Origin of the sequence: Solibacillus sp. FSL K6-4121 (assembly GCF_038002585.1) — a bacterium.
Lineage (GTDB): Bacteria > Bacillota > Bacilli > Bacillales_A > Planococcaceae > Solibacillus > Solibacillus faecavium.
Window position 1 is genome coordinate 288,167 of the sequence record NZ_JBBOCS010000002.1, and the last position, 57,671, is coordinate 345,837.

Sequence of the window (57,671 nt, forward strand, 5' to 3'; positions counted from 1 at the left end):
GAATTATATGATAGAAAATGGCTATGGCATAAAAAAGGCTGTATTTTCCGGTGCGTTGGAGGATAAAACGATTACAATTGACGGTGCACGATACGAAATTTTGAAAGCTGCAAAATAAAAAGAAGCTGTAAACGATATATTAGCAATTCGTTTACAGCCTTTTCTATTTTTTAATAACATTCGATGCCTGAAGACCACGAATGCCATCAATTACATCAAATTCAACGACTTGTCCTTCATCAAGTGAACGAAATCCTTCTTCTCTTATGCCAGTAAAGTGTACAAAAACATCTTCACCATTATTACTCTCTATAAATCCGTAACCTTTTTCATTATCAAACCATTTTACAGTGCCTTGGTGCATCCGCTTTCTCCTCCGATACTGTCAAATTCAATTGATGAAACATTAAGAGTACAGAATATTACGAATAAACTATATACTAAACCAACAAGGAATGTCAATAATTTGTCGATTTATGCGTTTAAATTTATTTATCGATTCTGATAAAACAGACTATAATAAGAAAGACTATATAAATGAAAGCAGGGCGAGATATGTCAACAACTACGAAAAAACCGAAATCAGACATCGAAATAGCAAATGAGGCAACGATGAAACCAATCGTAGAAATAGCTGAAAATGCAAAAATACCTTTAGATGCAGTGGAACAATATGGTCGCTTCAAAGCAAAGATTGATACGAGTAAAATTAGTGGAACGGCCAATGCAAAAGTGGTGCTTGTTACAGCGATTAGTCCTACACCAGCCGGAGAAGGAAAATCTACAGTAACAGTAGGCTTGGCAGATGCTCTTCAACAATTGAATCAGCGTGTAATGGTTGCTTTACGCGAACCGTCATTAGGACCGGTAATGGGTGTCAAAGGTGGCGCGACAGGTGGCGGCTATGCACAAGTTTTACCGATGGAACAAATTAACCTTCATTTTAACGGTGATTTCCATGCGATAACTACTGCGAACAATGCGTTATCGGCATTAATTGATAATCATATCCACCAAGGGAATGAACTTCATATTGATCCTCGCCGCATTATTTGGAAACGTGTTGTTGATTTAAATGATCGCGCATTACGTCATGTTACAGTCGGTTTAGGCGGACCACTACAAGGGGTACCTCGTGAAGATGGTTTTGATATTACGGTAGCATCGGAAATTATGGCGATTTTCTGTTTAGCGACAAGTATTAAAGATTTAAAACAGCGCCTGGCACGTATCGTCATTGGTTATACATATGACCGTGAGCCTGTGACAGTAGGAGATTTAAAAGTAGAAGGTGCCTTAACTTTAATTTTAAAGGAAGCAATGAATCCGAACTTAGTTCAAACAATTGAAGGTACTCCTGCTTTAATACACGGAGGTCCCTTCGCAAATATCGCCCATGGATGTAACTCGATTATCGCGACACAGACAGCTCGTAAACTTGCGGACATTGTTGTAACGGAAGCTGGGTTTGGATCAGACCTTGGCGCAGAGAAATTTTTAAATATTAAAGCACGCGAAGCAGGCTTTGAGCCAAGTGCTATTGTAATTGTCGCGACAATTCGTGCCCTAAAAATGCATGGTGGTGTGGCAAAGGCGAATTTAGTAGAAGAGAATGTAGCGGCTTTACAGGATGGTATTGCCAATTTAGCGCAGCATGTTGCGAATATCCGTAATTTCGGGCTTGAGCCAGTCATTGCATTAAACCGCTTCATTACAGATACCGAAAAAGAACTGCAAGCTGTTTTACAATGGGCAGAAGCCAATGAAGTTCGAATCGCTCGTACGAATGTGTGGGAAGAAGGCGGAAAAGGTGGAATTGAACTTGCTCAACAGGTGCTGGAAGTAATCAATCAGCCAAGCACTTATAAGCCTTTATATGAGCTACAGGAAACAGTGGAACAAAAGTTAGTGAAAATTGTACAGCAAGTATATGGTGGAGCAGGAGTACAATTAACAGAAGTGGCGAAAAAACAATTGGCTACTATTGAGAAAAACGGTTGGGATAACTTGCCGATCTGTATGGCAAAAACACAGTATTCATTATCTGATCAGCCAGGCTTACTAGGGCGCCCAACGGATTTCATCGTGACAATCCGCGAAATAATACCAAAGCTTGGTGCAGGCTTCTTAGTATGTCTAACAGGAGATATTATGACAATGCCGGGCTTACCTAAACAGCCGGCAGCATTAAGGATGGATGTTGCGGAAGATGGCAGTGCTGTAGGTCTTTTCTAATTAAAAATCCTAAAAAAGAAACGTATTCGTATATATTATGCGAATGCGTTTCTTTTGTTTTGAAAATTATTAGTATTCAATGGCTTTAGTCCTTTAAAACATAATTTGGAACAGGTTAGTCACAATCATAAAAGTTGCGCTTGCACCATAGGCTACTGACCCGATTAGTATTGGAGAAATGACGATTAGGCCTTTTCGTTGATTATCATTCATATTTGGTGTAACCGCTTGCATTATTCTTTCCATAAATAACACATCCTTTTCTTCTGTTTTGTGTTTCTGTAATGCTATTATATGTTTAATTTTTGTATAATTCAATAGAAATGTTCACATTTTTGACAAAAAGTTTCATGTAGTCCTATATTTGCGAAAAAGAGTTTTAACGTGGAACTATAGAATGACATGCTAATAACTTCTGTACCGATTGTGTAACATGTTAAAATGAAAAGGTAAAAGAATCTAATTGAAAATGGTGAATGATATTATGAGAGAACAGATACAGCATTGTGAAAAGCTCGTTAAAGGGATATATGAATCAATGGATGCAAGTCATGATTTCCAGCATATTGAGCGCGTCTATAATAACGCTTTGGCAATTTTAAAAACCGAACCTTCAGCAAATGAAAAAATAGTTTGCTTATCTGTACTGCTGCATGATGTAAGTGATTCAAAATATACGACAGACAAATCAAATGAAGAACGGATATTAAATGAACTGGAATTAACTGCAGATGAGAGAAAACATATTCAAACAGTTATTGCGGAAGTGTCTTTTAACGGGGGCAATGAGTTACCAGCGACAACGATAGAGTCTAAAATTGTACGGGATGCAGATCGCTTGGATGCTATAGGTGCTGTGGGAATTGCACGTACTTTTGCTTATGGTGGTGCAAAAGGGCGCAAGTTGTATGATGATTCAGAAGAAGTGCGCTTTCAAATGACAGAAGAACAGTATCGTAGTCAATCAACGGCTAGTGTGACACATTTTTATGAAAAACTATTATTATTAAAAGATTTAATGGTAACAGCAAAAGGGTGCGAAATGGCTGAAGAGCGTCACAACTATATGGTACAATTTTTAGATCAGCTAAAAAAAGAAAGAGACGGGATTTTATGAGTCATTTAATCGTATCAAATTTAACAAAAACAGTAGGCGATAAAACGCTATTTCAAAATATTGAATTCACTATTTATGAAGGGGAACGTGCAGGCTTAATTGGTATTAATGGAACAGGGAAATCTACATTATTATCCATCTTGGCTAAAAAGCAGGATGCGGATACAGTGGACTTTGACCATCCGAATAAATACCGCATAGCTTATTTGGAGCAAGATCCTCAGTTTTCAAATGATATAACAGTATTACAGGCGGTTTTTGATGGAGATTCTCCCATTTTGCAATTAAACCGTGCGTATGAAGATGCGGTTACTGCATTATCACAAAATCCGCAATCCGAAAAATTGCAAAATGAACTATTTCGTCTTCAGCAACAAATGGACACTGAAAATGCATGGGATGTGAACGCATTAGCAAAGCAGGCGTTAACAAAGCTTGGCATCGATATGTTTGATAAAAATGTAACGGAACTTTCCGGTGGTCAGCAAAAGCGTGTTGCACTAGCTAAAGTATTAATTGAACCAGCAGATCTTTATTTATTGGATGAGCCAACAAACCATCTAGATGTTGCTTCTACAGAATGGTTGCAGGATATGGTGTCTCGATTAAAAGGGGCGGTTATATTTATTACGCATGATCGTTATTTCCTAGATGAAACGGCTACTCATATATACGAACTAGCAGATAAAACATTATATCGCCATACTGGTTCATATGGGGATTTCCTCGAAGCACGAGCAATTCGTGAAGAGATGAATGCAGCATCACAGGCAAAAATGCAAAATCGTTATCGTGCCGAACTTAAATGGATTCGACGTGGTGCAAAAGCGCGTACAACTAAACAGAAAGCCCGTATTCAGCGATTTGAAGCGTTGGACGAATCGATTGACCGTTCAAATGACCAAACCGATTTAGAGTTAGGACTGGCGACAACTCGTTTAGGAAAGAAAGTATTGGAATCTGACGGAATTTCCAAAGCTTACGGAGATCGTGTCATTATTAAAGACTTCCAGTTTTTATTGCAGCATGGGGATCGAATAGGAATAATTGGAGCAAATGGCTATGGGAAATCTACACTATTGAATATGCTTGCAGGCGAAGTTACACCTGATACAGGTGAAGTTATTGTAGGCTCTACAGTAAAGCTTCTTCACTTTAAGCAAGCATTGCCTCCGATGAATGAAAATGCGCGAATGATTGATTATATCCGTGAAGCTTCCAATGACATCACAGATTCTGAAGGTATACGCTATTCTGCCTCTCAAATGCTGGAGCGGTTCTTGTTTCCCCTTAATTCTCACGGGACACCGATAAGCAAATTATCAGGTGGGGAGCGAAAACGACTGCATTTATTGCGCCTATTGATGGAGCAGCCGAACGTATTGCTATTAGATGAGCCAACAAATGATTTGGATATCGAAACATTAGGCGTACTGGAAGATTTTATCGAAAACTTCCCGGGAGTCGTTATTACAATTAGTCACGACCGATTTTTCTTAGACCGGATTGCCAAAAAACTTTGGATTTTAGATGGCAAGGGCGGTGTATCGGAAAGTCTGGATGTGTATACTGATTATCTAGCGAAAAGAGAATCCGAGCTACAGCAGGAAGCTAAGGAATTGAAGCAGGAAAAACCGAAAGTAGAAAAGCAAAAAAATGATAAGAAAAAGCTATCGTTTAAAGAACAAAAAGAGTGGGAAACAATAGCTGAATCCATTGCACAAATGGAAGAGAAGATAATGCAGTTAGAAGAAGAGATTTCGACTGCTGGCTCTGATTTTACAAAACTTCAGCAATTGACGTCAGATTTGGAAAAATATAATTTAGAATACGAACAATTAATTGAGCGATGGAGCTATTTAGACGAAATCGTAAATGGATAGGAGCCTAACTATGAAAATTTTATCAATTGAACCGACGCCAAGTCCAAATACAATGAAAGTAGTAATTGATCAGGATTTACCATTTGGCAAAAGCTTTAATTATACGAAAGATAATATTTCGGACGCTTCACCTGAACTACAGGATATTTTTGCCGTAGAAGGTGTAAAGGGGATTTACCATGTATCAAACTTTTTGGCGGTAGAACGTAACGCTAAATATGCGTGGGAAAATATATTGGCTGACATTCGACGTGCAATTGGTGGACAGGCTACGGAAAGCACTGAGTATGAGTTAAATGAGCATTATGGAGAAGTGAACGTGCATGTACAAATGTATAAAGCGATTCCATTACAAATTAAAGCATTTGACGGAGAAGGCGAAGTCCGAATAAGTGCAGGCGATCGTTTTACAACGGCATTTAAACGTTTGCAGTTTAGCGTAACTGATGAAAACTATATTTTCGAACGAAAATGGGTTGATTTCGGCGTTCGCTACGGTGACAAAGAACAAGTGGCACAAGAAGTGCTAAAAGAAGTAGATGCACTTTATCCGCAAGATCGTGTTGAGTCAATCGTCCAGTCGGCTAATGAACAGGTCGTGACAGCCGCACAAGAGCGTAAAGAAGTAACATTGGCGCAATATGAACAAGTGGAAGATTGGCAACAACGCTTCCAGCTGCTTGATCAACTCCCGGATCCAGAAGTGAAGGATATTCCGCTGTTGGAAAAAGCATTGGAAGATGAACAGATGTCTGTTCGCCGTCTTGCTACTGTTTATTTAGGAATGATTGAAGATATAGCGGTTGTACCGGCATTAACGAAAGCACTGAATGATAAAAGTGCAGCGGTTCGCCGTACAGCAGGTGATTGTATGAGTGATTTAGGATTGCCTGAATTTGAACAGGCAATGATCGCAGCGCTTGGTGACAAAAATAAACTTGTACGCTGGCGTGCTGCAATGTATTTATATGAAGTCGGCACAGAGCAGGCAATTGCAGCGTTAAAAACAGCGAGTGAGGATAAGGAATTCGAAGTAAAGTTACAGGCGAAAATGGCTTTAGCCCGTATTGAAGGCGGGGAAGAGGCAAAAGGTTCCGTCTGGAAACAAATGACGGAGAGTCGAAAAGTATAGTGTTCAATAAATGAGCGTCGCACTGTTGCGGCGCTTTTTTGTTTTGAACACACTGTAATTTAGCCCGCTGACGTGTCTTTCATACTTAATCCGATTAGTATATTTGTAGGTATACGTTAAATTGAGCGGTGTTTTTTTATAGATAAAATGGAAATTTTTACGTATTTGTTATATATTTAATATTATAAAAAATGGAAGGTGATATATGCTATATGGAATTATTACTGGAAAATCCAAGCGGTTTAGAGAATGAGCGAAAGGAAGCACTACTAAAATTATTGTATTCCACTAACTTTGAAGATCGTATTTTTTTAAAAAGCAAAGATTTTTATTTATATTTCCATGATTTATGGTCGCTTTTCGAAATTGGCCAAACGTATAAGCAAAATATTGTTGAAGAAAATGTGAGATTAAAGGATTGGAGAATATTTATACTGGAGTATTTTGCTTCACGAAACTTGGAGGAAATGCAATTTGAAAATTCAACCAATTCTTCAGTCAAGAAATTTCTTATTTCTCTCTATATAGTAAAAAAAATTGCAAAAGATTATTTTACAGTGCTCGGTAAAACACTGAAGCTGAGAACGATAAAAAAGGAATACTCATCGAACATGGATATTGCTATAACCGGGGAGCATGTATTTCAGCAGGAAGTACTGCTGAAAGTCCAAAGTAATTGGTACATAAATTTATACAAATTTAACAAAGTGTATGATCGAATTATTGAAGAAATATTAGAAGAAACGAAAGCGGTTGAACAATTGTTTGGCGAAGAAGTATGGGATACAATAAGTAATGATAATCTCGAGAATATGATGAACTTTCTGGAAGCGAAACATTTTACAGAAGTGTTATTTTGGAAATCGAAATTTCAGTCGGAACAATTTTTGAAAATTGGTCTGGATCCCAATAGTACATATGTGTTTTGCGTCCAAAAAGATATCTCAATGAAAAGAAGCTTTAACTTACAAACAGCATTGGCACTTGCCGTGGCAGAATTCTCGAAAAAAAATGAACATAATTTTGTTTATGTGCCTTTTGCAGAGAATATCGACAAAGAAATGATAGCCTTAAATGGGAAGATAGACTTTAATGATTATGTTGGATTTAATAATAGTTTCGATAGTAAAATGAATCCAGTTGATTTTAAAAGTGTAATCAATTATGCCTTTACGTTACTAAAACTTGGGCTAACACATAGCAGTGGCGGAAAAGTTTATTTGTTATGCAATGAACTGTTATTTGAAAATTTCCCGCAGGAAGAAGAATGGCGGGTAGCTGTTACACAGTATAAACAACAGAAAATGATTGAAATTGTTGTTATTTATATTGGGGATAAATCGAAGCTGCAAAATATTTGGTTTGCAGATAAAATATTAGTCCCAAAACAATTGGCTCAATTCAGTTAACAATAAAACTCTAATTAGTATGGGGAATGTGCACCTTACTAATTAGAGTTTTATTTTTAGGAACTATTTGATTTCACTGTTTCAGCTTGTTGTGGTGGATAAAAAACAGTATATAAAATACTGCCGAAAATCAGTATAATACCAGCTACTTGCAAAAGGCTTGGTCGGAATGACAGGAAGATGGCATCGAGTAAAATAGCTACAACAGGATCTACAAAAACGAGTACAGATACTATTACAGTAGGTAAATCTCGTATACTGTCAAAAAACAAATAGTAGACAAAGCCAGTATGGATAAATCCTGTACCGAGTATATAGAGCCAATTCGTATTCGTTAAATTAGTAAATGCATTAAAGTCGCTTAATGGAAACAGTAAGACGATCCCTACCATTGTTTGGACGAAGGTTAATGCATAGGAAGACATACCTTGAATCGTTTTACTCGTAAACATCGTTAATGCATAGCATATCGCTGATAGCAGCGCCCATACAAACCCTGAATTCATAAATTGGGCGATACTCGTAAAGCTATCAATGCCAACAATAAGAATGCTTCCTAAAAAACAAATAACTGTTGCACAAATCGACCTTATTCCCATCTTTTCCGCCAAAAAGACGGAACCTAACATTAACACAAATATAGGTGCCAGATTATAGATGGAAATCGCAATCGATATAGACATGACTTCAAATGCCTTAAATAAAAACACCCAATTCAGAACGATAAATATACCACATAATACAGTCTTTAATACTTCTTTTCTTTCCCAAACTTCTGTCTTATGTCCACCAGTTAGAAGCCAAAGACCTCCTAAAAAGATTGTTGCGCAAATGCAGCGGACAAACACGAGCTCCACAGCAGGTAAGCCTGTCTGAGTAGTGAAAAATCCAATGGAACCGAAAATAGCCATAGAAATAGTGAGCTTAATCATCGAGCCGACATTCATAGTGGGGAACCTACTTTCTGTAAACAGCCATTATTGTCGAATTTGACCGTTACCATGAATGAAATATTTAGTAGAAGTTAATGCAGGTAGCCCCATAGGTCCCCGTGCATGCAATTTCTGGGTTGAAATACCGATTTCCGCCCCATATCCAAATTCAAAACCGTCCGTAAAGCGGGTAGAAGCATTGTGGTAAACGGCTGCAGCATCAACAGAATTTAAAAATATGTTAGCATTTTGTATATTATCGGTAATGATGGCTTCTGAATGATTTGTTCCGTAATGATTTATATGATGGATGGCCTCGAAAACATCTTCCACGACTTTTATACTTAATGTCAGGTCAAGAAACTCCTCGGCATAGTGCTCATCCTCAGCAGGAATCGCGCTATCCAATATTTCACATACATGCTTGTCGCCATAGACTTTAATGCCGAGCTCATGATGCAGGAAATGTAAAAAATCTTTCCCGTAAATATTGAAAAAATCTTGATGAATAAGCAGGCTTTCCGCGGTATTACATACAGAAAGTCGCTGTGTTTTTGCATTTTTTACTATGGACTTTGCCATCTCAATATTAGCTGCAACATCCAAATAAATATGGCAGTTGCCAGCACCTGTTTCCAAAACCGGGACAGTTGATTCGCGCACGACTAAGTCAATTAATTTTTTACCGCCTCGTGGAATGAGTACGTCTAAATAATCGTTTAATGTAAATAGTGCTTTTGCAGTTTCGCGGCTCGTATCTTCAATGAGTAAAACAGCGTCTGTAGGGTAGCTCGCTGCTTCTAAAGCGCGGTGAATGGATGCGACTAGTGCAATATTCGAATATTTCGCTGATGAGCTTCCGCGTAAAAGAACCGAATTACCTGTCTTTAGTGAAAGGGTAGCAGCATCGACTGTAACATTCGGTCTTGCTTCATAAATCATGCCAATAACACCGAGTGGGACACGTTTTTTAATAATGCGAAGTCCATTTTCTTTCGTAATTTCCTCTAGTACTTCACCGACTGGATCTTCCAGTTGAATGAGCTGGATGATGGCATCGCTCATCGCTTTAATACGCGTTTCGTTTAATAGAATACGATCCAATGTGGAATCATCTAAGCCGTTTTCTTTCCCGGAAATAATATCTTTTTTATTTTCGGATAGAATTATGTCCATATCTGTTAATAACTGATGTGCTATACTTTCCAACGCTTTGTTTTTTTCGGAAGTACTTTTTACATTTGTCTCATAGCTCGCTATTTTAGCGCGCTTTCCTTTTGCTACTACTTCATTTTCCATTATTTGTGTCATATTCCTGCCTCCCTATATTTTTACCCATTGGTTCCGGTGAATGACCTCGATCGGTACATGCATAAGTTCAGCGGTACGTTTACCCATCGCGAGCTCCAATTCAGATGATGAATACATTACTTCACCGCGTCCAATGCATGTATGGCGGTCAAAAACTTCTACAACATCACCTTTTTCAAACTGGCCTTCAAATGCATACACACCAGCTGGCAATAAACTTTTTCCTCCATGTTGTAATGCCTGTACAGCACCTTCATCGATGAAAAGCTTACCTGAAGATTTTGTCAGCTTTACCCATTGTTTATTCGTAGGAATGGCTTTTTCATTACATTTAAAATAAGTGCCATCACCTTTATTTTCTAAAATTTCAATTAATTTTTCAGATCCGCATCCTGTACCGATAAACACATCTACACCGGCATTAGTCGCAAATTTTGCTGCCGCCAGTTTTGATTGCATACCACCTGTTCCAACCTTTGAGCCAGAACCGGATGCAAATCCTAACATTTCATCCGTAATTTCCTCAATCAGATCTATTCGTATAGCATTCGGGTTTGTTAGGGGATTGGCTGTATACAAACCGTTGACATCCGTCAGAATTACTAATTGATCTGCATGAATTAACCCACTTACTAAAGCAGATAGCATATCATTATCACCAAAAGTCAACTCAGCAACAGAAACGGTATCATTTTCATTAATGATCGGAATAATGGAACGTTCCAATAGCTCTGTTAAAGTTTCATACGCATTTTTATAGCGCTGTTTATCACTAAAGTCGGAGTGCGTTAATAATATTTGTGCTGGTGTTACCTTATACGTGTCGAATTCATCTGAGTAAGCTTGAATTAACACACTTTGGCCAACTGCCGCAGCTGCCTGCTTACCTTTTAATGTGACAGGTCTAGAGGAATAGCCAAGCTTTCTGAATCCGGCAGCGACTGCCCCGGAAGATACTAATATCACTTCATGACCGGCATGTTTTAATGTTGCGAGTGCCGCTACATGATCCTGAAATTTTTCATAATCGAGCTCACCTTTATTGTTCGTTAATGAGCTGCTTCCAATTTTTACAACAATACGTTTTCTTTCCATAAAAGCGCCTCCAATAACATACAAATAAAAAACACTTTTCATCCTAGAAATTAGGACGAAAAGTGCAGTTTCCGTGGTACCACCTAAATTGAATGTATAGTCATACATCCCACTTAATCTCATAACGCTGAGTCGGCGCCTATTTTTTAGGAGCTTGTTGAAGTAGGTTCGGTAGGTTTTGCTATGCCATTCTTTCAGCCTTTGGAATGTGCTCTCTTTTTTAGCCAAGTGCCACTTACTCGTCTTCAATATGCTTTTACTTTTTCTAATAGCATCATGCATGATAGGTAGTTTTTTGTCAATACCATCGCAGATTATCAAATTTAAAAATGTGCCGAAATTATAAATTTAGAAGGTTTTATTAGAAGAAAACTGCATTTTTAGTCAATTTAATATTTATTTTGTGTGATTTCCTTTAAAAACTGCATTTTGCCCATTTGCACGAAATTTTTTAAGTTTGTACTACCTAGGAATATTGGTTGTGCACAGCTTAAAGGATTGGAAATTGTGCAGGAAATCGAACAAATTATTCTTGATCATGAAGAATTAATAAAAAAGGCGATATTTAAGCTGAAAATTTATCGTGATTTTGATGAGTATATGCAGGTAGGTCGAATCGCTTTATGGAAAGCGGTTAAAAACTTCGATAAAACGAAAGGGGATTTTGCTATGTTTGCCTATATGACAGTCAAGTTTGCAATTGCCCGTGAACTATCTAAATCAAATGATGTGAGTCAAAATGAGATTGCTGTGGAGGATGAGGTGTTTTCGAATATAGAGGAACAGTCAATTGTCCAGCCTTGTCTTGAATGGCCGGAATGGTTCAACGACTTAAAAGAAGAGGAACAATTTTTACTAAAAGCCCTGTTTCTTGAAAACTTAAATTTGAAGGAAATTGCGGAAAAATATGATCTTCCTTATGAGGCACTGAAAAAGAGGCGACAGCGTCTATTTACAAAAATTAGGACGATGGTGAATCAGAGAAAATAGGAGGCATAATAAAAAGTGGAGGCTATTTCGCATCCACTTGACCTATTATTGCAATAAATTTAAAAAAGTCGTTCGTTGTTCTTCAGTTTGCTGCTCTCCATTGACTAACATAGCACCTAAGCGGTAATCTGTTTGTCCTTTTTCAACAACGTATTGTAAATTGATTGGCTGAACCGTATTTTCATATTCACATTCACCTTTAAATTCAACGACATGTTCCATCATTTTCGTCTGGAAATATTCCCAGCGGCTTTTTTCACAATAATTTGTAAAGGCATCTCCAGTATTAATAGTGCTATTCTCTATGACTGGAGTTGCTTTTATGTATGTAATATAGTCATTATCAGTAACTGCTTTTTGCGGACCAAAAAAGTAAAAGAAGACACCAATAACTCCAATTGGTATAATCCAAAAAATTGTTCGCTTTCTTTTTTCCATATAACAAAACCCCCTTTTTCTATTAGTAGTATAACATTTGAAAGTTATGATTTTCTACATTGGGATAATATATAACTCGTTAAAATTAGATTCTACTTAAATAATGGAGTGTAAAGGTGGGTGCTATAAGGCAACCGTGTGATCCTTTCATCATAAAGTTGATTTATTTATTCACTTTAGTCTTATGGGTACTTAAGTTTATAAAAAGGGTATCTCTTTTTATTACCTGGAATTATGCAAAGATTTACTTGATATAGATGGGAAATTAGTTGTTCGGAGTGAAGGCGGCGACTCCCAGGGGACAAGCACGTGGGAGAGAAGTAAGGAACAAAAGCTAACGTCCTGTGGCAACGCTTGTGTGATCAACATCCTGTTGACCTCGTGCCCCCGGAAAGCGTCCCCGTAACGGAAATTAATTCTGGTAGAAGCAGAAAAACATCCATTTTTTCTTGGGAAAATGAATGTTTTTCGTTTTGTCCAGGCTCGTTTAATTTTAAAGATGAGCTTTGTTTCAGCTTTATTTATTTTTTATTTTTTCATCCATGAAATGGCAAGGGTTCCTTCGCCCATATGTGTTACGAGTGATGGGCCGAAGTAGGCGAGTTTGAAATGGACAGTCGGAAACGTGGTTTCAAGCTTTTCCATCCATGTGCGGCCTTGTTGCTCACAATTGGCATGCATTATAACAGCCTGCAATTCCCCATAGGTTTCAACTGCCTGTTGTAGTAAGTCCCTTACTCGCAAAACTGCTTTTCTTTTCGTCCGAACTTTTTCAAACACAGCTATTTTTTTATCCTTTATGTGCAAAATAGGCTTGATTTGCAATAAGCTGCCGATGACGGATGATGCGACAGATAACCGTCCGCTCCTTTGTAAATGGATTAAATCATCTACAATAAAATAAGCCTCTAACGTTTTTTGTAAATCCTTCAGCCGTTCTATAATTTGTGGGGCAGATGCACCATTTTCAACTAATTTAGAGGCTTCAATAACATATGACGCCAATGGACCGGCAGCAACCTCCGAATCGAATACATAGACTTTTACATTGTCGACCAATTGGGCTGCCTGCAGCGAACATTCATATGTGCCACTCACACCGCTTGATATATGGATTGCCAAAATTTCATCATATTCTTTTCCAAGTCTTTCATAAAGTTCAACAAATTTTCCGATAGAGGGTTGTGAAGTTTTAGGAAATTGCTTAGTAGTATGTACAATTTCGTAAAATTGTTCTACGCTGAGTGTGAGTTCCTCTTCAAAAGTAGCATGATTAAAATGAACATTAATAGGAACAACATGTATATTGTGCTGTTTAAGTTCTTCAGTCGGTAAATAGACTGTGCTGTCTGTCACAATGGCAGTTTTCATGTAGTACACTCCTTCAAGTAATAATAGAACAAAAATAATCTTTATTTAATATTTACGTAAGGATTGTACAATTAGAACTAATTACGGATCATATCGAATATTTTATTGGTTATCCTAATAAACGTTCAGCCATCACTATATGCAAAAAGAGACCTGGAATATAAATTCCAGGTCTTGTGATTACTACTTTTCATCCTCCATGACACGCTGCCTCGCTTTCACATTAATTTTCAAAAGAAAATTTGTGCTTAAGCTATAATCAGTTTTGTTGAAGAACCTTTAGAGACGATCATTCGCACTCATCGGGTTAACCCTCCTAGTCAGTTGGATTGGAAGTGAAATCTTTAATAGTATAGGTCGATTATTATTTTTTATACACTTTAGTAAAAAAAAATTTGGCTTTCAAGCAAATTACGGTAAGACAGCGTTAAAACCATGTGATACGTGAAGTTTTTCAGTGTCCAATCTAAAATAAGGGAAGATTTTTCCGTTATTTGAATGAGGTAGCTCATTTTTAGGTTAAATAAGGGAACGTTTTACCGTTATTTTAAATAAAATCGTGAAATCTCATGTATTTCAGGTCAATAGCGGAAATTCCTTCCCTTATTTTCACTATTTTTTATGTTATTTCAAAAATAACGGAAATTCATGCCTCTATTTATCTCATTACAAAAGTTTTGGAGCCGCGCCGCCCGAACGGACTTCATAGAAAATTTTGTCACGCCCAACTTATCGTGATGAATCAAAAAATTATACATAGGAGGAGGTTTTATCTTCACATGATTTACTTTTTAGTTGGCACTGCGGGAGCAATTGGCGCGGTTTTAAGATATGTAGTAGGCATTTTATTTTTTACGAATAGCTCATTTCCATTAACAACATTAATCGTAAATCTAATTGGAAGTTTTTTGTTAGCCTGGTTCACAACAAGTTTATTTAAACGCCTTTCAGTTTCTCCAATGATTAGTACTGCTGTTAGCACAGGTTTTATAGGTTCCTTTACTACATTTTCGGCTGTTAGTGTAGAGACAGTCACCATATTTCAATCGGGTAATGTGTTGTTGGCTGCCTTTTATGTATTTATAAGTATTAGTGGGGGACTCTTAATGAGTAGCTTAGGATTTCAAAGGAGCAGGGAGTGAACTGAATTGATGGCAATTACAAACTTATTACTTGTTGGAATTGGGGGTTTCTTTGGAGCAATAGCTAGATATTCAATAAGTAAATATTTAAACAGTAAAACAAAATATCCAATACCAATGGGTACACTTACTGTTAATTTGCTTGGTTCATTTCTTTTAGGAATTTTGATTGGAGCAAAAGCCGATGTCATGTTTGTGCTTCTATTTGGAACAGGATTTATGGGAGCCTTTACAACTTTCTCTACATTAAAGTTTGAAATGACCGAAATGTACGTACATAAAAATAAAAGGAAATTGTTGCTTTATACTGCATTGACCTATGGACTGGGGATAATATTTGCTTATTTCGGTTATTTGATTGGCAGTTATTAAAAAACAGTGTGATTTCAAAAAATGAAATCCACTGTTTTTTTAATTACTTTGCTATTTATCGAATTTAAAGGTTACCTTTTGTGCGTTATTGTCCCATATAAGATGTGCATCAAAAGTCTTCGCGCCTTTTTTAAAGCCTTTAATTAATGAGGTTTCGCCAGTAGCAAGTAGTTTTTTTATGTTAGGCTGCGTAATCGATTTTCTTAAAATTTTCTTAGAAACGGAAAATTTGCAGTTAGCGGCTTTATAATTGGAGCAGCCGTAAAAAGTTCCATGATCAATAATGGATCCATCGCAAAGCATGCATTTTCCGACAACTGTTTTTTCTCGTTTATATTTTTTATTGTAAGGATTATTGGCTGTAATTTTCTCCACTGCACTTTGATTGAAAGCCCATTCCTTTTCTCGTTCATTCGCATCTGTTATCAGTTTGAAGGAAAGCTTTTTAACTTGTTCCATAAAGGCGTTTGGGGAAGCGGCCCCTTCACCGATTTCAGACAGTCTTTGCTCCCATTTGGCTGTCATAGAAGGGGATGTTAAAATGCTTTCTCCTAGTGCCTCGATTAATAGCATTCCCTTTGTTGTAGCAAATACTTGGTTTCTTTTAATTTCGATATATTGCCGGTCTTTGAGCGTTCCAATTATTCCGGCACGAGTTGCCTCAGTACCTAATCCTTCCGTTTTAGATAGGACCTTTTCTAATTCTGTATCTTCCAGGTGCTTTCCGGCAGTTTTCATTAAAGTAATTAAGTTACCTTCAGAATATCGATTCGGAGGCTGTGTCTCGCTCTTTCTTTCCTTTGCTTTCGTTACAATACCTTGCTCATTTTCACGAAGCAATGGAAGCAATTCATCTTTGTCTGCATTCGCGTGGAAAATTACTTTACGCCAGCCTTCTTCAATTTGCATTTTACCCTTTGAAATGAATTCAGCCCGCTTTTCTACAAGGGAATGAATCGTAGTATAGGAATAAATAGCATTATTGTAGTGAGCCGCAATAACTTGTCTCACAACGAGATCGTATATTTTAAACTCCTCCGGGCTGAGCTTTGATAAATTCGGCAACTGTTCTGTAATAATGATGGCATGGTGATCCGTTACTTTTTGGGGATTCACAAACCTTTTATTCGTCAAAATAGATTTTACAGGTGGTGGAAGGAGATTTTTGTATTGATCAATTTTACTTAAATTCTCCAGAATGTTCGGCAATGTTTTTGCTTCCTCGTTCGTCAAAAATTGTGAATCAGATCGAGGATAGGAAACTAAGCCTTTCAAGTAAAGCTTTTGTAAAATATCAAGTGTATGCTGGGGTGAAATTTTAAAAGCTTTATTGGCTGTTGCCTGCAATGTAGAAAGGTTAAATAACAATGGGGGAGAGAATTCCTTTGTTTCTTCTTTAATACTCGTAATTTCAACCTGTTTATTCATACAGAAATTTGCAATGGCAATAGCTTGCCGTTCCTCCAGCACTCTCGAGTTATTTTCTTTATGCCATTTAGCTTTTAATTTTTTCCCTTCAAAATTAAACTCCGCTTCTACTTCCCAAAAAGGCTCAGGCTTAAAATTGGCGATTTCGTGCTCTCGTTTAACTATTAATGCTAGTGTAGGTGTCTGGACTCTGCCAATTGAAAAAACATCCTTTACGCCTTTTTGCTTTAGAAGGACGGTATATAAACGAGATGTATTGATGCCTATTAGCCAGTCTGCGCATGATCGACTTAATGCTTCGTAATAAATATTTCTCGTTTTTTCTTCTGGTAATAAGTTTGCAAAACCATTTTTCACAGCGTTTTCAGTTAAAGATGATATCCATAATCGTTTCATTGGTTTATTGGCTCTGCATAACTTTAATATAGTCCGGATAATTAATTCACCTTCACGTCCAGCATCCCCGCCAATAATAATTTCCTGAATATCCGTTCTATTTACTAAAGCTTTAATTATATTAAATTGTTTATACTTTAATTTTGTCACTTTATATTCAAATCGGTCCGGAATGATTGGTAATGCTTCCAACGTCCATTTTTTCCATGATGGATTATATTCTTCAGGGGCTTTTAATTCACATAGATGTCCTATCGCCCATGTGATGAGTGCACCATCTGGAAAGTATGTGTTGGGTTTTACTTCGAAATAACCGGCTTTCTTTGTAGATGAAAAGGGAGCAGCCAATTTCGCTGCCTGATCCGGTTTTTCTGCTATAATTAAAAATTGCCCCATACTAAAACCTCCTCAGTGACAATGGGATAAATCTTAGACAATAGCACTCTTTGTTACTGTTGCCTTATGTAAATAATCACCTGTAATAATATCACAATCTGTCTAGTTTTAGTCCTATGAAATGCCTGACCTACTTCCATACATTTTAACTCTTTGAACCTTCATACTAGAGTGCAAAAGTAATTGTAGTAATAATAATGCTATTTTTATGTTTTTAGGAGTAAAATTGACACGAAATAAACGAATATCATCAATTATTTATAAAAATCTCATATTATATATTGACAAAACCTCGAAATATCCGTATTTTGACTAAATAGATTAATGAATTTACTGAATAGTCTTGACTGGAATGGAATAAATTTGTACACTGTGTAAAGTCAAATGTTTTTTCGGTGAGTACAAACATCAATTTTTAAAGTAAGGATCTGATGAGATGATAGTATGTAAATTTGGCGGCACATCTGTCGCAAGTGCAGAACAAATCAAAAAAGTAGCAAACATTGTGAAATCTAATCCTGAAAGAAAGATTGTCGCGGTTTCTGCGCCTGGTAAGCGTTCAAGCGATGATATTAAGGTGACAGATTTATTAATAGACTTAGCCAACACCGTAATGATGAAAGGTAATGTGGAAGAGAAAATTAGAGCTGTAGTTAATCGTTATCGTGATATTGCAGATGAACTTGGTTTAGACAATCTAATTTCCGATATTATTGAACAAGATATACGTGGCCGTGTCGCGGAAGAATACACAAATAAAGATATATTTCTTGATAATATAAAGGCTAGTGGCGAAGATAACAACGCTAAACTAATTGCCAGCTATTTTAATGCAATTGGAATGCCTGCTCAATATGTTAGTCCAAAAGATAAGTTAATTTTAAATGATATTCCGGAACGCACATACGCATTGCCGGAAGCATATGAAAACTTAAGTGTTTTAAAAGATACGGAAGAAATTGTGGTTTTCCCAGGTTTCTTTGGCTATACAAAAGAAGGTATTTTACGTACTTTTGATCGTGGTGGGTCTGATATTACAGGCTCTATTTTAGCGTCAGCTGTTGGGGCGGATCTTTACGAAAACTTTACTGATGTAGATTGTGTATTTGCTGCTAACCCAAAGGTTGTCAATGATCCAGTGGACATTAAGGAAATTTCATATCGCGAAATGCGTGAACTATCATATGCCGGCTTCTCGGTATTTCATGATGAAGCATTAATGCCAGTGTATAAACAAGGTATCCCAGTCAATATTAAAAATACAAATAATCCAACTGCACCAGGAACACGCATTTTACCAACAAGAACACAATCGAATCGTCCTGTTACAGGTATTTCAGCAGACAGTGGCTTTTCAATATTATACGTATCAAAATATTTAATGAATCGAGAAGTCGGATTTGGTCGCAAGCTTCTTCAAATAATAGAAGAAGAGAATATCTCCTATGAGCATACACCATCAGGGCTAGATGATATTTCTGTTATTATGCGATCAAGTCAACTTTCTCCGGAAATTGAAAAACGCATTATTCAACGTGTGAAAAATGAATTGTGTGCAGACGATGTACACTTTAGTCATAACTTTTCGATGATTGTCATTGTCGGAGAAGGTATGCGCCATAACACAGGCTTGGCCGCACGTGCAGCAGCAGCCATCTCAGGTACAGGGGCAAATATCGAAATGATTAATCAAGGTTCATCGGAAGTGAGCTTAGTATTTGGCGTTCGTTCAGAATTTGAAGATCAGATATTAAAAGGACTTTATGAAGAATTTTTTGCAGCCATTCCAACAGCTTGAAAGTATATTAAATAGTCGAATCCTTAACGGGTTCGGCTTTTTTTATTGATTTTGGGGTATTGTTGTATTAAGTGTAATTGATTGGAGGAATTTTTATGCAAATTGAAGTTTTTTCGGATTTTTCCTGTCCATTTTGTTATATTGCCAAAAAGAAATTGTTCCAGGCAATCGAACAGCTAAACTTAACAGAAGAAGTGGTCATTGAATATAAAGCCTATGAATTAAATCCTCAAGCATTAAAAACGACAGCATTCCCTTATGTTGAAACATTAATTGAAAAGAAAAATAATAATCGGCAAAAGGTAGATGAAATAATGGAGTCGATTACAATGCATGGAAATGAGGTAGGCGTTACTTTTAACTTCCAAAAAGTAAAACTTGCGAATACAAAAAATGCTCATCGCTTAAGTAAGTTAGCGAAAACGTACAGTAAGGATAATGAATTTGTTGAAATAGTGATGGATCGTTATTTTACAGAAGGTCTTAATTTAAATGATGAAGAAGAGCTTTTGGCAATCTGTGAAGAAATAGGGTTAGATCGTAATGAAGCGCATAATGTGATGGAGTATGAGCAATATTCGGAACAATTGGCAATGGATCGTTATGAAGCACAGCAACTTCAAATAACAAGTATACCCTTTTTCGTATTTGAAAACAGATACGGGATACAAGGGGTTGAACCTCTAGAAGTGTTCACGAAAACATTACTTCAAGCAAAGGCATTGAAAGAATAATGTTTAATTAGAATTAAGAAAAGGGAATGAAAAAATTAAGAAGGAAATTTGTTATCTTGATATAACGATAGAACAAACAATTTTACAGTCGGGGGAAGTCTTTTGGAAAGAGTAAAAAGAGTTATACAATTAATATTTCGCAATTTATATTATTATAGGGTGGACTATATACGGAACTTTGCGATTTTACGTATAGTTCAGGCGTTTATCGTATTACCGTTCATTTCACTCATGATCGCTATTATTATGGATATTACCGGGGTGCAGGCGGTAACTGAAGATAGTATTCCATATTTATTAACGCACCCATTTGCTATATTTGGCATAGCATTTATTTTATTTATCGGTATAATTTTCATATATTATGAAATTGGTTTTTTAATGCTACTTGCCTATCATCAGCAACGATCCATTCCTTATACGTGGAAAGGGCTTTTAAAAAGACTCAGCAAAAAAGTAATATATTTTATTAGCCTACAAACTTTATTAATAGTTGTTTATACCGCTTTATTAATACCTCTTATATCGGCGATTTTACCGATTTCACTATTACAAAATTTACATATTCCAAATTTTATAGTAGATGAATTACTAAATTCTACAAAAGGAACGCTATTATATATTGTTTTGTTGCTAGTTTTAGGTTTTATCGGACTGCGGTTTATTTTTACTTGGCCATTCTTTACGGTTCACCAGGAACTTTCGATTTATGGAGCATTAAAAAAGAGCTGGCAATTTTCAAAACGAAAACTGATTGAAACGATCGGTATGTTAGGGCTAATGGTAATCATACATATAACCCTTTTAATTCTCACTTTAATCGTTATCTTCATTCCTTTGTTTATTATTGAAATGGTTAAGCCAAGCTGGGGGTTAGTAGCAGCAGGGTTTACGTTGACACTTGCACAGGGTGCGATCCTGATTTTCTTTTCTATTTTACAAATTGTATTTTCACAGCTTCTCGTCATGGTAGCTTTCCAGCATACACATCAAAAGCCACTGATTATTCAGGAAGAATCGTTTAAACAAACAATTAAACAGTGGATTTTTATAATCGCGGTTTATACATTTTTCCTATTAAGCGCCATTAATATAGTTAATTTGGAAAAAACGATTTATACACCGGACACAACTGTAATTGCACATCGAGGGTTTATGGATGAAGGTGTTGAAAATACAGTTACTGCAATTGAAGCTGCTAAAAAAGCCGGGGCAGATATGGTGGAAATCGATATTCAACAAACAAAGGATGGGGAGTTTGTTGTATTTCATGACAAAACCCTTTCACGTTTATCAAATGAAGTTACAAAAACATATGACCTTACATTGGATGAATTAACGGAGACGACTATACTCGCAGATGGTTATTCTGATACAATTGCTTCTTTCGAGGAAGTACTTGAAATAAGTCGTACATTAAATATAAAATTACTTATTGAGATGAAGACACATGGATTTGAGACAGATGACTTTTTGGAAAGATTTGTAGCATTGCTTGATAAGTATGATGCGCTCGATTTACATTATGTACAGTCTCCGGATATACCAGTAATGGATCTTTTGGAAGAGATGGAGCCCCGTATTCATACGGGCTATATATACTCTATTGCATACGGTAAGTTACCTGTAAAAGAGTCTGATTTTATTTCTGTAGAACAGTCCTTTGGAACAGGTAATATTCAGAAACAAGTACAAGAGCAAGATAAGGAACTGTTTGTTTGGACGATAAATGATAAGAGTGATATGCAGCAGTTCTATGAGCAAAATGTAGACGGAATCATTACCGATCAACCTGATGAAGCACTCTCAATACGTCAGGAATTTAACGAAGAAAAGCATTTTATACGCCGTATTCTAAATAAAATTACGATTATTTACTAAGGGGAAAGATATGCAAATTATTACGTATGAAGTAGATGGCGATATTAAATCTACTGTACAAAAGCCCATTTACAATGAGTCAGGCGAACAAATATACTTTGTTCAACGGATTTATGATAATGGCTTAAAAAAACTGTTGGATGGTTATTTTGATCATCGTTATTTTTTAAAGTATGCTATACACAATAATAGCGGTCAGACAATATTTGAAGTGAAGAAAATTTTCCGTCGCGGGAAAGTATGGTTTGAAGGAAAAGACTTACTTTCAGATGAAAAGTATATAATTAATTATGAAAACTGGCGAATTGGTGTACCGGAATTATTCATTTCAAGTAAAGACTTCAAAATGAAAATCGATAAGGAAATGGAAGATTGGTCAAACTTTATCGTCAATGAAACAGTCGTGGCTAGATGGGTCGCGGTTTATAATGAAGAAAAAGATCAATTCAACATGACGTTTGAGCTTTCAGATGAGGCACCTATCCAAAATGTCGCTTTTTATATCGCGATAGCTCAGGCGACATTGTTTATTGGTGTATAGGAGAGTAGAAAGATGAATGTAGTATTTGTATTAACAGAGACGGCTGAAGAAGTGCTGCAAATGGTAAGCAATGATATCGCAGGTCTACTTGCGGCAGTAAAAGGAGACAGTGTATCATTTCCATTTGGCACATATCAATATGACAGCCATACACTCGACCATTATTTGTTGGAAGATGGGACTTACCAGCAGGAACTTGTAATTTATTTAAAACCGGAACAAAAAAAGAATGAAACGGTCCTGCCAAAACCACTAGATATAAACATTTAAAAATAATAAAGGAAATGGAAATCATCTGTCGAATGTATTTTTTAGTACATTGTGGCAGGTGATTTTTTTTGGTGCAATTAAATTTATTTGAAGTTGAGCAGGAACAGTATGAACTGAAGTTTCAACTAATGGATCATGTAAAGGTAAAACTGATAGAAGAACACATTGATAGTGAAACACACCATTATCGAAAGTACTATGAGCCGCATATAATAAATAAAGTTGGCGAAATAACAAACATCCAAATTAGCGAAAATGGCGCAATAACATATGAGGTAACGATTTACGGGGAAAAATATTATTTACTTGAGCAGGAACTATATTAATATTCATGAAACCTTCACTTTCATATAAATGTAGACATCTAAATTGTGGGATAATTACGATAACATAGGTAAGGTTTTCCAATAAAATTTCACTTGATTGGTGGGCTACGGCAAGACAGCGCTATAGCCACGTGATACGTGTCTTTTATCACTGCCTTTATTGCCGTTTGCGAGGCCCACCAATCCCAAAATTTTTCCCACGTTATAAAGTGAAGTAAAACACCCAATCAAGCCGCTTGCGCTATCGCGAGTCGGCAGAGAGCGGAAATGCTATGTTTTATTATCTTTATTTTTGCAGAAATTCGCTTTATGCCAAAGCAGAGTGATTTGGAGCGAAGGGTGAGTCGCCAAAATACTTGCTTCAACGTTTTCCCCGTAGCGCAGCAGAACGTACTTCTTTAGGAAATCTTATTTTTTCAATTTTGTCAGTCCCAACTTACGGTTTGAACCAAATTGCAAAATAATTCTTAATCTTTCGGGTATTAAGTGTTACGATTACTTTTTAATGAGGACTTCAATTTGGTGGTGATAGAATGCTTACGATTTTTGGCGGTGTCGGTTTATTTTTACTCGGAATGACAATGCTAACCAACGGACTGAAGGAAATTGCTGGGGATGCTTTAAAAAGATGGCTTAATACATTTACAAAGGGCCGTATTAGTGCAGTAGTGTCCGGTGCAGTCATGACTATGCTCATTCAATCCTCGACAGCTACAACATTATTGACGATTGGATTTGTAAGTGCAGGTTTGCTAACGTTCATTCAATCAATTGGTGTCATAATAGGGGCTAATATAGGAAGTACGAGTACCGGTTGGCTAATTTCGCTTATCGGTTTTAAAATTAGTTTGCAAACTATGGCCTTACCAATTATCGGTATCGGTGTATTTATGTCATTAATCGCACCTCAGGATGTGAAGCGGTTCGGGAATGTTGTTGCTGGTTTTGGTTTACTGTTTTTAGGGATTGATACACTTCAGCAAGGGATGGGCTCTGCCCAGGATTTAATTGCCTTTGACTCGATTCCGGCAGATTCATTCATTTCCATTTTTCTGCTCATCATAATTGGTATTGTTATGACCGTTATTATGCAAGCATCAAGCGCTGCTATGGCGGCTACCTTGACAGCCCTTTTTGCAGGTGCGATAGACTTTGAACAGGCTGCATATTTAGTTATTGGGCAAAACATTGGAACAACAGCAACGGCTTTATTCGCAGCTATAGGAGCTTCTGTTTCTGCCAAGCGTACAGCCATTACACATTTATTGTTTAACGTTATTACTGCATTCGTTGTAACAATTATATTCACTTATTTTGTTCAATTTACGAAATGGCTGACTGTTCTTATTTCAGGAGAATTTGACCAAACATTAGGTATTGCAATTTTCCATACGCTATTCAGTTTATTGGGCGCATTAATCTTTATTCCGCTAATTCAGCCCTTTGCCAATTTATTAATAAAGCTGGTACCTGAGCGTGAAAACGTATTGACGCAGGATTTGGATGATAGTTTAAAAGAAATGCCATCTGTAGCAATAGAAGTATCGTTTAAAACGATGCGTGATATCATGGTAGAACTTACAACTGCACAGCAATTATTAATGGATTCCAAAAAAGTGACGATGGAATATGAAAAAAAAATACTAAAAGTTGAAGAAGCTCTCGAAATTACCCGGAAGTTTCTTGACAGCATTCTTGTCACCTCAAAACGTGAACATCTAAAGCTAATCTCAATTTTACATACACTCGATCATTTACACCGTTTAATAAAAGTTTTGCGTGAAAAGCAAAATGTAGAAGCATTTTATTTACAAGAAAAATTGATGCTAGATTGGCAGGAAATGCTGTCCATTATCAACAAGAGGCTAAGCGAAGACGAAAAGTTGATGGATATTTCAATCATTTTAGAGGAGACATCTCAAAAAGTAGCGCAAGAACGTCGTGAAAAACGCATTCTATATTTTGAACGCTCGGTAGCAAATGAAACTCAATTGGATTTAGCAGTGTCAAAGGTTGATGCTTTACTATGGATAGACCGTCTGATATATCATTACTGGCGTGCAACCGCTCGTATGGCCGAATACCAATTGGTGAATGACGAATAAAAAAATCCCGAGTACATAATTATTGGTACTCGGAATTTTTCACTTTATTTTTTTCTCTAGCTTCATTCCAACAATCCTCACTACAATCCCTAATAAAATAAATACCCAGCCGATTCCTATAAATACATAATTCAAAGTTTGTGTAGAATTGGGAATTACATCAAATAGACCTAAACATACAACAATAATGCCAGAAAAAGATATTAACAATCCAGCTGTAACAATACTCACGTAATTCACCTCTGAAAAATTCTAACATGACTTATTAAGGAATACAATGGCATAGATTATACGATAGGATAAAAGATGGAATTTATAATTTATTCAATATATTGAAACTATTCCCATATTTTAAGCGTATAATATAGAGAAAAACAAAGGAGGAATTTTAAATGAAAAAATGGACAACCGCTTTAAGTATGTCAATTGTATCATTAGGATTACTTGCAAGTCCGGGCATTACAGAAGCTTCTGTCGGAATACAAGAGGAACGTGTGCCAATATATGTGGCCGTGACTGATGAACAGGTAACGAAAGAGCAGCTTATTCAAATTTTGAAAACGAAATTGCCGGAGATGTTTAGTACATACTCTAACAATGATTTTCAAATGTCATCGATGAGTCACCATTATGCAGACGATTTAACAATCCGCTATGAGCTAATGTTCAATAAAAAAGTAAATAAACAAACAGAGGGTGGAAGTGTAACTTTCAAAGGGGACAACCTTGAAATAGAACAGTTTTATTTCAATCCTGCAAATTTAAAAGATGCGTTATTTCCTGGGAAAATAACGGAAGATCAGGCAAGTAAAATAGCTGAAGATTTCGTTAAAAAGGTTTCTACTTCGGGCAATTACAGTTTATCGAATAATGTGCCTAGCTATTATTACGGCAGTAGATTAATTACAGAACCAATTACGTACTCATTTTCTTTTACTCCAAACGAAAATAATATACCAATTCCAGACCAATCTATGATGGTAAGTGTTTTAGGTGATGGCAAAATTCAATCTTTCTACCAAAATTCAATGCCAAAAAGAATGTCATTTGAAGAATCAAAAAATATTATTTCTAAAGAAGCGGCTATTAACAAAATGAAGGAGCAATTAAATTTAAGCCTTCAGTATACAATTGACTATTTTCCGTATTCATCAAAGCCTTCTGTGAAATTGGTTTATTTACCGGCACCGAATGTGATTGGGCTACATGCAACTTCGAATCAGTGGGCAACGTATTCAGGTAAGGTTGATTCACTACAGAGTAATGCTACATTGCAGCCACTTGCACCAAACCAATTAAAGACTCCTTCACCGATTACAATTGAAGAGGCGAAAGCAATTGCAAAACAATTAGTTGATCAACAGGAAAACACTACTAAATTTACGATCGATCATGCATATGAATATGAATCAAATGATCAGGCAGTTATCAGTGTTTCATACTCATATCGATATAGAAACGGTTCACATGGTTCATCGATAGAGTTTAATAAAAATACAGGTGAACTAGTTTCATATTCTGATTTCTTTGGTCCGATTTCGTTTGATGAAGAAGAGGCACCAAAAAATACGACACCGAAATTGAGTAAAGAGAAAGTAATGGAATTAGCAGAAAAATATGTGAAGGAACTTGCTCCAACTACTGTACATGAGTATGCGAAGGCAAATACCGATCCTTCATATGATAAAGAATCACAAGTGCATCATGTGAGTTTCCCACGCATTAAAAATGGCTTGATTGTAAATGGAGATAACGTATCAGTAGCTATTGATGACGAAGGAAAATTGAAATCCTTCTACCGTTACCCATTAAATATTGAAGAATGGCCAAGTGCTGAAGCAAAAATTTCGAATGATGAAGCGAAAAAGATATTTACAGAAGCATTGGACGTTAAGTTAGTGTATAACCGCCTGCAAAATGAAGATGGGAAATATGAGCTTGTCTATTTCCCGACAGTAAAAGGGCAAGATTACTATCAGCTCGATGCAAACAGCGGACAAATTATTAATCAGTATGAACAATTGGAAAAAGAGAAAGTTAGTCATCCGACAGCCGAAAGAGAATTAAATTATTTAATTCAAGCAGGTGCTATTGAGGTGAAGGATGCGAAAACATTTAATGCTGATGTTGCAATTACACAAGGACAAGCATTAAATATGATTACTAAATCGATAACTTATTTCTATGAAGACTATTATATGTATCGCCAGGAGCAGCCTCCTGTATCATTTGAACAAATTGATGCAGAACATCCATACTATAAAGTAGTGGAAAATGCGACTCGTATAGGTATTTTAAATCCTAATGAAGATGAACTAAATATTGATCAAAAGGTAACAAACGAGCAACTAGCTGTATGGTTTATCCGTACACTAGGACTTGAACAGGCAGCTAAGCATCGCGATATTTATCAATTACCGATAAAAGATGCTGCTGATGTAGATCCAGATAAAATTGGATATGTTGCACTTTCCAATGCACTTGGCCTACAAAAGTCAGATCAATCGATGTTCTTGCCGAAAAAAGAAGTCACATATGCCGAATTATCGAAATCCATTATCCAGCTAGCCTATGAAATAGCTGAAAAAAGAAATAGCGGCATGTATTATTAAATAATCCTTTATCCCGTGAAGTTTAAACACTTCACGGGGTTTTTAGATTAATATAGGAATATACGTTCTGTTTTATGCAATCAGTAGTGTTTAAGCATAGGATTTTGTGATAATATAATAAAAAGCGCTTATTCTGAAAAAAATCGCGATAATTTTTTAGAAACGTTGTAATATAGTTAAAGTAAAGAATTAAAAGATGGAAGTTGGGAAAATACATGCAAAAAAACAAATATCGAGTTCATAGCAATACATTACTTGAAATTGCTCAAAGCCGTGCATTTACAGAGAAGGATAATATCGACGAACGATTTGATGAAGAAGGAAAAATCAAACTAGTAAGCGACCGTGTTGGAGCGGATTTAACGTTGTCCATTATTAAAACAGAAGACGGTATAGCTTATTCTGTAAAATGGGATGACTCGGAAGAAGTATTCAAAGGCTGGAACATGGCTTGGGAAGAATTTGTATGGTGCCTAGGAGTTGTCAATAAACCGATCGAAGAAGCTGCCAAAAAAGCAGCAGAAGAAGCGAAACGTCTTGCAGCGGAAGAAGCAGCTGAAAAAGAAGCGGCAGAACTACTAGAAGAGCAAGAAGGACAAGTAGAGACAGAAGATCAAGAAAATGAAACAGCTGAAGAAACAACAGAAGAAACATCAAAATAGACTAAAGCTGGAGCATGAGTAGTTCCAGTTCACGTAAAAAGAGAAATTGCACTTCAACAGTGCAATTTCTCTTTTTCTGTTTTATTAAAAATGTGGTGAGGTGTTATCCTCTTAAGAAGTTTGAACTGCTTCCGGCTTTGTAATGGGCTGAGGCACATCGTATTGTTGTTCCACTATGGCATAGCGTTCCCATTTTCGACTGCGCCAACGGAAAATCATTAAGACGGCACGAATCCATTCATCACAGGCAATCGCAAGCCATACACCGACAAGTCCTAAATCCAGTACGAATACAAAGAAATAGCCAAGCGATAAACCGATCACGATCATGGAAATAAATCCTACTCGAACTGGATAAGAAGCATCACCTGAAGCACGTAAAGAGTTAATAATAGTAATATTTATTGTGCGTCCTGTTTCCAATAAGACACTTAATAGTAAGACACTCGCTCCTATACGGACAATTTCTTCGTTATCTGTAAAGATCCGCATGAGGGGTTCTCTAAATATTGTGATAATCGCTACCATTGCCAAAGTGAAAATTAGCGCAGATTTTACACTAAACCAAACATTTTTATAGGCAAGATCTTTTTCGCCTGCTCCTACAGAACGTCCAACGATAATGGCCGTTCCCATACCAATTGCTAATGCGAAAAGATAAGTGAACATGGAAATATTGACGGCATATTGACGCGCCGACAATGCCTCCGCACCTAAAAAAGTCACGAAAAAGAGAAGGACTATTTGGTTTGTTTGATAAAGAACCTGCTCAAGGGCAGATGGAATACCGATTTTTAATATTTTCGAAATATAGTTCTTGGACAGACGATAGTAGTCAGCCAGTTCAATGCGGACTTCTAATGCCTGATATAAAAGCCAGAAAAATACGATTGCTGCTAATACACGACTGATAACCGAAGAAATAGCGGCACCTTCTACACCAAGCTCTGGTATACCGAATTTACCGAAAATCAAAATATAGTTTAAAATTACGTGCACTACATTCATTCCAAGAGATACATACATCGTTTGTTTCGTCCAGCCTTGAACACGAATGATGGACGACATGGAAGTAATTAATGCTTGAACAAATATAAAGCCCCCAACAATTACTAAATAGTTCTGTGCAGATTCCAATACTGCACCTTGTAAATTCATCATTTTCATAATTGCATCTGAAAATAATATAAACAATCCACTTATTATAAGGCCAACTATTAAATTAAGTGATACAGATAAAGCAGCAATTTTCGATGCTTCAGCCAGTAAGCGAGAGCCTAAATATTGAGAAACAACTATTGAAGCTCCCGTACCAATCACACCTAATAATAGGATGGCAATTTGAATATATTGATTCGCTGTTCCTACCCCGGCAACTGCATCATCAGATACAGCACTTAACATGAACGTATCAGCCAAACCCATGAGCATAAACAGAAATAACTCTAAAAATAATGGCCAAGTTAACTTAAATAAACTTAATTCTTTTGTATTATGTGACAAAAACTTCACTCTTTCATTTAGATTATCAAAACAAAAAGTATCTTAGCACAAAAGAATTAGGTAAGGTAGTTTGAATAACTAGGTTTATATAGTGATATTGGTAATTTTTTATTATTTTTTTAATTGATAAAGGCAAATTATAGAAGAACTATGGTGTTTCGAGATTGAAAATATTAAATCGAGCAAATATAGTCTCGTTTAAATTGTGTCTATTTTTTTACAGATAAATAAAAAATACAGTTGGGTATTAAAAAATCGATTTTTTCAGTTATTCGTAATAATTAGTCGACAAAAATCGACTCCCTGTAATCAAATTGTAATGTCTGTGGTGCCGAGATGTCATCTAACTGAAATATTTCGCGGTTATGCTAGTAAAGTTGATTCAAAAAGATTATTCACGACAACTATCTGGAGGGAAATATTCAAGTATGATCAAGAAAGTATTATCATTATTTGCGGTTATGATCGCAAGTACATTTATTTTTGTTGGAACGTCACAGGCTGCTACACATACAATTAAAAAAGGCGAGAACTTAACAGTACTTGCTAAGAAATATGATACAACGGTGAAGGAGCTTATGAAGCTAAACGATTTAGAGACAACTCAAATTCAAATAAAACAAGTCATTAAGTTACCTAGCCATATCCAAAATAAAAAGGCTGTAAAAAAGGACACTAAAAAATCAGCAACTGATCCATCGAATGTGAAAAAGACTATTAAAATGACAGCTACTGCTTACACAGCATACTGTAAAGGCTGTTCAGGTATAACTAAAACAGGGTTGAATTTACGTAAAAATCCGGCCTTAAAAGTTATTGCCGTAGATCCAAAAATCATTCCACTCGGTTCTAAAGTATGGGTTGAAGGTTACGGAATTGCTGTTGCCGGTGACATTGGCGGAGCAATTAAAGGAAACAAAATCGATCTCTTTATGAATAAGAAATCGAATGCTAACCAATGGGGCCGTAAAAAAGTCACAGTAAAAGTCTTAAAATCATAAATTGAAACCTATTGCGAAAATACCGCAATAGGTTTTTTGTTTTGAACTATAATAAAAAGTGTGATTTTATTGAAAGGAATGAGTTCGATATGTTTTATTATGAAACAACTTGCCGTTATTGCAGTAAATTATATAAATTAGTGGAAGGTACTAAAAAATACCAACAATATAAAGAAAATCGCCAAAGGAAGTTTTCCTGCGATGATTGCGAACGTCGCATAGAAGCAGATTCCAGAAAGTATTTATTTAATCGGGATTAACTTTTCTAGCTCAGCAGACAAGGTAGAATGGAAAAGGTAACGTAAGGAGTTGTTAAAATGGAGGCTAAAAAGGTTAATGTTAATTGTAGCAATTGTCATGAACCGTTTACTATTGATTTTGCAACGGATCAATTTTCATCCGAAATTCAAATATTTAATGGTAAGAAGCAACGTAAACGGACATATTTTAAAAAATGTCCTCACTGTGACACCATCAATTATGTGATGAGTGATAAGAAAGAGGAATGGGGAAATCGTAAAGGGCCAAATATTAAGTTGTTTTTATTCTCTGGGATATTTAGCTGCTTAGGCTTTGTTGTATTGGGCATACTTTTTTTATATTTTGCCTTTAAAGGTATTGGCTTTGTCTTCGATTGGCTATTTAATTAAAGGCAAACTGATACTTTCATGCTATAATAAAGAGCTTGTGGAGGTGTAAATAATGTCAAAGAAATGGACAATCCATTCAATTCGTGAATACGTAGAAAAGAATACAGATACAAAATTATTATCAACAGAATTCCAAGGGTTTTCACAAAAGCTAGATTTCGAGTGCGCTTGCGGGAACACGTTCCAAAAGCCATGGAAAAAGTTTAAAGAAAACAAACAGCAAAAATGCGAAGTATGCCAACCACCAAAGGAATCTCGCTAATAGAATAAATTGCCTGTAAAAAGAGCCTGGGACATAGTAGAAATTTCTTTGTAAAAGGGAAATACTATTATTAAGAAATTGATATTAGATGAATTGATTGGAGTGAAGGGGCGACTCCTGGGGGAACAGCAAAATTTATTTTGCGACGAGTAACCGCAGGAGCACCGACGCCTGAGACTACAGGCTCAGGCCGTGCCCCCGGAAAGCGTCCCCGTAACGGAAATCAATTCTGGCAGAAGCAGAAAACTATCTATTTTTTCTTTGAAAAAATAGATAGTTTTCGTTTTGTACCAGCCTCTTCTTAGGGATTAGGTTTGGCTTATTATTTTTAAGTTAAGTTCATTATACAGTTCATAAAAATTATTTTTTGGAGTATTCGTAACAGAAGCAATAAGTGAAACATTATTTTTGGAAAGCATATTCGTTTCAAGATGCTTTTTAAAGGATTCCGTTGTGATCACTAAAAATTTTTCATCGCAATATGGATAGATCATCAGTTGATTTCCTCTTGTTTCAAAATTTATGATATTCAACAATCTATTAAAATTCATTCCACTTTTTAGTTTATATTTTGACATGACAAGAGTGGCCGTTTGATCCTCATGCAAATCAACAATTTCAATCGCGCGTCCGTAAAACTGCTTGGAATTATATATAACAACATGCTGGGTGATATTTAAATCCATAGGCAAAAATTGATTTTGGCGATTAATTATTTTCTCACAAAGAACTATCAAATCTTTAAAAAGTATTTTCGAATCGGGATGTTTGCTAATAATACGGTAAAAATGCCGTGCTAAAAATGATGTGTACATAACTTCATTGGATTCATTAAATTTTTTTAATAAGGACATCATCGAGAAAACAGCCATTTCAAAATTTTGTTGTAAAAAATTTTTGCTTGCTTGTATTGTATGGACAAAGACAATATCGGCATCATTTTTACAATTTTCTATATACCAGTTAAATTGTTCAATATATTTTTCGGCATGGGTAATGTCATCATTTTCCAATAAAGAGGTAACAAGTTGCAACTGTGCATTACATTCATAAAATAATCGGTCACCAGGAATTTCCATTGCATGGAAATATGCACTTTTAGCATATTGAATAGCTTCAGTAACATTTTTGACTTCAAGAGACCGGATACTTAATAAATAGTAGCACATCGATAGATTTTGAGGACTGTTATCAGGGTTTATAGAAGCAATAATAGATTGAATAAATATGTCGCTTTGCGGAATGGTCGATATAATAGAGGCAAATTTAACGCAGCAAATTAATGCTTCTGTAATAAGCACTTGATTATCGCATCTTTCAATGATGGATAATATAAACTGAAGTTGTTCAAAGGCTTCATCAAATTGCTTTTTAGCATAATACGTTTTGAATTGTTTTATACTCGTCTTTAAAGAATACTCGATAGAGAAATATTCGTTATTTTCCAATATTGAATTGGTAGAGTTATACATGTTAAAACTCCTTTAACAGTAGATTGTAATAACGTTTTGAATAATCTATAGAATCTTTAATAATTTTATTGAAATAAGTACTGACTAACACTTGTTCCTTTAATCGATTTAAAAATTGTCTATGAATCTGATTGACCGTATGTTCTTCTGGTGTGTCATTAAGAGTGTTTACATAAAAGTTAATGATTTCAAGGGGCAACTCAGACTGTAGACCCATATCATTTGAAATTTTATGTAGATCAGATTTTAAATTATTTTTAATGTTAATGGCGATTAATAAACAGATTAAATGATTATTACTTTTTATCTGTTTGACCTTAAGAAGTTCAGTTTGCTTGATCATTAATTCATGTATATAAGATTGAAAGGGATAGTCTAAACGAATAGTATCATCCATTAATAACTTTTCACTATCCGTCGTTAAAAAAGTATATAAATTAAAAACCAACTGATAATAAAAAGCATACCCGTGTTTATAATCTTCCAATTGCACAGCTAAAAATTTGTTGTTTAACAGTAATTCCTGAAATTCATTTTTTTTAGTAATGTTAGCAACATAATAACTAGTAATTTTCATGTTTAAGCTCAGCTCCTTAAAAAAATGAATCAATTCATGGTAATATTATACAGATTAAACATAAAAATATCAAATTTTTATATTTTTTAGCAAAAATATAAAAAGAACTACTTAAAAAAGTAGCTCTAATTTTATAAAATTATTATTTGATTATAGTAAGCAATAATAAAATAATCTTATTTTATCATTAATTTAGTTCTTACTCTGGTACTGCTTCCACTTCTACTCTTTCTGCTTTTAACTCAGGGTGGGCCATTTCAATAATTGAACGTCGTAATAGAATTAAAACAATTGCAATTAAAACCGTTCCGCTGAATAGTAAAATATATTGTGCTGGAATGATGTCATATAATATTCCAAATCCAAGTGTACCGATTGGCATAGCGGCAGTAGCCATCATCTCGATAATGCCAAATACACGTCCTCGGTATTCCTCATCAATTGAAGTTTGCATAATAACACCAATTGGAGTGTTTGTAATTACCCCAAGTGAACCAAATAAGAGCATAATGATGAAATAATAAATGAAATTCATCATAGTTGAAAACTGAATAATAAGCGGTAATGCTGCTGCAATTACGACAACAGACATTGCAAAAGTTGAGCGTTTAACGATTAATAAAGGGAATTTAACATTTGAGCGAGAAGCAAAATAGATCGATGTAACGAATACTCCTACTGCTGCGCCTGCTTCTGTCAGACCGATTAACTTTGGATCTAAATGAAGGATTGTTAATAAAATGAAATCTCCACCAACGTTAATTGCAGTGAAAAATAAATTTAGCCAAAGTGCTGTCCATAAAATTGCTTTAATAATCGGCTTTTTGTTTACATAACGGAAGCCTGATTTCAAACTTTCCAACATCGATTCTTTTGGTGATTCTTCTGTCGTCGTACGCTCTTTCTTATAAAGAGTAAAATTCATTGTCGATTCCAAAGTTAGTGTAATAATAGCAGCACCAATAAAGATTATTAAAAACATTTCCATTGAAACAAACCCGAATAATACGCCACCTAAAATTGGACCAGCAATGCCCGAAATTGAGTAGGATAACTGGTTGAAGCTCATTGCCCTTTGAAGTCTAGCCTCATCAACCATATTCGCAATTGATGCGGAAAACGAAACACTTGAAAATGTCAGGAAAATACCGTTAAAGAAAATCGTAATATAAATGGCCGGTAATGATAAACCGAATTCATGTGTGTAAAGCAATAAAGTACTTATTGACAAAATAACACCAGCTTGCCCCCCAAGTACGAGCCATTTTCGTGGTAAGCGATCTCCAAGAACTCCCGCAACCGGTGATAAAATAATGCGTGGCAAAAAACTCAAAACAATTACTGTCGCAAAGCTTAATGAAGATCCAGTTAACGATAAGATATACATACTTAATCCAAAGCTGTAAACACTTCCTCCAAGTGAACCAATCATTTTACTAATAAAAAAAGTGTATAAATTATAGGTTGCTTTTTTTAATTTTAATTGCTCCGTCATTTTCAAAACCCCTTTGTTTAATTTTATTAAACTTATTATATGAGATGGATTTTCTTTTTGCAATATAAAAGTTTAATTTAATTTAAAAAAATAAAATCATTTTTTAAAATTTCTGTTATATTTGTTTAATTTTATTTAAATTATTTTCATTTTGTTATATGGTTTGTTAAAATGTATTGTATGAGGTGAGGTTGTGTTAAATATTGGAGCTAAAATAAAAGAACTTCGAAAAGAGCGGAAAATGACACTTGCACAAGTAGCAGGGGACCGAATTACAAAAGGGATGCTAAGCTTAATTGAAAATGGGAAAGCCCAACCATCCATGGAAAGTCTGCAACATATTGCAAAGCAGCTAAATATTGACGTGTCAGAGCTTATGCAAACAGAGAATCATCACCAAATTAAAGAACTTTACCAGGATGTTGAAAAAAAGCGCTTAGCTCTTTTTAAAGAATATAATGAAAAGAAATTTAACGAAAAAGTGATTGAATTGTATGATACGATTTTGCCATTTGTTGAAAATGGCAGTTTAAAGGGGACGACCTTTGAAGAAGTTCGTATTTATGATGCTTATTTATCAATGCGATACCATGCAAAGATAGATTTATCAGAAAAGCCTTTTGCAAAATTGGTTCAAATGTATGAACAAGTACATGCTTATTCAAAAATTTTAACTATATTTGATCGAATGGCAGGTATTAAGTTTTTGGACCGGAATTATACGGAAGCTCTTCACTATTTATTTGAAGGGGAGAAGTATATTGAGAAATACGGGGACTTAATTGATGACATAGAAAAATTAGATTTATACTATAATATAACGGTGATGTCTGCAGCGATAAATGATGACGCTCAGGTTGAGCACTATATTGAAAAGGCCTTTATTCTTTCTAAGGAGAAAAAAATCTTTTACCGGTTAAATGAATTTTACCGATTTTTATTTTTTATTCACTGTTCAAAAGAAGAAGGAGAAAAGGCATTTTATTATTTGAAAAAGATGCGCGCCTTTGTCGAGATCATGGAAGAGCCTGCTGAAACCGTGATGGAGCAGATCCTTACACTGACCTATACAAATCAAATTGAAAAGGATTATGAAAAAACAATCGCAACCCGATTCGAACGAGTTGATATACCAGAAGACATTTATTATGATGCAGATTTCTTCTTTAATGGGGAATACGCGTATGCTTATTACATGCTCGGTCGATATGAAGAAGCATTAACTTATTTAAAGGATATCAAAATTCTTGGTAGGAATCAGCATCCTATCGATTTGGCTATTATGTACCGTGCTTTTGCAGTGCGTGCGCTGTGCCAATTTATGCTTGGTGACAAGGAAAATGCAAAACGTGATATTTTATACGCAACGGATGGTGTAAAGGATTTTAAAATAACGAAAGAAATTCAATTTATACTTGATGCGCATAAAACAATTATGGAATAGAACAAGGAGGCTACCGGAAATTCGATTTCGGACAGGCCTTCTTTTTTCGTTTTCAAGTCTCTATAAGTGAAAGGTGCTCACCATCCGAGATTTTATTAGAATATTTAGCTCTTATATTAGAAACTTTGGTCTGGATATTAGCACATTTCTGAGTGATATTTGAACATTTCAGCAGTTTATTAGCACTTCGAACAAGTATATTAGAAAACAGAAAGTATATTAGCACTTTTTAAAATATATTAGAAGATTCGGCTGGATATTAGAACTATTCAGCAGCTGATAGTCAAGTGCAGACATCTTTTATAATAATAAACCCTCCACTTAGACACCAGCCAGAAGTATGTTGATATACTAGATGGCACTGTGTGAAAAATGGGGGTATTGCTAATGAAAGAAAAAGAACTGCCGTATTTTAATGATACATTATCTAGCTTAAATAAGGCTTACCAAAAGTTAAATAATGAAGTAAAGGTACAGGATAAAAGCTTTAAAGATTTACAAAAATATATGATTGATTATAAAAGTGAACTTGATAAATTTGAAGTGTACGACTACCAACAAACATTGAGCATGATTGATAAGCAAGGTTATGCTCAAGTTATGGAGCTCGAGCAAGTAAAGAAGCTAATTTATTCACCTTATTTTGGCCGCTTTGACTTTGTATATGAAGGTGAGTCCATGGAAGATGCAGAACCGTTTTATATTGGACGCTATGGTTTTAGGGATGACGAAGGAACGAATTTAATTTATGATTGGCGCGCACCAGTTTGCAATATGTACTATGAATTTGAACTAGGACAAGCATACTATGAAGCAATGGAGCGACGTTTTGATGGGAATATAATAAATAAACGTCAAATCAAAATTGAAAACTCACAAATTCAGTATGTAATCGACAGCTCATTAACAATTCAAGATGAAGTATTACAGCAAACGTTAAATGAGCAGGCAAACGACAGGATGAAAACAATTGTTACTTCGATCCAGCGTGAGCAGAACAAAATTGTCCGTAACGAATCGGCCTATAACATGATTATTCAAGGGGTTGCTGGTTCGGGAAAAACGGCTGTTGCTCTTCACCGTATCGCCTATTATTTATATAAGTACCGCGATACATTACGAGCAGAACGAATATTTATATTGTCACCGAATAAAGTGTTTGGTGACTATATTTCTTCTGTCTTACCAGAGCTTGGCGAACAGCCGATTCGCTCATTTACGATTGATGAGTTAACGGTGAATTTATTACCTGCAGCAGTAACTTTTACACCTTTTGAAACTGAGATGAAGGAAATACTATCAAACCCGACTGGACCATTAGCACAGAGGGCAAAGCAAAAAGCCAATTATGCATTTGTTAAGCGACTTCAGAATTTTTTATCGGATTTAAATAGCAGGCTCTTAAAAAATGAAGCAATTTCCATTGCTGATGTCATATTTGAAGCCGACTATTTACAGCAGCGTTTCAATCAGTATCGCAATGAGCCCGTCGTTACGAGGATTGAGTTAATGGTCGATGATATTATTCAAGTGTTAAAGTCGAAAAGAGGTGGGGAAGGAAAGTTACCAAGTAAAAGTGAAATTAAAAAACGGTTAACAAAACGACTTTTGTATAAAAATCCATTTGAAATTTATAAAGTGTTTATTAAAGCATTAGACGAAAATGCGTTTAAGTTTGCCAAGAAAAACTTTGAATTTAATGATGTATATCCTTATCTTTATGTTCAGCTTTATTTTAAAGGGATCAAAACATACGAATTAGTACAGCATTTCGTATTGGATGAAATGCAAGATTATACCCCGATTCAATATGCGGTGTTGGCTAAGGTCTTTGAATGTAAGCGAACAATTATTGGCGACTTTAGCCAGGCATTACTTCCTTATGAAACGATATCTAAAGAAGCATTTCAGGCGATTTTACCAAAATTGGAGTATGTTGAACTGACAACAACATACCGTTCTTCATATGAGATTGGCATGTATGCAAAGAAATTTATGCGTACTGGAGAAATTCATCCAATTGCAAGGCATGGGAAAGAGCCGGATGAAATCTTTTATAATTCAATCGAGGACATGATGGTATTTTTGCACGAAAAGCTATCAACTAATTGGAAAACTACGGCGATTATTTGCAAAACAGAAGCTGATTTACATTTTATACAAGAACGGATAAAATTACCCTTTCATATTTTGGATGGACATACGGAGAAGTTTGAAACGGGTGTTCTCTTAACGACGATTCAATATGCGAAAGGTTTGGAATTTGATCATGTTATAGTGCCGTTTGTCGATGCAGAGCGATATGCAACAGACTTTGATCAAGGACTTTTATATATTGCAACAACTCGAGCGATGCATGAACTAACAATGTTAGTTAATCAAAAAGCCCCTTCAAAATTACTATAAAATGAAAGACCATTTATGTAAAATTTACATGGATGGTCTTTAGTCTTTACTGAGCTGCTCCAGTATGTCAATAATGCTGCACACATCTTTCATCGCTTGTTTTAAATTGAGCTCTAACTCATCGGTAACATGATAAAACTCATTTTTAAATTTAGGTGTGTTTAAAAGCGTATGAATATCAGCCCCTTGTTCCAGTGCTTCAATATCCTGAAATAAGTGGAGAATACTCGTTATTGAAAAGTGAGCACTTCGAAGTGTTCGAATAATGAGCAGCTTTTGTACATCTTCTTCCGTGTATTGTCTGCGGTTTTTTGTATCGCGCTTCACTTTAAACAAACCGTTGCGCTCCCAATTCCGAATCGTCTCTTCCGTTAACTGTAGATGATTTGCCACCATTTTATGTGTATAAATTAAAGGTGAGTTAGTATTACTGTGCAGAATATTAGTAGAAATTTGAATAGCCTTTTTAGCGTAACCATACTCGGACTGTAAAAACTGGAGATAGGTAAGTGCTGCTTTCCGACTTTCCTTAAAATTGCCTTGTCCACTAAGCCGTACAATGTTAGTCGCCATTTTGCGTAAATTATTTTGAATAAATTCCTGATTGAATGCCAGCCGGGCGATATACATTTGCTTCAAATGTATTTCAGTATAGATTCTATAGCCATTTTGTTTTCTAGAAACAGGGGATATATAGCCCCACTTTTCATACAGTCGCACGGTATTAGGATGAACATTCGCTTTTTTTGCAATTTCATTTGTTAACATGCTATAACTTCCTTTTACGTATCGAAATTCTCTTCCTTTATTTTATCAAATAATAGTGATAATGATATGTGTAAGCGGTGCTTTGTATTTTAAATTACATAGCCGTGCCAATCGTTGTGTGGTTGTTATCTCAATTAGTACCAGATTATCCATCGCTTTTATTAGGTCTGTACCTAGTTTTGTTAACGCCGTGCATTGATTATGTGATTGTTTTTACAGCGATTGGCCGAGGAAATTAAAAAGCAATTTTAACTGCGACACCGTTTCTTTTCATTTCACAAATGCTTCTTTTACCTTTATACTTATGGTTATTTATAGGAAGGGAAGCTGTAAATCTAATAGAAACTACACCATTTGCTAAAGCCTTTTTCGGATTAATCGTAGTGCCGTTAATAGTAGCTATTATCATACAAAAATGGGGTATTAATGCTAAGGTTGGGAGTAGATTAATTCAATTATCGGGGTGGTTACCGGTCCCTTTTATGGCCATAACGCTTTTCGTTGTTGTTGCTTCACAAATTAGTAAGCTATCTGGCTCATTTTACTGGATTGGAAAAGTGATTCCGATTTATATAGCATTTATGGTCATAATGCCGTTTATTTCAAAAACAGTTGGTAAATGGCTGTCCTTGGATGTACCGACTACCCGGTCATTAATTTTTAGAGGATCCACACGTAATTCCCTTGTTGTATTACCGTTAGCGCTTGCATTGCCTAGTGAAGTTGGCCTATTAGTCGCTGCAGTCATTATTACCCAAACGATTGTAGAAATAATGGGTGAACTGATATACATAAAAGTGATTCCAGACCTGGTATTACGGGATTAAACACAGTCTATTACCGGAAACGAAAAAGAAAGTTCGCCCCTTCTAAATGTGTGTAGTATAATCGCATATAAGATGAAAGAATAAAAAGGATAAGGAGTTTTAAATGATGAAAATTGAAGATTGGTTAAACAATAAAACTTCGTCAATTGCTACTGAGCTAATCGAATATAACAAAAAACATATAGAAATAGAAAAATCTATTGGCTTTACTGGGCGAGATAAAATACATGAAATTTTAGATAGTTTTTATGAGATTTTTTTCCCGGCTATTTATAACCAAGGTACAGTAGATGAGACACGTACTTTAATGAATGTTAATAATAATTTGCGGAAATCCGCTTTAGATTTACGTGACATTATTGAAACCGTGCTAGTTTATCAAAACTTTGATAACTGTGATGGCCAATGCCGCGAAAAAGCAGATAAAGTAGTCATGAATTTAATCGATTCTTTTCCACAAATCCGTGAGACGATCCAAACAGATATTCAGGCTGCCTATAATGGAGATCCGGCTGCTACGTCAACAGAAGAAATTATGTTGAGCTATCCATCTGTTCGGGCAGTATTTATACACCGTATTGCACATGAAATTTACAAAATGAATGTAACGATAGTTCCGCGAGTGATGTCTGAGTATGCTCATGAGTTAACGGGAATTGATATTCACCCAGGTGCAACAATCGGGCACTCCTTCTTCATTGATCATGGAACAGGGGTAGTTATAGGGGAAACTTGCTCTATTGGTAACAATGTGAAGATTTATCAAGGGGTAACATTAGGTGCATTAAGTTTCCCAATGGATGAAAACGGCAACCCAATTAAAGGCATCAAGCGTCATCCAAACATTGAAGATAATGTCGTAATTTATGCCGGTGCAACGATTTTAGGTGGAAAAACAACTATTGGGCATGATACCGTTTTAGGAAGTAATATTTGGATGACACATTCCGTACCACCGTATTCACGAGTTTACAATTCTCAACCATCACCAAACATCAGTAATAGTAAGGAAGTAGTAATAGAGTACGAAATTTAATAGTAAAAAATACAATGAGCTGCATAACGGGTTCGGATATAGTAATTAGAGACACAATTCGCATATGAATTTGTGTCTCTTTTTTGTTATTATCTTAACTTTTAAAATTAAATCAAACCGAACCATGAAAACACCTGTTCAACGATTGGGGATTACAGGTAATACTATTGATTTAAAAGATATAATATCTGGTAATTTATCATGTTAAAATTGATATATAATAATCTCAAGTTAAGCTTTCAGAATTAGTATTAAAGAACAATCCCAATTTGAATTTTGCCGAAACAGAGATTGTCGTTGAAGACGTTCGGAAGACTTACCAAATATTAAAATCAAATGCTAAAGTACAGTGGATTCGTACTCCTTTTCCTAATTCTTTAGGTGGTCATGTTGCTGTAATGCAAGCACCAGATGGAAATGTCTTTGTTTTAGTAGGTAAATAAAGAATAACTAGGTTTCTGTGCGATAAGCATTTAAAGATAGTGCCCAAACACCGCTTTGGTAACTTTTGATATATTGTAATTTTTAGGAAATGATATGATATTATATTATATATTTAAAAGAAGCTGGGAGTGATTATGTGGGTTCAAGATTAATGCATTTAATAATTGCTAATAAAATTGCCAATGAATTAAAAATAGATAATAAAACTGAATTTTTACTTGGTGGAATTGCAGCTGATGCTACTTCAGACAAAGAAACTTCGCATTTTTATGTTGGTAAAAATGAAGAATATACTCGTAAAATTGACTATGAAAAATTTAGATTAAAATATGAGAATCAACAAACAAATCCTTATATACTTGGCTATTACGCACACCTAATTGCTGATGAATTTTGGCTAAGTGGCTTTTATTTGCCTTGGTTAAAAAATAGAATAGAATCAAATCCAATTGTTTTGAACTTGTACCACAAAGATTTCCATGTATTAAATGCTAAATTGATAGAACATTATGGCTATAAAGATGAATTGATAAGCTTATTAGGTCAGCCTTCAAATTTGATAGAAATCGAAGAAATTAAAACAGAAAACCTAGTTAAGTTATCTAAGTATGTAATCGAAGATATGAACTATGAAATGGATGCAATTATGGCTGATTTAAATGTATTTACCTTTGAACAAATTATCGGTTATATTGAAACTTCAGTAGAAAAAAGTTTATATTTAATCCAGCAAAAGGTAAGCGAATTAGTTTAATTAAAATTAAATGTATAGAAATACAGCTACATACTTAATAACGTTCCCAAATGAAACTTTGGGTACTAAATTAAAATTACAAAATAGCACCTTAAGAATTTTTATTAAATTATCTTCAACAAGGAGTAATAATGTTACACTTTAATTAACAATAACTGTAAACTTTTGTTATTGAATTGATTAGTATGAGGTGAGCTCTATGAAAAAAATTTTAGGATTACTTCTTATTACGAGCCTTTTGGTAGCTTGTTCCGATGAAAATAGCTCTTCCAAAAACGATGTACTTACAAAATCATTTGTTGAAGAAAATGCAGAAGTTGGTTTAAGTTATGATGAGGTAAGAGAACGCTTTGGTAAAGAAGAACTTGCAGATGTTGTTGATAACACAGAAACTTGGCTATATGACGCAACTTCAGAAGCTAATTATGAATATGAACAGAAATTAGAAGTAGTAGCCTTTGACGAGATTAAGTCTGGCGATGTTGAAGCACAACTTTATATCAATTTTTTTGATGAAAAAGCTTTCATGTACTCTTATTTTTATTTAGGCGAAGATGATAAAGTTTGGCAATATCAAATTATTCCTGATATGGAGCCTCTAGATATCCCTGTTAGTAATTAAACGTAACCTTTTCATACATCTCCATACGAAATAACGTTCCCAAATGAAAGTTAGGTAACAATACACCCCATTCGTTTGAGTGGGGTGCTTGCTTTTGCTGCTTATTATTATTGGTTTAGGAATTCAATAAGAAATTAGATAGATATGAAAGAGTTTAATACATTTTCTTTTTGCATTTTCTATTATCAGCTAATATTGCGATAAAGGTGCCAGACAAAACAGTCATCCATAAAATGAGATTCATTTTTTTTACCTCCAATCGTTAGTTTATTTAATATACGGCTGATAATGATAATGAATTCAATAGAGAAAGATAATTTGAAATAAAAAGAAGATGCTTATTCAACTAACAGATTACTTTTTAGTGCAACAAAGATATATAAAGTATGCAAACTAAACCTACATAACGTTCCCAAATAAAAATTTGGGAAGAAGCAAAAAGGGCAGAGATATTGTTAAATCAATGTTTCTGCCATTTCTATTGGTACATTATTTATACGTTGTTTTATACAATTTTACTAAAAGTCGATACTGACAATGGTTTGAGCGTATTTTTGGGAATGCTGCGTCATTGTTTTTCTTGTATAAATCCATGCATATCCTTATCGTTGTAAATCCGCATTTTTCGAAGTAATTCCAATTAGATTTAAATATTTCATCAAAAAACGCCAAGAAATAATCTGAGCATTTTTAATCGCTATTTATAAAGGATTTACTGTCCCCATCAACCGAACTCGTTACGAGAGGAAGGACATTACTTTTGCTCGTCGTATTTTTGTTAAACATTCAAATCAAGAAAAATTGAGCGTTATCGTCAATACCCAGCTTTACGTCATTTTCCAAAGTAATTGTCATTGGAAAAATAACAGCATCCTTTTGGGAGAAATACCATCTTCTATTTGGTGAGACAAGCAGTAAAAAGACTGCTCCATTTTTATCGCTCATAAAATTCAAACCAGTGTGATTAATTTTATCCCCATTACGTTCAATAATGCCTGCTTTTTTCAATTCTTCTGCAACGTTGACTTTATCTTCAACGACTAAACTCATTTCCGACATTTGTATAATATTGTCTATAGAAAAAGGGGTTTCACTTGTTGGATTATCTTTGGTTCTGGAGATGAATTCCAAAATATTGCCTGCAGGGTCCTCGAAATAAAGAGAATGAGCCTTGATATTTTCAAAATAAACGTCATCTTCACCATCTTCAGTAGATAAAGTTACTCGCTTAATAGCCCATTCTTTTGCTTCTAGAAATTGATTGGACGGAATATCGAACGCAAAATGATAAAACGGATTTCCTTTAACATTGCGATTATTAAACTCAATCGTTGTATAGCCAAATGTCACTTCAAAGCTGTCTACATGCTCATTATCCAATGTACAGCCCAAGTTGTTTTTATAAAAATCTTTCATTACTTCTAAATCATTTGTTTGAAGTGATACCTTTTTAAATTTCAAAGTAATGCACCTTCTTCCTTATTTGAAGATTATCTTACATGTAGTATATCCAAAAAGAAATACGGCTTTTGATTGAAGGGACTATGTTTTGATAAAATTTGTAGCGCGTAAAATGATTATGCTGGCTACGAAAAATAGGAGTAAGTAGACACACTTCACTAATTCCGTCATATGCAGAGGCATTTCAATTTGAATGCCATCATGAAAATAAAATACATTCATTAAACCGTGAAACAGGGCAGCGGGTATAACAGAACCGCTCCATTCACGCAAATAGGAAAGTACGTATGAAGTGATAAACAGAATTATGAAGTAGCTTACAGTACCTATTAGTAGATTTGTATAACCTTTATAAAAATAAGCAATGGGTAAATGCCAAATACTCCAGATGAAAGCAATAATAATTGCTGTTTTATGAAATGAATAGCTCATTCTTAATTTAGTCTGATAATACCCACGCCATATGATTTCTTCGAGGCCTGCTGAAAATGCTGCAACTGTTAATCCTATTCCCAGGAAGAAAAATAATTGATTTCTTTCTATAAATAAAAAGCTTCCTACATTCGTTGTAAATAAATATGTATGAACGATTAAGCCTAAAAGTATAGGTAATAGAATTGAAAGGAACAGGGGAGCTATTTTGGATTTCTTTAGTGAAAATTGCTGAACTTTAATTTTTTTCCTTGATGCAATATGTTGGATGGTGAATGTTAGTAAGGGGATTACCATTATTAATCCTAAATATGGATGTTCTGTACGTACCATAATAAAATGATAAATAAGTGTAAGAGTAAATATAAAGACCGTCAGCAATTTTAAATCTTTCAATTCAAAGGGACACCTCTTTCATTTTATTCAACTTAATATATATAGAATATTACTGTTAAAATTTACAAATTATAATAGGGTTTGTTATAGTTACAATAAAAAATTTCAAAAAAGCGAGGGGTAGTAATGTTTTTTATACAAATGTCCGGATTTCCAGGCTCGGGGAAATCTACATTAGCACTGGAAATTGCAAAAAAAATAAATTGTGTCATTGTCGATCATGACATTGTTAAATCTGCATTGCTGAATTCAGTAAATGAAAATCAACTGGATGGGAAGCTGGCGGGGAAAATTTCATATAATATCGATTTTTCATTAGTTAATTTTTATTTGTCACAAGGAAAAAATGTCATTCTTGATAGCCCGTGCCTATACGATGAGATGTTAGAAAAGGGAGTGGCAATAGCTCGGACTAATAATGCGAGATACAAGTATATTGAATGCTATTTAGCGGATTTTGTTGAAATCAATAACCGTCTGAAAAATAGAGTGAATAAGATCAGCCAAATTACGCAGGTGGAAAACAAAGATCTTTTCTATACTACGATAAAAAATAGTAAAAAACCTGCTAATCTAACATGCCTTACCGTGAAAACAGATAATCCGTTACATACATATATAGATGATGTGCTTGAATACATTAACAGTTAAAAAAGAGGGAGGGGGATCTTTGTGCATCATGCCCCCCAAAAAAATTATAAACTTAATTAGTTTCTAGCGCGGTTAATTCAATGAATAATTCGACATCTCTTACACTATGCATAATGCCTTTTTCCCAAAAGGCTTCTTGTGTAATATCCTCATTTAGATGTTTAAGAACTAGTTCTTCCATAGTCATTTTTCCAGAATCACGAAGTAACTGTATATAGGCATTTTCAAAATCAGCTCCCATTTCTTTGACCTTTGCAAATAAACTTAATGCTAATAAATATCCAAATGTATAGGGGAAATTATAAAATGGAGCATTTGTCATATAAAAATGAGGTGTCCAAAGCCAAGTATGTTCAGATACATTATTAAGGGAATCTTGATAGCCAACAGAAATTGCATTTTGCATTATTTCGTTTAATCGTTCTGCAGAAACGTAGCCTGTTTTTCTCTCTTCGTAAAAATTTTGTTCGAAAAGAAACCGACTGTGAATGTTCATGAAGTTCATTACACTTCTTTTAATTTTCTCATCTAATAGCATTATTCTTTCTTCTTTAGTAATAGCATTTTCGATCGCCGCATCTAATAAAATGATTTCGGAAAAAGTAGATGCCGTTTCCGCTATACTTAGTGGATACTGTTTATTCAACCCATGCTGTCCATCCATCGCCGAATTATGAAAAGCATGCCCTAATTCATGCACGAGTGTCAAAACACTCATCACAGTTCCGCTATATGTCATAAAAACTCTTGATTCTTCTGTCAAGGGGAACCCAGCACAAAAAGCCGCAGCCGATTTTTTGGACCGATTTTCTGCTTCAATCCATCCTTTTTCAGTAGCCTTTATTACAAACTGTTCCAACTTAGGCCCAAATTTTCGGAAGTGTAGTTTTACTAAATCAATCGCATCATCATAATCAATTTTTCTAGGAGTAATAGTGAAAGGTGCCCAAAAGTCATACGATTGCATTTTTCCTTTATTATTTATTTTCCCTTTATGATTCAGATAATTCGTAAAGGGTTTTTTGTGCTTGCTTACAGCTGACCACATTGCCTCAAGTGTTTCCTTTTGCATGCGATTTTTACTTAGCGGTACTTCCAATACATCGTTGATTCCTTGCAAGCTGTACATTTGGAGTCGGAAACCGGCCAGATGATTTAAAATTTTTGCAAATGCTTCTTTTTGTTCCATCCACTTTAGTTCCAATGCTTCATGGGCACTTTGCCGAACCTTTTCATCCGGGTGTGACCGTAAATTCAAAGCTTGACCAATAGAATATTTTTGATGTTTTCCATCAATATTGAGAGCTATTGTAAGATTGCCCATTAAGGTTTGATACAACTGTCCCCATGCATGGAATCCATCGGTAGATAGATTGGATAAAATAGCTTTTTCATTAGATGTAAGGGATGATTCTGATTCCTTACGCCATTCAGTTAATATTAATTTAAAGTCCGTTAATTGCTCAGATTCAAGAAGTTCTATCCAGGTATTTAAAGGAGTGTTAGCTACTAAAGCTTGAAACTTTGTTAACATAATATTATATTCGCTATTTAAATTAGAAATCTTACTTTGTAAAACACTTGCATCTGAATCTATTGGATCTTGAGCCAACAAGCATGTTATGAAAGAGGTAGCCTGAGATAATTTTAACTTCATATTCCCAATCTCAATAAGTAAGTTTAAAACATTATTAGCATCCTCTGAATTAAATTTAGCAGTAACTGTTAAGCCTTTATTCATTAACTGTAATCCTTCTATAATATCTTGCAAATGGTTATGTAATTGGATGGATTTGCTTCCACCCGGAAAAATACTATCTAAATTCCATACTTGATTATAAATGATTTTATTCAATAAATTTCCCCCTTAATAAGAACGTCTATTCTGTATATTAAACTATATAGAATCTTCTGACTATAAAAAAACGGATTTTAGGTGGGTATAATTGGAAAAAGGAAACCAACTTTCGAAGGTTTCCCAATTTTTTTGCTACTCTATAGAATTAATGTGCAATCATATCATGTGCAATTGTATGTCCGTCCATATCAGTAGGGAAATATGTAGGCCAATTTGTTACTTCCTCTAATAATGCTTTTCGATCATCTCCCCAATATATATGGTAATGATCCGCTTTGGTAGGAGAAATACTATGATCACTGAATTGAATATACTGTGGTAATTTGTCTGCCGGTTCTGTTAGTTTAAATATAAACCGTACGCCACGATTTCCAGCTTCATAATTTAGAATTTCATAACCATCTGCTTCATATTCTCCAGTGAAAGCTTTTCCATTTTCGTAAAATGTGACATTGTTCCCTTCGATTACGATACGTTCTGTATTTGTTTTGTAGCCGATGTCATAATACGCTTTATATTCCTCGGCTGTCTTATCACCATTCTGCTGTGCTTTATGTTCAAATACTTCATCTAGTGTGCCATCTAGTAAATAAGGGTACACAGATTGCCAATCACCCTCCCAATCGGAAAGTGCGCGATCTTGTACTTGACTATCTTCAAAATACCCAGCGTAAATTTTTTCTGCTTCTTCATCATGCACATGGGAATGATTATGCTCGCTTTTAGATGATTCATTATTGACTGCCGTCGTTTCTGCTTCTGGTGTATTTTCTACTTCCTTAGTTTCAGTAGACTGACATCCTGCTAACAACGAACTTAGTAGTAAAACACTTAATCCTTTTAATGTTGTACTTTTCATTTTTCTGCCTCTTTTCTAAATAGTAATGGTTACGATTATTGATTATAGAGGCAACGTTAACTGTTGTCAACATAAATAGTAATCGTTACTATTTACGGAGGGTGTTTATGAAAAATTTGAAATTATTGAAACTCTTTTAGGACCTGAACGTATAAAAAGTAGAAAGGAAGTGTTCATATGTTTTTTGGCGATATTATGTTTTCAATTTTCCCTATATTTTTTGGCATTATATTTATTGCTATTATTTTCATCCTATTTTCAAATATTAAAGAGGGAATTAAAAATAATAATTCTCCGCTTCTTACGGTGCCAGCCGAAGTTGTTTCAAAGCGGATTCATGTGCAAGGTGACAATTCACAAACTACATACTATGTAACATTTGAAGTACAAAGCGGAGACCGTATGGAATTAAAAATTAAGGGGAATGAGTATGGGATGCTAGTGGAGCAGGATCTTGGTTTATTATCATTTCAAGGTACACGCTATATTTCTTTTGAACGCCAAGGATAATGTTGGTTTTTTAGTGTAATAGAAAAGAATAAAATTGCTCAGGCTGATCTCGATAAAAGAGGGTCTGAGCATTTTTTGATTATTTTAAAAATAAGTACTTGACGATTTAAAAAGCATTTGTTATATTTATCTCAAGTTCGAGATATTAGATTTCGGAATTTTATTTTGAGTATATATCTTGAAATCGAGATAAAATGGAGGAGAATATAAAATGACAAAATGGTCAGTCGATCAATCACATTCAACAATTGGATTTGAAGTAAAACATATGATGGTATCTAAAGTGAAGGGGCACTTTAATAGCTATACTGCAGATGTAGAGGCAGCAGATTTAACGGATTTAACAACAGCATCGATTCAATTTGGAATTAATGTAGCGAGTATTAGCACGAATAATGAAGACCGTGATAATCATTTAAAATCACCAGACTTCTTTAGTACAGACGAATATCCAGAAATTCTTTTTAATTCTACAAATATCTCTAAAGCCGGAGATGATTATAAGGTGACAGGGGATTTAACAATTAAGGGGATTAAAAACACAGTAACATTCGACGTTGAATTTGGGGGTAAAGGTGTAAATCCATGGGGTGTTGAAGTTTATGGCTTTGAAGCCGAAACAAAAATTAACCGAGAAGATTTCGGTCTAACGTGGAATGCAGCTTTAGAAACAGGTGGCGTATTAGTAGGAAAAGACATCAAAATTAAGGTCGAGCTTGAATTAAACCCTGCAGCTTAAACGTTATATATAAGAATATTTATTAGTTAATAAGGGAATATTTATAATCGTTGCGGGTATTGAATAACAAAATTTGTTGGTAGCTAGACAACAGAGTGGAGGAGAAATAAATTGGAAAAATTAAATATTGGCATTATTTTAGGATCAACTCGTGAAGGTCGTGTAAGTCCACAAGTAGGTGCATGGGTAAAAGAGCTTGGAGATAAACGTGGGGACGCAAATTATACAATTATTGATATTGCGGACTTTAATTTACCATTACTAGGTGAACCGGGCAAAGATGCATCAGGTGCAGCAGCATGGTCTGAAGCGGTTGCAAAACAAGATGGATTTGTATTTATTGTTCAAGAATATAACCATTCGATCACGGGTGCACTTAAAAATGCATTAGACTATTTACGCGTGGAATGGAACAATAAATCAGCAGGTATTGTATCTTACGGTTCTGTTGGTGGTGCTCGTGCTGCCGAACATTTACGTGGTATCTTAGGAGAATTATCAGTTGCAGATGTACGCGTACACCCGGCATTATCTTTATTCACGGATTTTGAAAATGGCACTACTTTCAAACCGAAAGATGTTCAAGTAGATTCCGTAAATCAAATGTTAGATCAAGTTATTCCGTGGGCAACAGCTTTAAAAACAATCCGATAATTACCAATTACTAGCATGTGCTTATTGCGCATGCTAGTTCAATTTTTATTCAGCATTCAAAAAATACGTGGTTAAAGCAATTTGGCCATATATATTTCATTTACATACTGTCCATCGATTAGTAAGGAATCTTTCTTAATCCCCTCTATCTCAAACCCCATTTTCTGATAAAGCTTGATTGCGTGTTTATTCGTTTCGATGACGGTTAATTCTAATCGGTGGAGCTGCATCTGTTTTCCCCAGTTTATAATATGTTCGAACAGTTTTGAGCCAACACCTTTTCCGCGGCTATTACTATGTACACCAATTGCAATCATGGCGCGGTGAGAAGTTCTTGATAAGTTTTCTGCTTTGAGAAGAAGATAACCTAAAATCTCTTCGTTATCTTCTGCGACAAAGAAGCCCGATTTGGGTACATTATTCAGTGTGTTTATAAATTTAATTAAAGGCTCTTCCTTCATTTGTCTTTCCCCAGGTCCATATAACATAAAACCAGATTCTTCAGCATTCTTCATAACTGGAATAAGTTTCGGTGCATCACTTTCAACTGCTTGTCTTATTAGCATTATATTGCTCCTTTAAAAATAGTGTCTGCTTTTATTTCTCTTCCTTTTATTAGTTTAACAGTTTTTTGGGAGAAAAAATTGAGTCCGCCAAACAATGCCCTAGCGCAAAAGTGGTGGAGGGAGATGAGAATGCGCAATGAAATAAATAGAGGAATGAATTTCCGTTATTTTCAAAAAAACATAAAAAATAGTGAAAATAAGGGAAGCAATTTCCGTTATTGCCCTAAAAAACATGAAATTTCACGATTTTATTTAAAATAACGGTAAAACGTTCCCTTATTTATTCTAAAAATGAACTCCCCCCCCTAAAATAACGGTAAAATCTTCCCTTAATTTAGGGGGGACTGAAAAAATTACTATTTGATAATCTTCCTCATATTACAGTGATAACCCATTTATATTATTTACAAAATATTGGAAATAAACTAAAATTTAAAACACAGGGAGGCTGATGACAGTGTTACTATTAAAAAATGGTTATTTATTAAATATTGAAACCGGCAATTATGAAAAACAGGATATTTACATTGAACAAAATATCATTAAAAAAATTGATTCAAATTTACATATAGAAGGTGCAAAAATCGTTGATTGTACTGGGAAATGGTTGATTCCAGGGTTAATTGATATGCATGTACATATAAAAAAGCACTTTGCGAATTATTTTACGGCGGCAGGCATTACAACTGTTCGGAATACAGCGGGAAGCGTAATCGAATTAAAGCCATTTATTGATGCAGATGGAATGGACTATGAGCCTCGTGTTATATCAGCTGATCGCATGATTGATGGTCCGCCGGGCTTATGGGGTGATGATACAGCTTACAATATTAATGTGGATAACGTTTTACTTGCTAAACAAGAGGTTGATCGACAAGTTCAGCTTGGCGCACATTTTATTAAAGTTTACGGTTGGCTTGATCCTGAGTTCATGGAGGTTGTCGTTCAAGAGGCGAAGAAACATGGATTGGAAGTAAGCAGTGATATTTTGCATTCCAAAAAGGTAAACGCAATAGATGCTGCAAATATGGGGATCGACTGGCTTGAGCATAGTTCTGGAATAATTCAGGCAATGTATCCAGAATGGACTTGGAATTCCCCTAAAGAGGTATGGGATTCAATACCGTGGGACAACCCAGATGAAGAGAAAATAACGAACGTGTGTAAACAGTTGCTGGAGAAGGATGTTAAACTTTGTCCAACAATGGTCTTGTATGATCAAATGAGATTGGCAGAAGACTATTGGACGACAAATCATGAAATTGTACAGCACATAGAAGAAATGGACTATTTGTTTAAGCATTGGCTGCCTGGCGCACAAGCAAAATCGGGTCAATTTAGCTTTGGAATTCAAATAAAAATGATCCAAAAAATTGCCTATATTTATTATAAAATGGGGGGCACTGTTGTCACAGGAACAGATACGCCGGCTGGGATATTTACATACCCAGGATTAGCATTGCACCGTGAGCTGCAGCTATTTGTTGATGCAGGCTTTACACCTCTAGAAGCCCTTCAGCAAGCAACAATAAATGCAGCAAAGGCATTAAAAATAAACAACTTAGGTGAGATAAAGGAAGGATATATTGCGGACATTTTAGTACTGAACGAAAATCCATTACTTCAAATTGAAAATACTTTAGCATTAGAACAAGTTGTAAAGGGTGGGATTGTTTATACGACAACACAACTACTAGAGACTACCCCTTCCGAAGAAGAAATGATGATTTATACTAATGATCTTATTAAGAAATTCGAGAAATTAGGGTTAAACATAGAATAATTACTAAACTTGCTCTCGCTTGAAGAAATGAATGTAAATTGAAAGGGTATGGTGAAATTTGAAGAAATTTCACCATACCCTATCTTTTCTATATAGGAGTTTTACCTGCTACTAGAAGTACTACAAAACTTTCGGTTGGATATGATAATTACTATTTTAAAGCGTTGTATTTTTATGAAGGGTAGCCCTCTTTGTTGAACTAGGAATATTAAGCTCTTCACGATATTTAGCTACAGTACGTCGTGAAATTTGTATGTCTTCGCTTTGTAATAGAAGAGTCAACTGTTGATCACTTAATGGGGATTCTTTATCCTCCTCTTTAATTAAAGAAGAGATATATTTTTTTACGTAAGCTACAGAATCCATTTTACCGGAATGCCTTGTTAATCCCTTAATAAATAAGGAGCGAAGTGCAAAGGTTCCATGCGGTGTTCTAATATATTTATTTCTAATAGCGCGGCTAATTGTGGATTCATGTAAATCTAGGATTTCTGCAATATCTTTTAATCGTCCGGGCTTCAGTGCTTCAATACCATATTCAAAAAAATCAGCCTGAGTGGTTAATAAAACTCTTATTATACTGTATAAAGATCGGTTGCGTTGTTCTATTCCTTGTATAAGCATGACTGCATCTTTTAAGCAATTTTGACAATATGATTCATGTTCTTTTGATGTTTGGAGTAATTGAATATATTCTTCGTTAATTTCAATAGTTGGAAGAGAGCTATTTGTAATTTGGATAACCCATTCTTCATTTATTTTTTCCGTAATAATTTCAGGTGAAATATAGTTTTCTGTCGGCTGTGTATGTTCAATGTAAGGTGATGGTTGTAAAGATCGAATGTATTGTATTGTTTGCTGAGTTTCTTTTGTTGAAATATTATAAGTTTTACTTAAGTAGGAGATAGACAAATCAGCTACTTTATCTAGTTCGTTTTTAACGAATTCACTTGCTAATGGAGGTGCGCTTAAATCATTATCAATTTGAATTAGTAAGTATTCAATGAGATTTCGTGAACCGATTCCAATAGGCTCAAATGTATGAAGTAAATATAATAAACTTTCAACAGTCTCAACTTGAATATGAAATTTTTCTGCAACTTCTTCAACTGTAACATCTAGGAAAAATTTTTCGTTTAAATTGTATATTAAGTAAGATAAAATATTTCGATCTAATTCAGACAAATTTTGTTGAAGTGGGATTTGATCGAATAAAAATTCATATGTGGATTCTTTTTGTGCTATAGAAGACTGGATATAGTCATAGTTAATTTGCTCCCCTAAAGAAGATCCTGGCATTTTATTTATAGTTGTATAATCAAGTAGATGTTTGAGTTGATTTACCTCTGAATCTATAAGTGTAATTAGTGGATTTTCGCATGCTTTTTCATAAATAAAATGTTCTAATTCTAAATTAGAAAGCTGCAATATTTCAAGATGTTGTAATTGTGCTGTTGTTAACGATTGTGCCGTTTTTTGAGCAAGTTGTAGTGTGAATTGCATTTATATACCTCCTCCGTTTCCTTGCTTGTTATGTAACATTGTATGATTTTTTTCAGGTATTACCAAGGAAATATTCGATTTTTAGAGAATTTTTAATATTTTCTGATAAAATAGGGTGAAGCTTTTTATTTACAAATAGCTAATGGAGAGCGTGTTAGAAAGGATTATCTACTGACAGCTTTGTGAAAAATTTCTTTATTAATTTTAATCTTTTTATAACAGTATACTTATATTGCAAAGTACTAATATGGAAAAAATAACAATTCTTATAAGGAGACTTGAATATGAATTATAAGATGATTATGACAGCCGGTTATCCGGAAATGGCAGAAGTAATTAATGAAATCGCTACAGAATTAAAGCTGAATATTACAATTGTTGAAGGTATTTTAGAAGAGGCCGCGTTAGAGGTGAAAAAGCTTGTATCTCAAGGTGGATATGAAGTCGTTATTAGTAGAGCTGGAACTGCTGCATGCTTACAAGATATTGTAGATTTGCCGATTGTATATTCAGATTCAGATCATTTTGATTTATTATTAAGCTTTTTAGAAGCAAAAAAAATGGGGAACAAGGTATGTTTTATTACATATCCAGAGGAAGGCTTTTTATTTGATTTTAATAAAATCAATGAGGTAATGGGTTTTGATGTTATGTTATATCCATATAAGACAAATGAAGAACTTGTAAAACAAGTGAAACGAGCAAAAGAAGATGGTGTTGATGTTATTGTTGGAGGCGGAGTACGAACAGCCAACTTGGCAACAAATTACGGTATTAAAAGTATGTACATTAAAGCAAACAAGAGAACCATTAAGCGGGCATTAGTTCTTGCTAATCAAGTAGCCAAAGATCGTATGGTAATTAAAGAAAAAGTTAAACAATTAAATGCTGTTATCAATGTTTCGGAAGAAGGCATTTTGTTTGTTAATACAAATCATGTAGTTGAAGCATGCAATCCAGCTGCAGAAAAACTATTTAATATCTCTGCTGATAATGTAATTGGAAAAAGAGTCGATGAGATAAATTCGATTAGTTTAAAAAATATCTTTACAGAAAGTATTAAATTTGAAGAGGTTGGAAACTTAACTAGAGGAAAAATCAATGTATCATATAGTCCAGTTATAGTAGAGGAAGTACGAATTGGAACGTTTATCAATTGTCGTGATATTAGTAGTATTCAAAAACTTGAACATAAAATTCGACGTGATTTATATACAAAAGGGCTTGTTGCGAAATTTAATTTTGAAGATATTATACACTCAGACGCAAAAATGACAGAAGTAGTAAATTTGGCAAAAGAGTATGCAAAAACAGATTCAACTGTGTTAATTATTGGCGAAAGTGGAACAGGAAAAGAGCTCTTTGCTCAAAGTATCCATAATTATAGTGAACGAGCTAATGGACCATTTGTAGCAGTCAATTGTGCAGCATTACCGGAAAATTTACTTGAAAGTGAATTGTTTGGTTATGTTGAAGGTGCATTTACAGGGGCCATGAAAGGTGGACGCCAAGGTGTATTTGAACTTGCCCATCAAGGAACAATTTTTTTAGATGAAATTGGAGAGATTCCATTACATATTCAAACAAGGTTACTACGTGTATTGCAAGAAAAAGAAGTAATGCGATTAGGTGCAGAGCATGTTATTCCTATAAATATACGTGTTGTCGCAGCCACAAATAAAAAATTATGGGAGCTTGTCGAAGAAGGAAAGTTCCGGTTAGATTTATATTTCCGCTTAAGTATTTTATATCTGGAAATACCACCGCTATATCAACGACCAAATGATATTCCATTATTAATCAATCGTTTTTTAAAAGCGTCAGAAGAAAAGTTGACATATGAACAAATGCCACAAGCAATTCAAACGTTCTTGCGCAAGTATCAATGGCCAGGTAATATTCGACAACTTGAAAATATTATAGAGCGCTATTTATTATATGCAAAAAATATGAAATCAGAGCAATTATTTATTGAAGATATTAAATATGAAATGGGTAGTAAAGCTATTTTAGAAGTAGGTAAAGAAGAGCTACTTGTGCATAAAGGTACGTTGGAAGAGATTAATCGCCAAGTTATTTTAAAAATGCTAGAAGAAAATAATGATAATAAATCTGTTGTTGCTGATTTATTAGGGATTAGTAGAACAACCCTATGGAAAAAGGTTTCGGAAAATTTGGAAAGGTAGCAATGTTGCTACCTTTTTTCTTTATACTCTTTTTGTTTATAAATTGTACACTTTTTTTTTGATGTTCATTTTTTGAACAAATAATTAGCTTATTACATAATGAACGGCATCTTTTTTGACTGGCATTAAAATTGCTTTATAGAATATGAATGCAATTTTAAGGGGGAGATATGGGTGAGCCAAAGAGTGATTTTTGAAAAACAAGGGGATATTGGCGTTGTTTACTTAAATGAGCC

Annotated in this window: 56 protein-coding genes and 1 pseudogene (2 of these 57 running past the window's edge); 37 read left to right on the forward strand and 20 right to left on the reverse strand. The window is 34.9% G+C overall.

Features of this window, described 5'->3' with window-relative positions; genetic code table 11:
* Window positions 1-118: the end of a VOC family protein gene (locus MHH95_RS10890; protein ID WP_340727567.1), read on the forward strand. It extends 695 nt beyond the left edge of the window; 118 of the gene's 813 nt are visible here — the last part of the coding sequence; its start codon lies off the left edge, out of view; it ends in the stop codon at window positions 116-118.
* 45 nt (window positions 119-163) lie between these two features.
* On the opposite strand, the gene MHH95_RS10895 is transcribed toward MHH95_RS10890, so the two are convergent.
* Window positions 164-364, reverse strand: a complete 201-nt coding sequence (locus tag MHH95_RS10895; protein ID WP_191699351.1) for a cold-shock protein — start codon at window positions 362-364, stop codon at window positions 164-166.
* A gap of 191 nt (window positions 365-555) precedes the next feature.
* Here MHH95_RS10895 and MHH95_RS10900 point away from each other — a divergent pair, with 191 nt between their 5' ends.
* Window positions 556-2,235, forward strand: coding sequence for a formate--tetrahydrofolate ligase (locus MHH95_RS10900; protein WP_340728748.1), 1,680 nt, complete (start codon window positions 556-558; stop codon window positions 2,233-2,235).
* A 93-nt stretch (window positions 2,236-2,328) separates the two neighbouring features.
* On the opposite strand, the gene MHH95_RS10905 is transcribed toward MHH95_RS10900, so the two are convergent.
* Window positions 2,329-2,481 carry a hypothetical protein gene (locus tag MHH95_RS10905; RefSeq protein ID WP_191699349.1) on the reverse strand — a complete coding sequence of 51 codons (153 nt, stop codon included), beginning with the start codon at window positions 2,479-2,481 and terminating at the stop codon, window positions 2,329-2,331.
* A gap of 238 nt (window positions 2,482-2,719) precedes the next feature.
* Here MHH95_RS10905 and MHH95_RS10910 point away from each other — a divergent pair, with 238 nt between their 5' ends.
* The 4 genes from MHH95_RS10910 (at window position 2,720) to MHH95_RS10925 (ending at window position 7,776) form a co-directional block, all read left to right on the forward strand.
* Window positions 2,720-3,352 carry an HD domain-containing protein gene (locus tag MHH95_RS10910; protein WP_340727568.1) on the forward strand — a complete coding sequence of 211 codons (633 nt, stop codon included), beginning with the start codon at window positions 2,720-2,722 and terminating at the stop codon, window positions 3,350-3,352.
* The gene (locus MHH95_RS10915; RefSeq protein ID WP_340727569.1) at window positions 3,349-5,235 is read left to right on the forward strand and encodes an ABC-F family ATP-binding cassette domain-containing protein; all 1,887 of its coding nucleotides are present in this window, start codon (window positions 3,349-3,351) and stop codon (window positions 5,233-5,235) included. The genes MHH95_RS10910 and MHH95_RS10915 overlap by 4 nt, the downstream gene beginning before the upstream one ends.
* A gap of 10 nt (window positions 5,236-5,245) precedes the next feature.
* Window positions 5,246-6,367, forward strand: a complete 1,122-nt coding sequence (locus MHH95_RS10920; RefSeq protein ID WP_340727570.1) for a virulence factor — start codon at window positions 5,246-5,248, stop codon at window positions 6,365-6,367.
* Between the two features lie 212 nt (window positions 6,368-6,579).
* Window positions 6,580-7,776: an aldehyde dehydrogenase gene (locus MHH95_RS10925; protein WP_340727571.1), complete on the forward strand. Its 1,197-nt coding sequence runs from the start codon at window positions 6,580-6,582 to the stop codon at window positions 7,774-7,776.
* Window positions 7,777-7,832: 56 nt separating this feature from the next.
* Here MHH95_RS10925 and MHH95_RS10930 read toward each other — a convergent pair whose 3' ends face one another.
* The 3 genes from MHH95_RS10930 to proB are packed head-to-tail and all read right to left on the reverse strand — an operon-like array spanning window position 7,833 to window position 11,114.
* Entirely contained in the window at window positions 7,833-8,723 is an 891-nt protein-coding gene (locus MHH95_RS10930; RefSeq protein ID WP_340727572.1) for a DMT family transporter, read from the reverse strand.
* 30 nt (window positions 8,724-8,753) lie between these two features.
* Complete coding sequence (locus MHH95_RS10935) at window positions 8,754-10,007, reverse strand: glutamate-5-semialdehyde dehydrogenase (RefSeq protein WP_445683024.1); 1,254 nt, start codon at window positions 10,005-10,007, stop codon at window positions 8,754-8,756.
* A 24-nt stretch (window positions 10,008-10,031) separates the two neighbouring features.
* A complete protein-coding gene (gene proB, locus MHH95_RS10940; RefSeq protein ID WP_340727574.1) occupies window positions 10,032-11,114 on the reverse strand; it encodes a glutamate 5-kinase in 1,083 nt (360 codons plus the stop codon).
* A gap of 507 nt (window positions 11,115-11,621) precedes the next feature.
* Here proB and MHH95_RS10945 point away from each other — a divergent pair.
* Complete coding sequence (locus tag MHH95_RS10945; protein ID WP_340728749.1) at window positions 11,622-12,104, forward strand: sigma-70 family RNA polymerase sigma factor; 483 nt, start codon at window positions 11,622-11,624, stop codon at window positions 12,102-12,104.
* Window positions 12,105-12,149: 45 nt separating this feature from the next.
* Here the strand turns inward: MHH95_RS10945 and MHH95_RS10950 are convergent, their stop codons facing one another.
* Both MHH95_RS10950 and MHH95_RS10955 read right to left on the reverse strand, forming a co-directional pair.
* On the reverse strand, window positions 12,150-12,542 hold the full coding sequence (locus tag MHH95_RS10950; protein ID WP_340727575.1) for a glucosamine 6-phosphate synthetase: 393 nt from the start codon (window positions 12,540-12,542) through the stop codon (window positions 12,150-12,152).
* A 528-nt stretch (window positions 12,543-13,070) separates the two neighbouring features.
* Window positions 13,071-13,913 (reverse strand): DegV family protein, encoded by an 843-nt coding sequence (locus MHH95_RS10955; RefSeq protein WP_340727576.1) that lies wholly within the window; start codon window positions 13,911-13,913, stop codon window positions 13,071-13,073.
* 779 nt (window positions 13,914-14,692) lie between these two features.
* Between MHH95_RS10955 and MHH95_RS10960 the strand changes: the two genes are divergently transcribed.
* Both MHH95_RS10960 and crcB read left to right on the forward strand, forming a co-directional pair.
* A complete protein-coding gene (locus MHH95_RS10960; protein WP_340727577.1) occupies window positions 14,693-15,055 on the forward strand; it encodes a fluoride efflux transporter FluC in 363 nt (120 codons plus the stop codon).
* 9 nt (window positions 15,056-15,064) lie between these two features.
* Window positions 15,065-15,427 (forward strand): fluoride efflux transporter CrcB, encoded by a 363-nt coding sequence (crcB, locus tag MHH95_RS10965; RefSeq protein ID WP_340728750.1) that lies wholly within the window; start codon window positions 15,065-15,067, stop codon window positions 15,425-15,427.
* Window positions 15,428-15,478: 51 nt separating this feature from the next.
* Here crcB and MHH95_RS10970 read toward each other — a convergent pair whose 3' ends face one another.
* Window positions 15,479-17,647 carry a DNA topoisomerase III gene (locus tag MHH95_RS10970; RefSeq protein WP_340727578.1) on the reverse strand — a complete coding sequence of 723 codons (2,169 nt, stop codon included), beginning with the start codon at window positions 17,645-17,647 and terminating at the stop codon, window positions 15,479-15,481.
* Between the two features lie 436 nt (window positions 17,648-18,083).
* On the opposite strand from MHH95_RS10970, the gene MHH95_RS10975 reads away from it, so the two are divergent.
* The 7 genes from MHH95_RS10975 to MHH95_RS11005 all read left to right on the forward strand — a co-directional run bounded on the left by MHH95_RS10975 (window position 18,084) and on the right by MHH95_RS11005 (window position 25,302).
* Window positions 18,084-19,445, forward strand: a complete 1,362-nt coding sequence (locus tag MHH95_RS10975) for an aspartate kinase (protein WP_191699337.1) — start codon at window positions 18,084-18,086, stop codon at window positions 19,443-19,445.
* A 95-nt stretch (window positions 19,446-19,540) separates the two neighbouring features.
* The gene (locus MHH95_RS10980) at window positions 19,541-20,179 is read left to right on the forward strand and encodes a DsbA family oxidoreductase (RefSeq protein WP_340727579.1); all 639 of its coding nucleotides are present in this window, start codon (window positions 19,541-19,543) and stop codon (window positions 20,177-20,179) included.
* Window positions 20,180-20,281: 102 nt separating this feature from the next.
* Window positions 20,282-22,060, forward strand: a complete 1,779-nt coding sequence (locus MHH95_RS10985) for a glycerophosphodiester phosphodiesterase (RefSeq protein WP_340727580.1) — start codon at window positions 20,282-20,284, stop codon at window positions 22,058-22,060.
* Window positions 22,061-22,070: 10 nt separating this feature from the next.
* On the forward strand, window positions 22,071-22,601 hold the full coding sequence (locus MHH95_RS10990; protein WP_340727581.1) for a tubby C-terminal domain-like protein: 531 nt from the start codon (window positions 22,071-22,073) through the stop codon (window positions 22,599-22,601).
* 12 nt (window positions 22,602-22,613) lie between these two features.
* A complete protein-coding gene (locus tag MHH95_RS10995) occupies window positions 22,614-22,871 on the forward strand; it encodes a thymidylate synthase (protein ID WP_340727582.1) in 258 nt (85 codons plus the stop codon).
* Between the two features lie 71 nt (window positions 22,872-22,942).
* Window positions 22,943-23,197 (forward strand): hypothetical protein, encoded by a 255-nt coding sequence (locus tag MHH95_RS11000; RefSeq protein WP_340727583.1) that lies wholly within the window; start codon window positions 22,943-22,945, stop codon window positions 23,195-23,197.
* A 533-nt stretch (window positions 23,198-23,730) separates the two neighbouring features.
* Window positions 23,731-25,302, forward strand: coding sequence for a Na/Pi cotransporter family protein (locus tag MHH95_RS11005; RefSeq protein ID WP_340727584.1), 1,572 nt, complete (start codon window positions 23,731-23,733; stop codon window positions 25,300-25,302).
* Window positions 25,303-25,341: 39 nt separating this feature from the next.
* On the opposite strand, the gene MHH95_RS11010 is transcribed toward MHH95_RS11005, so the two are convergent.
* Window positions 25,342-25,533, reverse strand: a complete 192-nt coding sequence (locus tag MHH95_RS11010) for a hypothetical protein (RefSeq protein WP_191699330.1) — start codon at window positions 25,531-25,533, stop codon at window positions 25,342-25,344.
* A 161-nt stretch (window positions 25,534-25,694) separates the two neighbouring features.
* Between MHH95_RS11010 and MHH95_RS11015 the strand changes: the two genes are divergently transcribed.
* Window positions 25,695-27,914, forward strand: a complete 2,220-nt coding sequence (locus MHH95_RS11015) for a YcdB/YcdC domain-containing protein (RefSeq protein ID WP_340727585.1) — start codon at window positions 25,695-25,697, stop codon at window positions 27,912-27,914.
* A gap of 215 nt (window positions 27,915-28,129) precedes the next feature.
* Complete coding sequence (locus MHH95_RS11020) at window positions 28,130-28,576, forward strand: homoserine dehydrogenase (RefSeq protein WP_340727586.1); 447 nt, start codon at window positions 28,130-28,132, stop codon at window positions 28,574-28,576.
* A gap of 111 nt (window positions 28,577-28,687) precedes the next feature.
* On the opposite strand, the gene MHH95_RS11025 is transcribed toward MHH95_RS11020, so the two are convergent.
* The gene (locus MHH95_RS11025; RefSeq protein ID WP_340727587.1) at window positions 28,688-30,079 is read right to left on the reverse strand and encodes an MATE family efflux transporter; all 1,392 of its coding nucleotides are present in this window, start codon (window positions 30,077-30,079) and stop codon (window positions 28,688-28,690) included.
* A 428-nt stretch (window positions 30,080-30,507) separates the two neighbouring features.
* Here MHH95_RS11025 and MHH95_RS11030 point away from each other — a divergent pair, with 428 nt between their 5' ends.
* The 3 genes from MHH95_RS11030 to MHH95_RS11040 all read left to right on the forward strand — a co-directional run bounded on the left by MHH95_RS11030 (window position 30,508) and on the right by MHH95_RS11040 (window position 31,992).
* A complete protein-coding gene (locus MHH95_RS11030) occupies window positions 30,508-31,080 on the forward strand; it encodes a 3D domain-containing protein (RefSeq protein WP_340728751.1) in 573 nt (190 codons plus the stop codon).
* Window positions 31,081-31,397: 317 nt separating this feature from the next.
* Window positions 31,398-31,730 carry a redox protein gene (locus tag MHH95_RS11035; protein WP_340727588.1) on the forward strand — a complete coding sequence of 111 codons (333 nt, stop codon included), beginning with the start codon at window positions 31,398-31,400 and terminating at the stop codon, window positions 31,728-31,730.
* A gap of 52 nt (window positions 31,731-31,782) precedes the next feature.
* Window positions 31,783-31,992: a hypothetical protein gene (locus tag MHH95_RS11040; protein WP_191699325.1), complete on the forward strand. Its 210-nt coding sequence runs from the start codon at window positions 31,783-31,785 to the stop codon at window positions 31,990-31,992.
* Window positions 31,993-32,300: 308 nt separating this feature from the next.
* Here the strand turns inward: MHH95_RS11040 and MHH95_RS11045 are convergent, their stop codons facing one another.
* The 3 genes from MHH95_RS11045 to MHH95_RS11055 all read right to left on the reverse strand — a co-directional run bounded on the left by MHH95_RS11045 (window position 32,301) and on the right by MHH95_RS11055 (window position 35,536).
* Entirely contained in the window at window positions 32,301-33,440 is a 1,140-nt protein-coding gene (locus tag MHH95_RS11045; protein ID WP_340727589.1) for a hypothetical protein, read from the reverse strand.
* A 25-nt stretch (window positions 33,441-33,465) separates the two neighbouring features.
* Window positions 33,466-34,041: a hypothetical protein gene (locus MHH95_RS11050; RefSeq protein ID WP_340727590.1), complete on the reverse strand. Its 576-nt coding sequence runs from the start codon at window positions 34,039-34,041 to the stop codon at window positions 33,466-33,468.
* 199 nt (window positions 34,042-34,240) lie between these two features.
* Window positions 34,241-35,536 (reverse strand): MFS transporter, encoded by a 1,296-nt coding sequence (locus MHH95_RS11055; protein ID WP_340727591.1) that lies wholly within the window; start codon window positions 35,534-35,536, stop codon window positions 34,241-34,243.
* Window positions 35,537-35,729: 193 nt separating this feature from the next.
* Here MHH95_RS11055 and MHH95_RS11060 point away from each other — a divergent pair, with 193 nt between their 5' ends.
* Complete coding sequence (locus MHH95_RS11060; protein ID WP_340727592.1) at window positions 35,730-36,980, forward strand: helix-turn-helix domain-containing protein; 1,251 nt, start codon at window positions 35,730-35,732, stop codon at window positions 36,978-36,980.
* Between the two features lie 387 nt (window positions 36,981-37,367).
* A complete protein-coding gene (locus MHH95_RS11065; RefSeq protein WP_340727593.1) occupies window positions 37,368-39,386 on the forward strand; it encodes a HelD family protein in 2,019 nt (672 codons plus the stop codon).
* Between the two features lie 39 nt (window positions 39,387-39,425).
* Here MHH95_RS11065 and MHH95_RS11070 read toward each other — a convergent pair whose 3' ends face one another.
* Window positions 39,426-40,154 (reverse strand): MerR family transcriptional regulator, encoded by a 729-nt coding sequence (locus MHH95_RS11070; protein ID WP_340727594.1) that lies wholly within the window; start codon window positions 40,152-40,154, stop codon window positions 39,426-39,428.
* A 77-nt stretch (window positions 40,155-40,231) separates the two neighbouring features.
* Here MHH95_RS11070 and MHH95_RS11075 point away from each other — a divergent pair, with 77 nt between their 5' ends.
* The 6 genes and pseudogenes from MHH95_RS11075 to MHH95_RS11100 all read left to right on the forward strand — a co-directional run bounded on the left by MHH95_RS11075 (window position 40,232) and on the right by MHH95_RS11100 (window position 43,837).
* A complete protein-coding gene (locus MHH95_RS11075) occupies window positions 40,232-40,393 on the forward strand; it encodes a hypothetical protein (protein ID WP_340727595.1) in 162 nt (53 codons plus the stop codon).
* A 42-nt stretch (window positions 40,394-40,435) separates the two neighbouring features.
* Window positions 40,436-40,981: a hypothetical protein gene (locus MHH95_RS11080; protein ID WP_340727596.1), complete on the forward strand. Its 546-nt coding sequence runs from the start codon at window positions 40,436-40,438 to the stop codon at window positions 40,979-40,981.
* A 106-nt stretch (window positions 40,982-41,087) separates the two neighbouring features.
* Window positions 41,088-42,017: a serine O-acetyltransferase EpsC gene (gene epsC, locus MHH95_RS11085; RefSeq protein ID WP_340727597.1), complete on the forward strand. Its 930-nt coding sequence runs from the start codon at window positions 41,088-41,090 to the stop codon at window positions 42,015-42,017.
* Between the two features lie 239 nt (window positions 42,018-42,256).
* Window positions 42,257-42,460 (forward strand): annotated as a pseudogene (locus MHH95_RS11090) (VOC family protein); the annotation flags it as partial.
* 137 nt (window positions 42,461-42,597) lie between these two features.
* Window positions 42,598-43,215: a zinc dependent phospholipase C family protein gene (locus MHH95_RS11095; RefSeq protein WP_340727598.1), complete on the forward strand. Its 618-nt coding sequence runs from the start codon at window positions 42,598-42,600 to the stop codon at window positions 43,213-43,215.
* Window positions 43,216-43,414: 199 nt separating this feature from the next.
* Window positions 43,415-43,837, forward strand: coding sequence for a PhoU family transcriptional regulator (locus MHH95_RS11100; RefSeq protein ID WP_340727599.1), 423 nt, complete (start codon window positions 43,415-43,417; stop codon window positions 43,835-43,837).
* Between the two features lie 786 nt (window positions 43,838-44,623).
* Here the strand turns inward: MHH95_RS11100 and MHH95_RS11105 are convergent.
* Window positions 44,624-45,298: a VOC family protein gene (locus MHH95_RS11105; RefSeq protein ID WP_340727600.1), complete on the reverse strand. Its 675-nt coding sequence runs from the start codon at window positions 45,296-45,298 to the stop codon at window positions 44,624-44,626.
* Between the two features lie 81 nt (window positions 45,299-45,379).
* Window positions 45,380-46,126 carry a CPBP family intramembrane glutamic endopeptidase gene (locus tag MHH95_RS11110; RefSeq protein ID WP_340727601.1) on the reverse strand — a complete coding sequence of 249 codons (747 nt, stop codon included), beginning with the start codon at window positions 46,124-46,126 and terminating at the stop codon, window positions 45,380-45,382.
* A 126-nt stretch (window positions 46,127-46,252) separates the two neighbouring features.
* Between MHH95_RS11110 and MHH95_RS11115 the strand changes: the two genes are divergently transcribed.
* Window positions 46,253-46,777, forward strand: coding sequence for an AAA family ATPase (locus MHH95_RS11115; protein WP_340727602.1), 525 nt, complete (start codon window positions 46,253-46,255; stop codon window positions 46,775-46,777).
* 52 nt (window positions 46,778-46,829) lie between these two features.
* Here the strand turns inward: MHH95_RS11115 and MHH95_RS11120 are convergent, their stop codons facing one another.
* Together MHH95_RS11120 and MHH95_RS11125 are read right to left on the reverse strand one after the other, a co-directional pair.
* A complete protein-coding gene (locus MHH95_RS11120; protein WP_340727603.1) occupies window positions 46,830-48,632 on the reverse strand; it encodes a M3 family oligoendopeptidase in 1,803 nt (600 codons plus the stop codon).
* Window positions 48,633-48,780: 148 nt separating this feature from the next.
* The gene (locus MHH95_RS11125) at window positions 48,781-49,494 is read right to left on the reverse strand and encodes a ZinT family metal-binding protein (RefSeq protein WP_340727604.1); all 714 of its coding nucleotides are present in this window, start codon (window positions 49,492-49,494) and stop codon (window positions 48,781-48,783) included.
* 177 nt (window positions 49,495-49,671) lie between these two features.
* On the opposite strand from MHH95_RS11125, the gene MHH95_RS11130 reads away from it, so the two are divergent.
* The 3 genes from MHH95_RS11130 to MHH95_RS11140 all read left to right on the forward strand — a co-directional run bounded on the left by MHH95_RS11130 (window position 49,672) and on the right by MHH95_RS11140 (window position 51,397).
* Window positions 49,672-50,004, forward strand: a complete 333-nt coding sequence (locus tag MHH95_RS11130) for a DUF2500 domain-containing protein (RefSeq protein ID WP_340727605.1) — start codon at window positions 49,672-49,674, stop codon at window positions 50,002-50,004.
* A 211-nt stretch (window positions 50,005-50,215) separates the two neighbouring features.
* Entirely contained in the window at window positions 50,216-50,743 is a 528-nt protein-coding gene (locus MHH95_RS11135) for a YceI family protein (RefSeq protein WP_340727606.1), read from the forward strand.
* A 111-nt stretch (window positions 50,744-50,854) separates the two neighbouring features.
* Complete coding sequence (locus tag MHH95_RS11140; protein WP_339215948.1) at window positions 50,855-51,397, forward strand: NADPH-dependent FMN reductase; 543 nt, start codon at window positions 50,855-50,857, stop codon at window positions 51,395-51,397.
* A gap of 71 nt (window positions 51,398-51,468) precedes the next feature.
* Here MHH95_RS11140 and MHH95_RS11145 read toward each other — a convergent pair whose 3' ends face one another.
* The gene (locus MHH95_RS11145; protein ID WP_340727607.1) at window positions 51,469-51,963 is read right to left on the reverse strand and encodes a GNAT family N-acetyltransferase; all 495 of its coding nucleotides are present in this window, start codon (window positions 51,961-51,963) and stop codon (window positions 51,469-51,471) included.
* Window positions 51,964-52,092: 129 nt separating this feature from the next.
* Between MHH95_RS11145 and MHH95_RS11150 the strand changes: the two genes are divergently transcribed.
* Together MHH95_RS11150 and MHH95_RS11155 are read left to right on the forward strand one after the other, a co-directional pair.
* On the forward strand, window positions 52,093-52,224 hold the full coding sequence (locus tag MHH95_RS11150) for a hypothetical protein (protein WP_340727608.1): 132 nt from the start codon (window positions 52,093-52,095) through the stop codon (window positions 52,222-52,224).
* 196 nt (window positions 52,225-52,420) lie between these two features.
* A complete protein-coding gene (locus MHH95_RS11155; RefSeq protein WP_340727609.1) occupies window positions 52,421-53,746 on the forward strand; it encodes an amidohydrolase family protein in 1,326 nt (441 codons plus the stop codon).
* Window positions 53,747-53,902: 156 nt separating this feature from the next.
* Here the strand turns inward: MHH95_RS11155 and rpoN are convergent, their stop codons facing one another.
* Window positions 53,903-55,249, reverse strand: a complete 1,347-nt coding sequence (gene rpoN, locus MHH95_RS11160) for an RNA polymerase factor sigma-54 (RefSeq protein WP_340727610.1) — start codon at window positions 55,247-55,249, stop codon at window positions 53,903-53,905.
* Between the two features lie 284 nt (window positions 55,250-55,533).
* Here rpoN and MHH95_RS11165 point away from each other — a divergent pair, with 284 nt between their 5' ends.
* On the forward strand, window positions 55,534-57,435 hold the full coding sequence (locus tag MHH95_RS11165; RefSeq protein ID WP_340727611.1) for a sigma 54-interacting transcriptional regulator: 1,902 nt from the start codon (window positions 55,534-55,536) through the stop codon (window positions 57,433-57,435).
* Between the two features lie 186 nt (window positions 57,436-57,621).
* Window positions 57,622-57,671 carry the beginning of an enoyl-CoA hydratase/isomerase family protein gene (locus MHH95_RS11170; RefSeq protein ID WP_340727612.1) on the forward strand. The gene runs 706 nt beyond the window's last position, so 50 of the gene's 756 nt are visible here — the first part of the coding sequence; it begins with the start codon at window positions 57,622-57,624; its stop codon lies beyond the right edge, outside the window.

Bases quoted from the DNA above. Each gene is read 5' to 3' on its own strand.
- MHH95_RS10895 (WP_191699351.1), bottom strand. From the start codon at position 364: ATGCACCAAGGCACTGTAAAATGGTTTGATAATGAAAAAGGTTACGGA.
- MHH95_RS10900 (WP_340728748.1), top strand. From the start codon at position 556: ATGTCAACAACTACGAAAAAACCGAAATCAGACATCGAAATAGCAAAT.
- MHH95_RS10905 (WP_191699349.1), bottom strand. From the start codon at position 2,481: ATGGAAAGAATAATGCAAGCGGTTACACCAAATATGAATGATAATCAA.
- MHH95_RS10910 (WP_340727568.1), top strand. From the start codon at position 2,720: ATGAGAGAACAGATACAGCATTGTGAAAAGCTCGTTAAAGGGATATAT.
- MHH95_RS10915 (WP_340727569.1), top strand. From the start codon at position 3,349: ATGAGTCATTTAATCGTATCAAATTTAACAAAAACAGTAGGCGATAAA.
- MHH95_RS10920 (WP_340727570.1), top strand. From the start codon at position 5,246: ATGAAAATTTTATCAATTGAACCGACGCCAAGTCCAAATACAATGAAA.
- MHH95_RS10925 (WP_340727571.1), top strand. From the start codon at position 6,580: ATGGAATTATTACTGGAAAATCCAAGCGGTTTAGAGAATGAGCGAAAG.
- MHH95_RS10930 (WP_340727572.1), bottom strand. From the start codon at position 8,723: ATGAATGTCGGCTCGATGATTAAGCTCACTATTTCTATGGCTATTTTC.
- MHH95_RS10935 (WP_445683024.1), bottom strand. From the start codon at position 10,007: ATGGAAAATGAAGTAGTAGCAAAAGGAAAGCGCGCTAAAATAGCGAGC.
- proB (WP_340727574.1), bottom strand. From the start codon at position 11,114: ATGGAAAGAAAACGTATTGTTGTAAAAATTGGAAGCAGCTCATTAACG.
- MHH95_RS10950 (WP_340727575.1), bottom strand. From the start codon at position 12,542: ATGGAAAAAAGAAAGCGAACAATTTTTTGGATTATACCAATTGGAGTT.
- MHH95_RS10955 (WP_340727576.1), bottom strand. From the start codon at position 13,913: ATGAAAACTGCCATTGTGACAGACAGCACAGTCTATTTACCGACTGAA.
- MHH95_RS10960 (WP_340727577.1), top strand. From the start codon at position 14,693: ATGATTTACTTTTTAGTTGGCACTGCGGGAGCAATTGGCGCGGTTTTA.
- crcB (WP_340728750.1), top strand. From the start codon at position 15,065: ATGGCAATTACAAACTTATTACTTGTTGGAATTGGGGGTTTCTTTGGA.
- MHH95_RS10970 (WP_340727578.1), bottom strand. From the start codon at position 17,647: ATGGGGCAATTTTTAATTATAGCAGAAAAACCGGATCAGGCAGCGAAA.
- MHH95_RS10975 (WP_191699337.1), top strand. From the start codon at position 18,084: ATGATAGTATGTAAATTTGGCGGCACATCTGTCGCAAGTGCAGAACAA.
- MHH95_RS10980 (WP_340727579.1), top strand. From the start codon at position 19,541: ATGCAAATTGAAGTTTTTTCGGATTTTTCCTGTCCATTTTGTTATATT.
- MHH95_RS10990 (WP_340727581.1), top strand. From the start codon at position 22,071: ATGCAAATTATTACGTATGAAGTAGATGGCGATATTAAATCTACTGTA.
- MHH95_RS10995 (WP_340727582.1), top strand. From the start codon at position 22,614: ATGAATGTAGTATTTGTATTAACAGAGACGGCTGAAGAAGTGCTGCAA.
- MHH95_RS11005 (WP_340727584.1), top strand. From the start codon at position 23,731: ATGCTTACGATTTTTGGCGGTGTCGGTTTATTTTTACTCGGAATGACA.
- MHH95_RS11015 (WP_340727585.1), top strand. From the start codon at position 25,695: ATGAAAAAATGGACAACCGCTTTAAGTATGTCAATTGTATCATTAGGA.
- MHH95_RS11020 (WP_340727586.1), top strand. From the start codon at position 28,130: ATGCAAAAAAACAAATATCGAGTTCATAGCAATACATTACTTGAAATT.
- MHH95_RS11030 (WP_340728751.1), top strand. From the start codon at position 30,508: ATGATCAAGAAAGTATTATCATTATTTGCGGTTATGATCGCAAGTACA.
- MHH95_RS11035 (WP_340727588.1), top strand. From the start codon at position 31,398: ATGGAGGCTAAAAAGGTTAATGTTAATTGTAGCAATTGTCATGAACCG.
- MHH95_RS11040 (WP_191699325.1), top strand. From the start codon at position 31,783: ATGTCAAAGAAATGGACAATCCATTCAATTCGTGAATACGTAGAAAAG.
- MHH95_RS11050 (WP_340727590.1), bottom strand. From the start codon at position 34,041: ATGAAAATTACTAGTTATTATGTTGCTAACATTACTAAAAAAAATGAA.
- MHH95_RS11055 (WP_340727591.1), bottom strand. From the start codon at position 35,536: ATGACGGAGCAATTAAAATTAAAAAAAGCAACCTATAATTTATACACT.
- MHH95_RS11065 (WP_340727593.1), top strand. From the start codon at position 37,368: ATGAAAGAAAAAGAACTGCCGTATTTTAATGATACATTATCTAGCTTA.
- MHH95_RS11070 (WP_340727594.1), bottom strand. From the start codon at position 40,154: ATGTTAACAAATGAAATTGCAAAAAAAGCGAATGTTCATCCTAATACC.
- MHH95_RS11080 (WP_340727596.1), top strand. From the start codon at position 40,436: ATGCTTCTTTTACCTTTATACTTATGGTTATTTATAGGAAGGGAAGCT.
- epsC (WP_340727597.1), top strand. From the start codon at position 41,088: ATGAAAATTGAAGATTGGTTAAACAATAAAACTTCGTCAATTGCTACT.
- MHH95_RS11100 (WP_340727599.1), top strand. From the start codon at position 43,415: ATGAAAAAAATTTTAGGATTACTTCTTATTACGAGCCTTTTGGTAGCT.
- MHH95_RS11115 (WP_340727602.1), top strand. From the start codon at position 46,253: ATGTTTTTTATACAAATGTCCGGATTTCCAGGCTCGGGGAAATCTACA.
- MHH95_RS11125 (WP_340727604.1), bottom strand. From the start codon at position 49,494: ATGAAAAGTACAACATTAAAAGGATTAAGTGTTTTACTACTAAGTTCG.
- MHH95_RS11130 (WP_340727605.1), top strand. From the start codon at position 49,672: ATGTTTTTTGGCGATATTATGTTTTCAATTTTCCCTATATTTTTTGGC.
- MHH95_RS11135 (WP_340727606.1), top strand. From the start codon at position 50,216: ATGACAAAATGGTCAGTCGATCAATCACATTCAACAATTGGATTTGAA.
- MHH95_RS11145 (WP_340727607.1), bottom strand. From the start codon at position 51,963: ATGCTAATAAGACAAGCAGTTGAAAGTGATGCACCGAAACTTATTCCA.
- MHH95_RS11150 (WP_340727608.1), top strand. From the start codon at position 52,093: ATGCGCAATGAAATAAATAGAGGAATGAATTTCCGTTATTTTCAAAAA.
- rpoN (WP_340727610.1), bottom strand. From the start codon at position 55,249: ATGCAATTCACACTACAACTTGCTCAAAAAACGGCACAATCGTTAACA.
- MHH95_RS11165 (WP_340727611.1), top strand. From the start codon at position 55,534: ATGAATTATAAGATGATTATGACAGCCGGTTATCCGGAAATGGCAGAA.